The sequence below is a fragment of the Pseudomonas sp. FG47 genome (assembly GCF_057809115.1).
The window spans coordinates 171,585-224,743 of record NZ_JBMDJI010000005.1; the positions used below are offsets into that span (position 1 = coordinate 171,585).

47 protein-coding genes and 1 riboswitch (1 of these 48 only partly in view) are annotated in these 53,159 nt (G+C 65.0%); of the genes, 27 read left to right on the forward strand and 20 right to left on the reverse strand.

Annotated features, from left to right (window positions below):
* The 3 genes from ACODS5_RS07145 to gshB all read right to left on the reverse strand — a co-directional run.
* A protein-coding gene (locus ACODS5_RS07145; RefSeq protein ID WP_134690435.1) for a YqgE/AlgH family protein crosses the window boundary here: on the reverse strand, positions 1–80 show its beginning. 490 nt of this gene lie to the left of the window's left edge; the window shows 80 of its 570 coding nt (coding positions 1–80); the start codon lies at positions 78–80; the stop codon falls past the left edge of the window.
* Positions 81–169: 89 nt separating this feature from the next.
* Positions 170–1,069, reverse strand: coding sequence for an energy transducer TonB (locus ACODS5_RS07150; protein WP_134690433.1), 900 nt, complete (start codon positions 1,067–1,069; stop codon positions 170–172).
* Positions 1,070–1,160: 91 nt separating this feature from the next.
* The gene (gene gshB, locus ACODS5_RS07155; protein ID WP_134690431.1) at positions 1,161–2,114 is read right to left on the reverse strand and encodes a glutathione synthase; all 954 of its coding nucleotides are present in this window, start codon (positions 2,112–2,114) and stop codon (positions 1,161–1,163) included.
* 186 nt (positions 2,115–2,300) lie between these two features.
* On the opposite strand from gshB, the gene pilG reads away from it, so the two are divergent.
* The 7 genes from pilG (at position 2,301) to trhA (ending at position 12,264) form a co-directional block, all read left to right on the forward strand.
* On the forward strand, positions 2,301–2,702 hold the full coding sequence (gene pilG / locus ACODS5_RS07160) for a twitching motility response regulator PilG (protein ID WP_046853924.1): 402 nt from the start codon (positions 2,301–2,303) through the stop codon (positions 2,700–2,702).
* Positions 2,703–2,750: 48 nt separating this feature from the next.
* Positions 2,751–3,116, forward strand: coding sequence for a twitching motility response regulator PilH (gene pilH / locus ACODS5_RS07165; RefSeq protein WP_046853925.1), 366 nt, complete (start codon positions 2,751–2,753; stop codon positions 3,114–3,116).
* On the forward strand, positions 3,113–3,667 hold the full coding sequence (locus ACODS5_RS07170) for a chemotaxis protein CheW (protein ID WP_134690429.1): 555 nt from the start codon (positions 3,113–3,115) through the stop codon (positions 3,665–3,667). The genes pilH and ACODS5_RS07170 overlap by 4 nt, the downstream gene beginning before the upstream one ends.
* Before the next feature lie 50 nt (positions 3,668–3,717).
* Positions 3,718–5,757, forward strand: coding sequence for a methyl-accepting chemotaxis protein (locus ACODS5_RS07175; protein ID WP_489108312.1), 2,040 nt, complete (start codon positions 3,718–3,720; stop codon positions 5,755–5,757).
* Positions 5,758–5,767: 10 nt separating this feature from the next.
* Complete coding sequence (locus ACODS5_RS07180; protein ID WP_489108296.1) at positions 5,768–11,056, forward strand: hybrid sensor histidine kinase/response regulator; 5,289 nt, start codon at positions 5,768–5,770, stop codon at positions 11,054–11,056.
* Positions 11,049–11,510: a chemotaxis protein CheW gene (locus ACODS5_RS07185; protein WP_134690425.1), complete on the forward strand. Its 462-nt coding sequence runs from the start codon at positions 11,049–11,051 to the stop codon at positions 11,508–11,510. Before ACODS5_RS07180 ends, ACODS5_RS07185 begins: the two co-directional genes overlap by 8 nt.
* A gap of 136 nt (positions 11,511–11,646) precedes the next feature.
* Complete coding sequence (trhA, locus tag ACODS5_RS07190) at positions 11,647–12,264, forward strand: PAQR family membrane homeostasis protein TrhA (protein ID WP_134690423.1); 618 nt, start codon at positions 11,647–11,649, stop codon at positions 12,262–12,264.
* 18 nt (positions 12,265–12,282) lie between these two features.
* On the opposite strand, the gene ACODS5_RS07195 is transcribed toward trhA, so the two are convergent.
* From ACODS5_RS07195 to ACODS5_RS07210, 4 genes are all read right to left on the reverse strand, one after another.
* Positions 12,283–12,882, reverse strand: a complete 600-nt coding sequence (locus tag ACODS5_RS07195) for a hypothetical protein (protein WP_134690421.1) — start codon at positions 12,880–12,882, stop codon at positions 12,283–12,285.
* Positions 12,883–13,024: 142 nt separating this feature from the next.
* The gene (locus ACODS5_RS07200; protein WP_489108297.1) at positions 13,025–13,744 is read right to left on the reverse strand and encodes a 16S rRNA (uracil(1498)-N(3))-methyltransferase; all 720 of its coding nucleotides are present in this window, start codon (positions 13,742–13,744) and stop codon (positions 13,025–13,027) included.
* Positions 13,745–13,913: 169 nt separating this feature from the next.
* Positions 13,914–15,320 carry an adenosylmethionine--8-amino-7-oxononanoate transaminase gene (locus tag ACODS5_RS07205; RefSeq protein WP_134690417.1) on the reverse strand — a complete coding sequence of 469 codons (1,407 nt, stop codon included), beginning with the start codon at positions 15,318–15,320 and terminating at the stop codon, positions 13,914–13,916.
* 83 nt (positions 15,321–15,403) lie between these two features.
* A complete protein-coding gene (locus ACODS5_RS07210; protein WP_134690415.1) occupies positions 15,404–15,712 on the reverse strand; it encodes a hypothetical protein in 309 nt (102 codons plus the stop codon).
* 300 nt (positions 15,713–16,012) lie between these two features.
* Between ACODS5_RS07210 and ACODS5_RS07215 the strand changes: the two genes are divergently transcribed.
* From ACODS5_RS07215 to ACODS5_RS07225, 3 genes are all read left to right on the forward strand, one after another.
* The gene (locus ACODS5_RS07215; RefSeq protein WP_489108298.1) at positions 16,013–17,830 is read left to right on the forward strand and encodes a flavin monoamine oxidase family protein; all 1,818 of its coding nucleotides are present in this window, start codon (positions 16,013–16,015) and stop codon (positions 17,828–17,830) included.
* Between the two features lie 232 nt (positions 17,831–18,062).
* Complete coding sequence (locus tag ACODS5_RS07220) at positions 18,063–18,614, forward strand: cytochrome b (protein WP_134690411.1); 552 nt, start codon at positions 18,063–18,065, stop codon at positions 18,612–18,614.
* A 34-nt stretch (positions 18,615–18,648) separates the two neighbouring features.
* Positions 18,649–19,227: a YceI family protein gene (locus ACODS5_RS07225; RefSeq protein ID WP_134690409.1), complete on the forward strand. Its 579-nt coding sequence runs from the start codon at positions 18,649–18,651 to the stop codon at positions 19,225–19,227.
* A gap of 156 nt (positions 19,228–19,383) precedes the next feature.
* Here the strand turns inward: ACODS5_RS07225 and rhlE2 are convergent, their stop codons facing one another.
* The 4 genes from rhlE2 to ahcY form a co-directional block, all read right to left on the reverse strand.
* Positions 19,384–21,294, reverse strand: a complete 1,911-nt coding sequence (rhlE2, locus tag ACODS5_RS07230; RefSeq protein ID WP_489108299.1) for an RNA helicase RhlE2 — start codon at positions 21,292–21,294, stop codon at positions 19,384–19,386.
* A gap of 222 nt (positions 21,295–21,516) precedes the next feature.
* Positions 21,517–22,299 (reverse strand): substrate-binding periplasmic protein, encoded by a 783-nt coding sequence (locus ACODS5_RS07235; RefSeq protein ID WP_134690406.1) that lies wholly within the window; start codon positions 22,297–22,299, stop codon positions 21,517–21,519.
* A gap of 104 nt (positions 22,300–22,403) precedes the next feature.
* Complete coding sequence (gene metF, locus ACODS5_RS07240; protein ID WP_134690404.1) at positions 22,404–23,249, reverse strand: methylenetetrahydrofolate reductase [NAD(P)H]; 846 nt, start codon at positions 23,247–23,249, stop codon at positions 22,404–22,406.
* Positions 23,250–23,415: 166 nt separating this feature from the next.
* Positions 23,416–24,825, reverse strand: coding sequence for an adenosylhomocysteinase (ahcY, locus tag ACODS5_RS07245; protein ID WP_134690402.1), 1,410 nt, complete (start codon positions 24,823–24,825; stop codon positions 23,416–23,418).
* A gap of 21 nt (positions 24,826–24,846) precedes the next feature.
* A riboswitch (S-adenosyl-L-homocysteine riboswitch) is annotated at positions 24,847–24,942 on the reverse strand.
* Positions 24,943–25,120: 178 nt separating this feature from the next.
* Between ahcY and ACODS5_RS07250 the strand changes: the two genes are divergently transcribed.
* Positions 25,121–25,522, forward strand: coding sequence for an acyl-CoA thioesterase (locus tag ACODS5_RS07250; RefSeq protein ID WP_003257757.1), 402 nt, complete (start codon positions 25,121–25,123; stop codon positions 25,520–25,522).
* A 116-nt stretch (positions 25,523–25,638) separates the two neighbouring features.
* Here ACODS5_RS07250 and ACODS5_RS07255 read toward each other — a convergent pair whose 3' ends face one another.
* Positions 25,639–26,874, reverse strand: a complete 1,236-nt coding sequence (locus ACODS5_RS07255) for a cation:proton antiporter (protein ID WP_134690400.1) — start codon at positions 26,872–26,874, stop codon at positions 25,639–25,641.
* 217 nt (positions 26,875–27,091) lie between these two features.
* Between ACODS5_RS07255 and ACODS5_RS07260 the strand changes: the two genes are divergently transcribed.
* The gene (locus tag ACODS5_RS07260; protein ID WP_134690398.1) at positions 27,092–27,925 is read left to right on the forward strand and encodes an EamA family transporter; all 834 of its coding nucleotides are present in this window, start codon (positions 27,092–27,094) and stop codon (positions 27,923–27,925) included.
* 31 nt (positions 27,926–27,956) lie between these two features.
* Entirely contained in the window at positions 27,957–28,343 is a 387-nt protein-coding gene (locus ACODS5_RS07265) for an MAPEG family protein (RefSeq protein WP_046853941.1), read from the forward strand.
* 125 nt (positions 28,344–28,468) lie between these two features.
* Here the strand turns inward: ACODS5_RS07265 and mltA are convergent, their stop codons facing one another.
* Complete coding sequence (mltA, locus tag ACODS5_RS07270; RefSeq protein ID WP_489108300.1) at positions 28,469–29,620, reverse strand: murein transglycosylase A; 1,152 nt, start codon at positions 29,618–29,620, stop codon at positions 28,469–28,471.
* Positions 29,621–29,739: 119 nt separating this feature from the next.
* On the opposite strand from mltA, the gene ACODS5_RS07275 reads away from it, so the two are divergent.
* Positions 29,740–30,186 (forward strand): c-type cytochrome, encoded by a 447-nt coding sequence (locus tag ACODS5_RS07275; protein WP_134690394.1) that lies wholly within the window; start codon positions 29,740–29,742, stop codon positions 30,184–30,186.
* 188 nt (positions 30,187–30,374) lie between these two features.
* Here the strand turns inward: ACODS5_RS07275 and ACODS5_RS07280 are convergent, their stop codons facing one another.
* The 3 genes from ACODS5_RS07280 to ACODS5_RS07290 all read right to left on the reverse strand — a co-directional run bounded on the left by ACODS5_RS07280 (position 30,375) and on the right by ACODS5_RS07290 (position 33,169).
* A complete protein-coding gene (locus ACODS5_RS07280; RefSeq protein ID WP_134690393.1) occupies positions 30,375–30,767 on the reverse strand; it encodes a DUF1090 domain-containing protein in 393 nt (130 codons plus the stop codon).
* 200 nt (positions 30,768–30,967) lie between these two features.
* A complete protein-coding gene (gene metK / locus ACODS5_RS07285; RefSeq protein ID WP_134690391.1) occupies positions 30,968–32,158 on the reverse strand; it encodes a methionine adenosyltransferase in 1,191 nt (396 codons plus the stop codon).
* A gap of 12 nt (positions 32,159–32,170) precedes the next feature.
* A complete protein-coding gene (locus ACODS5_RS07290) occupies positions 32,171–33,169 on the reverse strand; it encodes an ArsR/SmtB family transcription factor (protein ID WP_489108301.1) in 999 nt (332 codons plus the stop codon).
* A 251-nt stretch (positions 33,170–33,420) separates the two neighbouring features.
* Here ACODS5_RS07290 and tkt point away from each other — a divergent pair, with 251 nt between their 5' ends.
* The 13 genes from tkt (at position 33,421) to ACODS5_RS07355 (ending at position 46,519) form a co-directional block, all read left to right on the forward strand.
* A complete protein-coding gene (gene tkt, locus ACODS5_RS07295; protein WP_134690387.1) occupies positions 33,421–35,418 on the forward strand; it encodes a transketolase in 1,998 nt (665 codons plus the stop codon).
* Positions 35,419–35,572: 154 nt separating this feature from the next.
* On the forward strand, positions 35,573–36,634 hold the full coding sequence (gene epd, locus ACODS5_RS07300) for an erythrose-4-phosphate dehydrogenase (RefSeq protein WP_134690385.1): 1,062 nt from the start codon (positions 35,573–35,575) through the stop codon (positions 36,632–36,634).
* A gap of 12 nt (positions 36,635–36,646) precedes the next feature.
* Complete coding sequence (locus ACODS5_RS07305) at positions 36,647–37,810, forward strand: phosphoglycerate kinase (protein WP_134690383.1); 1,164 nt, start codon at positions 36,647–36,649, stop codon at positions 37,808–37,810.
* Positions 37,810–38,061 carry a hypothetical protein gene (locus ACODS5_RS07310; protein ID WP_134690486.1) on the forward strand — a complete coding sequence of 84 codons (252 nt, stop codon included), beginning with the start codon at positions 37,810–37,812 and terminating at the stop codon, positions 38,059–38,061. The genes ACODS5_RS07305 and ACODS5_RS07310 overlap by 1 nt, the downstream gene beginning before the upstream one ends.
* Before the next feature lie 80 nt (positions 38,062–38,141).
* Positions 38,142–38,471 (forward strand): MliC family protein, encoded by a 330-nt coding sequence (locus tag ACODS5_RS07315; protein WP_489108302.1) that lies wholly within the window; start codon positions 38,142–38,144, stop codon positions 38,469–38,471.
* A 100-nt stretch (positions 38,472–38,571) separates the two neighbouring features.
* On the forward strand, positions 38,572–39,636 hold the full coding sequence (gene fba / locus ACODS5_RS07320; RefSeq protein ID WP_011536013.1) for a class II fructose-bisphosphate aldolase: 1,065 nt from the start codon (positions 38,572–38,574) through the stop codon (positions 39,634–39,636).
* A gap of 216 nt (positions 39,637–39,852) precedes the next feature.
* Entirely contained in the window at positions 39,853–41,970 is a 2,118-nt protein-coding gene (locus tag ACODS5_RS07325) for a putative bifunctional diguanylate cyclase/phosphodiesterase (RefSeq protein WP_489108303.1), read from the forward strand.
* Positions 41,971–42,009: 39 nt separating this feature from the next.
* The gene (locus ACODS5_RS07330; RefSeq protein ID WP_023631708.1) at positions 42,010–42,510 is read left to right on the forward strand and encodes a M48 metallopeptidase family protein; all 501 of its coding nucleotides are present in this window, start codon (positions 42,010–42,012) and stop codon (positions 42,508–42,510) included.
* A 14-nt stretch (positions 42,511–42,524) separates the two neighbouring features.
* Positions 42,525–42,827 carry a winged helix-turn-helix domain-containing protein gene (locus ACODS5_RS07335; RefSeq protein WP_489108304.1) on the forward strand — a complete coding sequence of 101 codons (303 nt, stop codon included), beginning with the start codon at positions 42,525–42,527 and terminating at the stop codon, positions 42,825–42,827.
* 145 nt (positions 42,828–42,972) lie between these two features.
* Positions 42,973–43,602: a helix-turn-helix transcriptional regulator gene (locus ACODS5_RS07340; RefSeq protein WP_489108305.1), complete on the forward strand. Its 630-nt coding sequence runs from the start codon at positions 42,973–42,975 to the stop codon at positions 43,600–43,602.
* Between the two features lie 116 nt (positions 43,603–43,718).
* Complete coding sequence (locus tag ACODS5_RS07345) at positions 43,719–44,696, forward strand: threonine/serine dehydratase (protein ID WP_489108306.1); 978 nt, start codon at positions 43,719–43,721, stop codon at positions 44,694–44,696.
* A complete protein-coding gene (locus ACODS5_RS07350) occupies positions 44,693–45,640 on the forward strand; it encodes an ornithine cyclodeaminase family protein (RefSeq protein ID WP_489108307.1) in 948 nt (315 codons plus the stop codon). Before ACODS5_RS07345 ends, ACODS5_RS07350 begins: the two co-directional genes overlap by 4 nt.
* Positions 45,641–45,781: 141 nt before the next feature.
* Positions 45,782–46,519: a substrate-binding periplasmic protein gene (locus tag ACODS5_RS07355; RefSeq protein WP_489108308.1), complete on the forward strand. Its 738-nt coding sequence runs from the start codon at positions 45,782–45,784 to the stop codon at positions 46,517–46,519.
* Positions 46,520–46,536: 17 nt separating this feature from the next.
* Here the strand turns inward: ACODS5_RS07355 and yccS are convergent, their stop codons facing one another.
* The 4 genes from yccS to mdtD all read right to left on the reverse strand — a co-directional run bounded on the left by yccS (position 46,537) and on the right by mdtD (position 53,100).
* The gene (yccS, locus tag ACODS5_RS07360; protein ID WP_489108309.1) at positions 46,537–48,720 is read right to left on the reverse strand and encodes a YccS family putative transporter; all 2,184 of its coding nucleotides are present in this window, start codon (positions 48,718–48,720) and stop codon (positions 46,537–46,539) included.
* A 184-nt stretch (positions 48,721–48,904) separates the two neighbouring features.
* Positions 48,905–50,086 carry a BaiN/RdsA family NAD(P)/FAD-dependent oxidoreductase gene (locus ACODS5_RS07365; protein ID WP_134690371.1) on the reverse strand — a complete coding sequence of 394 codons (1,182 nt, stop codon included), beginning with the start codon at positions 50,084–50,086 and terminating at the stop codon, positions 48,905–48,907.
* Positions 50,087–50,222: 136 nt separating this feature from the next.
* Positions 50,223–51,560: an ATP-dependent RNA helicase DbpA gene (gene dbpA / locus ACODS5_RS07370; protein ID WP_256660243.1), complete on the reverse strand. Its 1,338-nt coding sequence runs from the start codon at positions 51,558–51,560 to the stop codon at positions 50,223–50,225.
* Between the two features lie 112 nt (positions 51,561–51,672).
* Positions 51,673–53,100, reverse strand: coding sequence for a multidrug transporter subunit MdtD (mdtD, locus tag ACODS5_RS07375; protein ID WP_489108310.1), 1,428 nt, complete (start codon positions 53,098–53,100; stop codon positions 51,673–51,675).
* Positions 53,101–53,159 lie beyond the last annotated feature (59 nt).

The window sequence follows — 53,159 nt, forward strand, 5'->3', positions numbered from 1 at the left end:
TGGGCAAAGTTCGGGTCGGCCATGTGCGGCATGGCGATCAGGAACTGGTGCTTGAGGTAGCTGGGGGCGAGGGTTTTCATGTCCGCTAGTGTGGCGCCAGGTGGCGAGGCTGACAAGGTGCGCGAGTGGCTGTCGGTGACCCTGGCGGGACCGGCAAGCAAGCCTTGCGTCAATTGCTCGACAGCTTGTCACCCCGGGCAAACCGCCAGGTGCGGATGATCTCCAGCCGGTCGAACTCGGCCAGGTCGCCGGTGAACGGCGCGAACGGCGCCGCCAGGCGCACGATGCGCTGGGCCGCCTGGTCCAGCACCGGCTGGCCGGAGGACTCCAGCACCAGCACTTCGTACAGCGAGCCGTCGCGGTTGATCGACACCATCATCCGCAGGCTGCCGTACATCTGTTGACGCCGGGCCTCTTCGGGGTAGTTGAGGTTGCCGATGCGCTCGACCTTCTTGCGCCACTCTTCCTTGTACCAGGCGCCCTTGTCGCGCATGGTCGAGGCGGCGTTCAGGCGGTGGATGCGCGGGCGCTTGGCATACAGCTGCTGTTCGTGGGACAGCTCGGCCTCGAGGCTGGCGATCTGGCTGGACAGCTGCGAGCTGTCGAAGGCCGGCACCTTGGTCTCGGGCTTGGGTTGCGGTTTGCTTTCCTTCGGCCTGGGCTCGACCTTCTGCGGTTTCGGCGCCTGGGTGGCGACCACCGACTTGGCGGGCGCCGGCGGCGTTTCCGGACGGGCGGCCGGGGGCGGGGTGATCTTGTTGATCTTGCTGTCCTGAAACGGCGCGGCCTCGGTGGTCTTGGGCAGCGCCTTCTTGTCCAGGGTGCCGCTGCCCTGCTGGTTGTCCTGGGCCTGGAAATCGGCCTTCTCGGGCGCTTTCTCGCTCTTGAAGGTGGCCAGGGTGATGTCCATGGTGTGACGGATATCGGCCGGCTTGACCACCGTGAAGCCCACGCCAAGGATCAACGCCAGGTGCACCACGGCAGCCAGGAACAGGGTGAAACCGAGCCGGTCCACCGGGCGAATGCGCGGTGGCAGCAGGTCGGCGGGAATGTCGGCGGGCAACGTCATCGGGTATCCAGCAACCGCGAGGCGGGGCAGTGGTTCAGTCGAGAGGGACCGGCATCATACCCCACTGCGCGGCTTTGCCACCTGTCCTCGGTCAGCGCGCCTGCAGCTTGCGATCAATGGCATCCATCAACTGGCCGCCAATGTTGGTGTTATACGCGGCGTCGATCTCGCGGATGCAAGTTGGGCTGGTGACGTTGATCTCGGTGAGGTAGTCGCCGATCACGTCCAGGCCAACGAACAGCAGGCCCTTTTCGCGCAGGGTCGGGCCAACCTGGGCGGCGATCCAGCGATCGCGTTCGCTCAGCGGACGGGCCTCGCCACGGCCACCGGCGGCCAGGTTGCCACGGGTCTCGCCGCTGGCCGGGATACGCGCCAGGCAGTAGTCCACCGGCTCGCCGTCGATCATCAGGATGCGCTTGTCGCCATCCTTGATCGCCGGCAGGTAGGCCTGGGCCATGATCTGCTGGGCGCCGAGGGCGGTCAGGGTCTCGAGGATCACCGACAGGTTGGGGTCACCGGCGCGGTGACGGAAGATCGAGGTGCCGCCCATGCCGTCCAGCGGCTTGAGGATCACATCGCCGTGCTTGGCGGCGAACTCGCGGATGATGTCCGGACGGCGGCTGACCAGGGTCGGCGGGGTGCACTGCGGGAACAAGGTGGCGAACAGTTTCTCGTTGCAGTCGCGCAGGCTCTGCGGGCGGTTGACCACCAGCACGCCCTCGGCCTCGGCCTGCTCCAGCAGGTAGGTGCTGTAGACGAACTCCATGTCGAAGGGCGGATCCTTGCGCATCAGGATCACGTCCAGCTCGTTCAGCAGGCTGTCCTGTTCCTCGCCCAGCTCGAACCAGCGGGCCGGGTCGGCGAACACCTTGAGCGGGCGCATGCGGGCGCGGGCCTTGCCTTCGCCCTGGTACAGGTCGCGCTGCTCCATGTAGAACAGGCTCCAGCCACGGGCCTGGGCAGCCAGCAGCATGGCCAGCGAGCTGTCCTTTTTATAGGCGATGGACGCGATGGGGTCCATGACAATCCCGAGGCGAACGCTCATGGGGTAGTTCCTCTTGGCGGCGCTTGGCCGCGATGGCACGAAAGAAAAAGTGGCTCAGGGTGGCGCCGGGCGCGCCCACGGTCAAGGGGCGGGCGGATGGAATGGCCCTCGGGAGTGTGCTAAAAAGGCCAGGCACATGGCCTGCACGGCCTTTTGGCGAATTCGCTCCCAGGCAGAAGCGCAACTATGGAACAACCCCTGAAGGTGATGGTGATCGACGATTCCCGCACGATCCGCCGCACCGCGCAGATGTTGCTCGGCGAGGCAGGCTGCGAGGTGATCACCGCCAGTGACGGCTTCGACGCCCTGGCCAAGATTGTCGACCACAAACCGCGGGTCATCTTCGTCGACGTGCTGATGCCGCGCCTCGACGGTTACCAGACCTGCGCCATCATCAAGCACAACAGCGAGTTCAAGGACACCCCGGTGATCCTGCTCTCTTCCCGCGACGGCCTGTTCGACAAGGCCCGCGGCCGGGTGGTCGGTTCCGACCAGTTCCTGACCAAACCGTTCAGCAAGGAAGAATTGCTCGACGCGATCCGTGCCTGCGTGCCCGGCTTCGCCGCGCAGGATCCACACGCACCCTGACGCCGCCCACGCAGGGCGGCGTCTCTCTTTTCCTGATGGGGAAACAGCATGGCCCGAGTTCTGATTGTCGACGACTCGCCGACAGAAATGTACAGATTGACCGAATGGCTGGAGAAGCACGGCTATGGGGTGCTCAAGGCCGACAACGGCGCCGACGGCGTGGCCCTGGCGCGACAGGAGAAGCCCGACGCGGTGCTGATGGACATCGTCATGCCCGGCATGAACGGTTTCCAGGCCACCCGCCAGTTGAGCAAGGACCCGGAAACCAGCGCCATCCCGGTGATCGTGGTCACCACCAAGGACCAGGAAACCGACCGGATCTGGGCCCAGCGCCAGGGCGCCCGCGACTTCCTGACCAAACCTGTGGAAGAAGACGCGCTGATCGCCAAGCTCAAAGAAGTGCTGCAGGCTTGACCACCCGGCCCCAGGGCGCGTCGCTGACCGCCTTCGAGCTGCTGCTGGACATCGACCGGCGCTGCCGCCTGCTGGTGGCCGACCAGCCACCGCAGGACATCCGCCTGCAACAATGGAGCGGCATCGGCTTTCGTGTTGCCGGACAGTGGTTCGTCGCGCCCATGGGTGAAGTCGCCGAAGTGCTGCGCGAGCCCCGCAGCAGTCGGGTGCCGGGGGTACAACCCTGGGTCCGCGGGGTGGCCAATCTGCGCGGGCGATTGTTACCGGTGATGGACCTGTGCGCATTCTTCGGCCTCGGCCCTGCCGCTGCCGGCAAGCAGCGCCGGGTGCTGGTGCTGGACCACGAAGAGCTGTTCGCCGGGTTGCTGGTGGACGAGGTAGTGGGCCTGCAGCACTTTGCCCTGAGCAGCCTCGAGCTGTCGCCGCCGCAACCGCTGATTCGCGCCGCCGTGCCCTTCGTGCAGGGGCATTTCCCCCGTGAACGCAATTGGGCGATCTTCAGCCCGTTCGCCCTGGCCCAGGCGCCGGGTTTTCTCGATGTGGCGCTGTAGAGGACTTTTTCGTGAGCCAGCCTGTTCCCACTGCCAGCATCCCCGCCGCCGTGTCCCCGGCCGCCGTGGCCCAGCGCCCGCGCAGCACGGCGCAGATCACCGTGCTGTTCGTGGTGCTGATCCTGTCGATCGTCCTGCTGTTCGCCAACTTCGCCTACCTCAACACCCAGGCCAACCACGACAAGCAGTACATCGGCCATGCCGGCGAGCTGCGCGTGCTGTCGCAGCGCATCGCCAAGAATGCCACCGAGGCGGCGGCGGGCAAGGCCCTGGCGTTTCGCCTGCTGAGCGATGCACGCAATGACTTCGAGCGGCGCTGGCGCTACTTGCGCGAAGGTGACCAGACCACCGGCCTGCCGGCCGCGCCAGCGACAGTGCGCAACGAGATGGACGCGGTGCGCCAGGATTGGGAAAACCTGCGCAAGAACACCGACACCATCCTTGCCAGCGAGCAGACCGTGCTGTCGTTGCACCAGGTGGCGGCGACCCTGGCCGAGACCGTGCCGCAGTTGCAGGTGGAGTACGAGAAGGTCGTCGAGATCCTGCTGCAGAGCGGTGCCCCGGCCAGCCAGGTAGCGGTGGCCCAGCGCCAGTTGTTGTTGGCCGAACGCATCCTGGGCTCGGTCAACACCGTGCTGGCCGGCGATGAAACCTCGGTGCAGGCCGCCGATGCCTTTGGTCGCGACGCCAGCCGCTTCGGCCAGGTGCTCGAGGGCATGCTCGCCGGCAACCCGGCCCTGCAGGTCACCCGGGTCGAGGACGCCGACGCCCGGGCGCGACTGGCCGAGATCGCCGAGCTGTTCCAGTTCGTCGCCGGCTCCGTGGACGAGATCCTCGAGACTTCGCCGGAACTGTTCCGGGTGCGCGAGGCAGCGAGCAATATCTTCAGCTTGTCGCAAACCCTGCTCGATGAAGCCTCGCACTTGGCCAACGGCTTCGAGAACCTGGCCGGCGGGCGTACCCTGGATACCGTCGGCGGCTATGTCCTGGGCCTGCTGGCGCTGGCCTCGATCATCCTCATCGGCCTGGTGATGGTGCGCGCCACCAGTCGCCAGCTGCGCGACACGGCAGAAAAGAACGAGCGCAACCAGCAGGCGATCATGCGCCTGCTCGACGAGATCGAGGAGCTGGCCGACGGCGACCTCACGGTCACCGTGTCGGTCACCGAGGATTTCACCGGCGCCATCGCCGACTCGATCAACTACTCGGTCGATCAGTTGCGCGACCTGGTCGCCACCATCAACCACAGCGCCGAGCAGGTGGCCGCCGCGGTGCAGGACACGCAGAACACCGCGCGCCAACTGGCCAAGGCGTCAGAGCACCAGGCCGAGCAGATCAGCGAAGCCTCCGAGGCGGTGGGCGACATGGTCGAGTCGATCGACCGCGTGTCGGCCCACGCCTACGAGTCGGCCAAGGTGGCCGAGCGTTCGGTGGCCATCGCCAACAAGGGCAACGAAGTGGTTCACAATACCATCCATGGCATGGACAACATTCGCGAGCAGATCCAGGACACCGCCAAGCGGATCAAGCGCCTGGGCGAGTCATCCCAGGAGATCGGTGATATTGTCAGTCTGATCGACGACATTGCCGATCAGACCAACATCCTCGCCCTCAACGCGGCGATCCAGGCCTCGCTGGCCGGCGAGGCCGGGCGCGGCTTTGCCGTGGTCGCCGACGAGGTGCAGCGGTTGGCCGAGCGCTCGTCCTCGGCGACCCGGCAGATCGAGGCGCTGGTGCGCACTATCCAGGCCGATACCAACGAGGCGGTGATCTCCATGGAGCAGACCACCGCCGAGGTAGTACGCGGCGCGCGCCTGGCCCAGGACGCCGGGGTGGCCCTGGCCGAGATCGAGGGCGTGTCGCAGACCATGGCCGAGCTGATCCACAGCATTTCCGACGCCGCCCAGCTACAAACCTCTTCCGCCGGGCAGATTTCCCACACCATGGCAGTGATCCAGCAAATCACCGCGCAAACTTCCGCCGGCTCAGGGGCCACCGCCGACAGCATTCGTCACCTGGCGCGCATGGCCAGCGAGATGCGCCGCTCGGTGTCCGGTTTCACCTTGCCAAAACCGGCAGAGCGGTCGTGAGGGCGCGGGCATGACGGCAACCGCGCTGCACCACGCGCGTCACGACACGGTCGCCCTGGCCTGGGCCCGGGCGCCGATTCTCGACTGTCTGGGGCAGGCCCGTCAGGCCCTGGAGCGTTTTTCCGGTGAGCCGGGCGACCTGTCGTTGCTGGCGTTCTTTGTCGACAACCTGCACCTGGTGCACGGCTGCCTGCGCATGCTCGAGCTGCCTGGGGCCACGCGCCTGGCCGAAGAACTTGAGCTGTTGGCCCGGGCCATCGCCGATGGCCAGGTGAGTCCGCGCGGCGACTGCCTGGGTGCGCTGTTCCGCGGCCTCGAGCAGTTGCCGCCGTACCTGGACCGCTTGCGCGGCGCGCGGCACGACCTGCCACTGGTGGTGCTGCCGCTACTCAACCAGTTGCGCACCTGCCGTGGCGCCGAGCCGTTGGCCCAGGCCAGCCTGCTCGGCGAACTCGGCCAGCGCATCGCCGGGTCGGCGGACCTGGCCGACCTTGACCTGTCCCTGGGCAACTGGCGCGAGCACATGCAGGCCGGCCCCGGTCGTGATGCCTTGCGCTCGGTGGTGATGGCGCTGTGTGACGACCTGATGCGCATCAAGGACCGTCTCGACCCCTTCGTCGGCGGCGAACGCCCGCCCCAGGAGTCGCTGCAGGCACTGCTCGCGCCGCTGCGGCATGTCGCCGATACCTTGGCCGTGCTGGGGTTTCAGCAGCCGCGGCGGGTGATCATCGACCAGGTGCTGGCGCTGCAAGCCCTGGTCGAGCAGGACGGCGCGGTGGACGAGGCGGTGCTGATGGACGTCGCCGGGGCGCTGTTGTACGTGGAGGCCACCCTCAATGGCATGGTCGGCCCACTTGAGGAGACCACCCCAGGTAACCTGCCGGGCTCCGATCTGGCCGAGATCCGCCAGTTGGTGCTCAACGAATCGCTCAATGTCCTGCAGCAGGCCAAGGACCTGATTGGCGACTGCCTCGAGTCGGACTGGTCGCGTCAGCGCCTGCAGGCCTTGCCCGGCCTGTTGCAGCAGGTGCGCGGGGCCCTGGCGATGCTGATGCTGCCGGTGGCCGGCGAAGTGTTCGGTGCTTGTGCCGGTTACGTGCAGGGCTGGCTGGTGCACCTGGAAGACGAGCCACTGCCCGATGAACTGGCGCACCTGGCCGATGCCCTGAGTGCCGCAGAGGCCTGGCTGCAATGGCAGGTGGCCGATCCGCTTGCCGATGCCCAGGGTTTCATCGACATGGCCCATGCCAGCCTGGGCGCATTGGGTGTGCAGTGCCAGCGGGTGGAGACGGCCGCTGACGCCCCAGCGCTGGACGGCATCGACGACGAGCTGCGTGCGGTATTTCTCGAAGAGGCGGGCGAGTTGTTGCCGGAGATCGAGCGGCACTGGTTGCGCTGGCGAGCCGACAACGACCTGCGCGAGGCGCTGGTGGAGGTGCGCCGGGCCCTGCACACGCTCAAGGGCAGCGGTCGCATGGTGCATGCCGAGGCCGTGGCGGAGCTGGCCTGGGGCGCTGAGCACCTGCTCAACCGGGTGCTCGAAGGGCGCATCCTGCTTAGCCCCGAAGGGTTGGTGGCGTTGCAGCAGGTGTTCGTGCGCCTGCCCGACCTACTGGCCGACTTCGCCGCCGGGCAGATGCCGGCGAGCCGCGAAATTGAACAACTGGCCGGCCACCTGCATGCGCTTGCGCGCAACGATGTGCCGCCCAGCGCCAATATCGACGGCCTCGATCCGCAGTTGCTGGAGATCTTCCGCAACGAGGCCCAGGGCCACCTGGCCGGGCTCGACGCCTTCTTGCACAGCCTCGACGCCCGCGGCACGCCGGTCAGCGATGGCTTGCAGCGTGCGCTGCACACGCTCAAGGGCAGCGCCGCCATGGCCGGGGTGATGCCGGTGGCGGAGCTGGCCACCGCCCTTGACCGCCTGGTACGCGAATACAAGGGCCACCAGTTGCCCCTGCAGGTGGTCGAGGCCGAACTGCTGGAGGCCGCCCGCGCGTTGTTCCACCTTGGCCTGGCGCAACTGGGCAGCACGCCGCTGGCGCCGATTCCGGGGGCCGCGGCGCTGATCGAGCAGGTCGGTCAGGTGGTCGATGCCCGGCTCGCCCAGCATCAGACCGAGGGCCATCCGCAGCGCCGGCAGCGGCGTGACCCGCAGATGATCGCCAGCTTCCTGACCCTGGGCATGGACATTCTGCTCGACGCCGAGACCCGCCTGGCCAACTGGCAGGCCCAGCCGGCGCAGCACCATGAACTGCAAATGCTGCTCGACGAAATGACCACCCTCGGCCACGGCGCGCACCAGGCTGAACTGTGGCAGGTGGATGAAATCTGCGAAGGCCTGCTCGACCTGTATGGCGCGGTGGAGGAGGGCAGCCTGGCGGTGACCCCACGGATGTTCGAGGTGGCCCGGCAGTCCCACGAGGCCTTGTTCGACCTGTTCGACGAAGTGGCCGCCGGCCAGGACCTCAGTGCCCGCCCGGAATGCCTGGCGGCCTTGCATGGGCTGCTTGACGATGCCCTCGACCCTACTGCCATGGGCGTGGTCGGTGCCCAGGGGGTGACGCCGCTGGCACCGCTGGGCGACCTGACCGACCCGGCGGTGGTCGACCTGTTCCTGGAGGAAGCCGGCGATATCCTCGATGGCGCCAACCAGGCGTTGCAGCATTGGCAGCACGACCCGGACAGCGTCTCGGCGCTGTCCACGCTGCAGCACGATATCCAGACGCTCAAGGGCGGCGCGCAGATGGCCGCGATCGGCGCCATCGAAGTGCTCGCCCAGGAACTGGCGTTGCTTTACGAGGGCCTGGTCGACCGCCGCCTGGGCGCCAGCCCGGCACTGTTCGAGCTGCTGCGCCGCAGCCATGGCGCGCTGGCCGAGATGCTGCACAGCCTGGGCGAAGGCCATGCCCCACTGTCGGCTGTGGCGCTGCTCGGCGAGCTGCGTGAGTTTCGCCATCATGCGCCGCCACCGGGCCAGCCCGAAGCGCTGGACGATGAGCAGAGCGCCGAGGGCGACAAGGAACTGCTGGAAGTCTTCCTCGAGGAAAGCTCGGACATCGTCGAGAGCGCCGCCGAATCGCTGGCGCGCTGGCAGGCCGACCCGCGCAGCACAGTGGAGGTGGAAAACCTGCTGCGCGACCTGCACACCCTCAAGGGCGGCGCGCGCATGGTCGAGATCGCCGCGATTGGCGACCTGGCCCATGAGCTGGAATTTCTCTACGAACTGCTGGCCGCCGGGCGCCTGCCGCCGACCCCGGCGCTGTTCAGCCTGCTGCAGAACTGCCACGACCGCCTGGCGCACATGCTCGATGCCGTCCGCTTGGATCAGCCCTTGCATACCGCTGCGGCGTTGATCGACTACATCCGCAACTTCTCCAGCGCCGCCTTGACCGACAGCGCGACCACCCAGCCCCAGGCCGAGGCCGCTCCCGCCGAGGTGCCGGCCGCCGCGGCGGAACGCGCCGGGGACATGGTCAAGGTCGACGCCGAGTTGCTCGACGACCTGGGCAACCTGGCCGGTGAGCATTCGGTGATCCGTGGGCGCATCGAGCAACAGGTCAATGATGCCCAGTTCGCCCTGAATGAAATGGAAACCACGCTGGAGCGCATGCGCGACCAGCTGTTGCGCCTGGATATCGAGACCCAGGGGCGAATTTCCAGCCGCCAACAGTTCGAGGGTGACGCCTACGACGACTTCGATCCGCTGGAGATGGACCGCCATTCGCAATTGCAGCAATTGTCGCGGGCCTTGTTCGAGTCCACCTCGGACCTGCTCGACCTCAAGGAAACCCTGCTCCAGCGCACCCAGGAGGCGCACAACCTCCTGCAACAGCAGGCACGGGTCAACAGCCAGTTGCAGGAAGGCCTGACCGCCACCCTGATGGTGCCGTTCGAGCGCCTGGTGCCGCGCTTGCAGCGGGTGGTACGGCAGGTGGCCAGCGAGCTGGGCAAACAGGTCGAACTGGTGGTCGGCAACGCCGAGGGCGAGCTGGACCGCAGCGTGCTCGAACGCATGGTCGCCCCCCTGGAGCACATGCTACGCAATGCCGTCGACCATGGCCTGGAATCCCGCGAGGCGCGCCTGGCGGCTGGCAAGCCGGAGCTGGGCACCATCCACCTGAACCTGCTGCACGAAGGCGCCGACATCGTCATCGAAATGAGCGATGACGGTGCCGGGGTGCCGTTGACGGCGGTGCGCGAAAAGGCGATCAAACGCGGTCTGCTCGATCCGCAGGCGCGCCTGAGTGACCACGAGATCCTGCAGTTCATCCTGCGCCCGGGGTTCTCCACCGCCGAGAAGATCACCCAGATCTCCGGGCGCGGCCTGGGCATGGACGTGGTACACGAAGAGGTCAAGCAACTGGGTGGCTCGATGAGTATCGAGTCCAGCCCCGGCAAGGGCGCGCGCTTCTTGATTCGCCTGCCGTTCACCGTATCGGTGAACCGGGCGCTGATGGTGCATGTCGACGACGAACAGTACGCCATCCCGCTGAACACCATCGAAGGCATCGTCCGCGTGCCGCCGGCCGAGCTCGAGGCCTGCTACAGGCTGGATCCGCCGCGCTACACCTACGCCGGGCACGACTACGCGCTGCGCTACCTCGGCGAGCTGCTGCAGGGCGGCGGCCAGCCGAACCTGCTGGGCCTGAGCGTGCCCTTGCCGGTGCTGCTGACCCACTCCCACGAGCAGTCGTTCGCCATCCAAGTCGACAGCCTGTCGCCAAGCCGCGAGATCGTGGTCAAGAGCTTGGGGCCGCAGTTCGCCGCTGTACCGGGGCTGTCTGGCGCGACCCTGCTCGGTGATGGCCGGGTGGTGCTGATTCTCGACCTGCTCGGCCAGTTGCGTGGCCAGCAGCGTCGCCTGGCGCGCCTGCCCGGCGCGCTCGACAGCCAGCGTGCGCTGATCGGCCCGGCGCCACGGCGGCCCTTGCTGGTGATGGTGGTGGACGACTCGGTCACCGTGCGCAAGGTCACCAGCCGCTTGCTGGAACGCCACGGCATGAGCGTGCTGACGGCCAAGGATGGGCTAGATGCCATGGCTTTGCTCGAGGAGCATCGCCCCGATGTGTTGCTGCTGGATATCGAGATGCCGCGCATGGACGGTTTCGAGGTGGCGACGCGAATTCGTCGTGACGAGCGCTTGAAGCAGTTGCCGATCATCATGATCACCTCGCGCACCGGCCAGAAGCACCGCGAGCGGGCCATGGCCATTGGCGTCAACGAATACCTGGGCAAGCCGTATCAAGAGTCGCTGCTGTTGCAGAGCATCGCCCACTGGAGCCAGCACCATGCTTGAACATATCGCCGGCCAACGCAGTAGCCTGACCGGTTTGTTGTTGCCGCTGGGCGACCGCACGCTGGTGCTGCCCAACGTGGCGGTGGCCGAGTTGATCGGCCATCGCGCCATTGCCTGCGAGGCGGGCGAACCGCAGTGGCACCTGGGTTGGGTCGACTGGCGCCAGCAACGCTTGCCGTTGATCGGTTTCGAGGCCGCCTGCGGCGGGCAGAGCCTCTGTGGCGAGCGGGCGCGGATCGTCGTGCTCAATGCCCTGGGCGATACCGGGTTGCGTTTTCTGGCGGTGTTGCTGCAGGACATTCCGCGTTCGTGCAAGCTCGACAGCCAGCTCAACTACGTCGACGTGCCCCTGGCCGCGTTGGAACTGGCGGCGGTACAGGTGGGCGAGCAGGTGGCTCGGGTCCCGGACCTGGCGGGGTTGGAGCGGATGGTGCGCGAAGCTGAGCTTCGCTAGCTTCAAGTTGTAAGCTTCAAGCGGCAAGCTGATGAGGGCAGGTTGGCCGCGCGGGTAGGACCCTCGTGTATGCGATCTGCTCTTTCTTGACGCTTGTAGCTTGAAACTTGAGTCTGTGGGGGAGGTCTGTGCTTGCATGTACTACGGTGAACGTTTCAATGCCTGGACCCACCTGGTCGGTGCTGTCCTGGCCTGTATCGGCGCGATCTGGCTGATCGTCGTGGCCGGGTTGCAGGGCGATCCCTGGAAGATCGTCAGTTTTTCCATCTACGGCACCACCTTGCTGCTGCTCTACAGCATCTCCACCCTCTACCACAGCACCCGCGGCCGGGCGAAGAGGGTCATGCGCAAGCTCGACCACCTGTCGATCTACCTGCTGATCGCCGGCAGCTACACCCCATTCTGCCTGGTCAGCCTGCGCGGGCCCTGGGGTTGGAGCCTGTTCGGGGTGGTCTGGGGGCTGGCGCTGATCGGCATGCTGCAGGAGATCAAGCCACGTTCCGAGGCGCGGATCCTGTCGATCGTCATCTACGCGGTGATGGGCTGGATCGTGCTGGTGGCGGTCAAGCCGTTGCTGCGCTCGCTCGGTACCGCCGGCTTTGTCTGGCTGGCGAGTGGCGGAGTGCTGTACACCGTGGGCATCATCTTCTTCGCCCTCGACAGCCGCTTGCGCCATGCCCACGGCATCTGGCACCTGTTCGTCATCGCTGGCAGCCTGATGCACTTCGTGGCGGTGTTTTTCTACGTATCCTGACCGGTCCTCAGGGCCAGGTCAGTTGTAATTCCCCATCACGCAGCTGTTCGGGTGGCTCTGGCACAAGCGCTGGGTGGTTCTGAGGTGGTCATGGAAGCGTTCGGCGTGCTCGCTCCACCAGTGCTCATTGAACCGCCGCAGGGTCTGGACGATGTGACCGCCTTGCGCAGGCGCTTCGGGGGTGGGGTCTGTCTTGATCAGGGGCCAGAGGGCGTTGAACTCGGCGATCAGTGCTTGGCGTGTGCTGTCGATAGTGGCCGGGTCGGCAGCCGGGTGCTCGCGGTTGAAGTCCGCCAGCGCCAGGCCGACGTACTGCTCCAGCACCGGTGGTGGCCTGAGCGCCTGGGCACCTGCGAGCAGCGTCGCGTGCAGCCCTGGCGTCAGCGCGTCGATGTAGCAGAAGCCAAAGTGCATCCTGGGTTTACCGTCATGTCCGCGCTGCTTCATCGCGGCCTTGCACAACGCGAGTTTTTGCTCGTGGGGCTGCACTGCAGGGCAGGGCGCGTCCGCTTTGCAGGGGGCCGGCCCGGGCTGCAGTGCCAGCGTGTTGCGCTCGAAAAATAGCAGGCCGGTCAGCACGCAAACGGCCAGGAACCCAAGCAAGGTCAACATTCTCATCGCCGCCACTTCCGGAAGTTTCCACAATCGGGAACCTTATGAGAGCGGCCTGCCGGGCGCTACTGGCAAAACTGCCAGTGGCTGTTTGGCATGAGTTTTTCGGAAAAGTCCGAGCTAAACCCTGGCATAGGCGGGTGGCGGGTCAGAAATCTCCCCAAAGCTGCTGTGCCACCGACAGCGCCACCACCGGGGCTGTCTCGGTGCGCAGCACGCGGGGGCCAAGGCGCGCGGCATGGAAACCAGCGGCCTTGGCCTGCTCGACCTCGGCGTCGCTCAGGCCGCCTTCGGGGCCGATCAGGAACGCCAGGTTGGTCGGTTGCTCGTGGCTGGTAAGCGGCGCCGCCACCGGATGCAAGACCAGCTTGAGGTCGGCCTCGGTGCTTTTCAGCCATTCGGCCAGGGTCACCGGCGGCTGGATTACCGGCAAGGTCGAGCGGCCACATTGTTCACAGGCGCTGATCGCCACCTGGCGCCAGTGGGCCAGACGCTTGTCGGCGCGTTCGTCCTTCAGGCGCACCTCGCAGCGTTCGCTGACGATCGGGGTGATCAGGTTGGCGCCCAGTTCGGTGGCTTTCTGGATCGCCCAGTCCATGCGCTCGCCCCGGGACAGGCCCTGGCCGAGGTGGATATGCAGCGGCGACTCGGCAAGGCCTGGCAAGGCCTGGTCGAGTTGCACGCGCACGCTTTTCTTGCCCACCTCCAGCAACTGGCCGAGGAACTCCTGGCCACTGCCGTCGAACAATTGCACGGCGTCGCCGGCGGCCATGCGCAGCACGCGGCCGATGTAGTGGGCCTGGGCTTCGGGGAGGTCGTGCTCGCCGAGGCTCAAGGGGGCGTCGATGAAAAAGCGGGAAAGTCTCATGGGGCTACTCGGAATCTGATGAAGGCATCGTTCCTGTAGAGCGGCCTTGTGCCGCGAAAGGGCTGCGCAGCAGCCCCAGGTTTTCAGCTTCGCGGCAGAAACTGCCGGGGCTGCGGCCCTTTCGCGACACAAGGCCGCTCCTACAGGAGGCGGCGTAAAGGCATGGGGTTTAGCCCGGGTCGCGGAAGTCGGGGTAGAAGTTGGCCGGCACTGCCACGCTGAGGCTATCGCGGGTGGCGATGTCGATGCCTTCGCTGGCCACCTCGGCGAGGAAGTCGATCTGCTCGGGGGTGATCACGTATGGCGGCAGGAAATACACCACGCTGCCCAGCGGGCGCAACAGCGCGCCGCGGCTCAGGGCGTGCTCGAAGACCTTCAGGCCGCGGCGCTCCTGCCACGGGTAGGCGGCTTTGCTGGTTTTGTCCTGGACCATCTCGATGGCCAGGGCCATGCCGGTCTGGCGGATCTCGGCGACATGGGCGTGGTCGGCCAGGTGCGCGGTGGCGCTGGCCATGCGCGCGGCCAGGGCCTGGTTGGCCTCGATCACGTTGTCTTGGGCGAAGATATCCAGGGTCGCCAGCGCCGCGGCGCAGGCCAGCGGGTTACCGGTGTAGCTGTGCGAGTGGAGGAAGGCGCGCAGGGTCGGGTAGTCGTCGTAGAAGGCCTGGTACACCTTGTCGGTGGTCAGGCAGGCCGCCAGCGGCAGGTATCCGCCGGTCAGGGCCTTGGACAGGCACAGGAAGTCCGGACGGATGCCGGCTTGTTCGCAGGCGAACATCGTGCCGGTACGGCCGAAGCCCACGGCGATTTCGTCATGGATCAGGTGCACGTCGTAGCGGTCGCAGGCCTCGCGCAGCAGCTTGAGGTACACCGGATGGTACATGCGCATGCCGCCGGCACCCTGGATCAGCGGCTCGACGATAACCGCCGAGATCGTCTCGTGGTGTTCGGCCAGGGTGTGTTCCATCGCGGCGAACAGGTTGCGCGAATGTTCTTCCCAGCCCATGCCTTCAGGGCGGTGGTAGCAGTCGGGGCTGGGTACCTTGATGGTGTCCAGCAGCAGGGCCTTGTAGGTCTCGGTGAACAACGGCACATCACCCACCGACATCGCGGCGATGGTTTCGCCGTGGTAGCTGTTGGTCAGGGTGACGAAGCGTTTCTTCTGCGGCTTTCCAGTGTTCTGCCAGTAGTGGAAGCTCATCTTCAGCGCCACTTCGATGCACGACGAGCCGTTGTCGGCGTAGAACACCCGGTCCAGCCCGGCTGGCGTCATCGCCACCAGGCGCTCGGACAGTTCGATCGCCGGCTGGTGGCTGAAACCGGCGAGGATCACATGTTCGAGCTGGTCGACCTGGTCCTTGATGCGCTGGTTGATCCGCGGGTTGGCGTGGCCGAACACGTTGACCCACCAGGAGCTGACGGCGTCCAGGTAGCGTTTGCCTTCGAAGTCCTCGAGCCAGACCCCTTCACCGCGTTTGATCGGGATCAGCGGCAGTTGTTCGTGGTCTTTCATCTGGGTGCAGGGGTGCCACAGGACCTTGAGGTCGCGTTGCATCCACTGATCGTTGAGGCCCATGGGCTTTGCTCCTGGCGTTACGGCGAGTTTGACCGCGTAAGCCTAAGCAAAGCCGGAGGGCAGGACAACCGCTGGATAACCGCTCAATGCAGACGCAGCGGTGACCATTGCAGGGAGCGCAGGTGCACGGTCGATTGCGGGCCGGTAGAGAGGGTCAGGCTGCACAGGGGGCTGGATTGTTCGTGCAGGTGGTGGCCGAACTGGGTGGGGCTGGGGACAAAGACATTGTCACCGTCAAAAAAAGTCAGCCAGTAGGCATGCACGACTTGCGCGCCAAAACGACAAATTTTCGTATCCAGCGATAGATCGTGCACGGGGCGGCGGAAGTCGATGGTGACGTCGCATTCACCGGTAAGTGTGAGCTGAACGGCGCGCTCACCCTGTGCTGTCATGTAGTGCGACCATAGCACATCCCCCTGGGTCGAGATTTTCCAACCCGTCGAGCGGTTCCAGTCATGTCTTGATGATAAGGCGTGCGCGGTTTGGCTCACGGTGATGAGTCCGATACTGATGGGGCCCTGCCCAGATTGCTAGCCAAGCGGCGAGTGGGCAACTGACAAAATTACCAGTTGCCAAAAGCACTTGATGTCACTGCGCTGGCAGGGTCTGCAAGGGTGACGTATTCTTAACGCATCTCTCCCGGGGCGTTCTTCCCCGATCTTTCTGTCGTTCTACAACCGGAGTTCGCCATCATGGCTGCTGCTTGGGTGCGCCTGTGCGCGTTGGTATTGATTGGTGTGTCCAGCGGTGCCGCGCTGGCCAAGGACAAGACGGCAATCGTCGTCGGTGGTGGCCTGGCGGGCCTGACGGCGGCCTATGAGCTGCAGAACAAGGGCTGGCAGGTGACCCTGCTGGAGGCCAAGTCAGGCATGGGTGGGCGTTCGGGCCTGGCCACCAGCGAATGGATAGGCAACGACAAGACCCAGCCGGTGCTCAACCGCTATTTGCAGCAGTTCAAGGTTGCGACTTTGCCGGCGCCGGAGTTCGTGCGGACCCCCGGCTACCTGATCGATGGCGAGTACTTCAGCGCCGCTGACCTGGCCGCCAAGCAGCCAGCCACCGCCGAGGCGCTCAAGCGTTACGAAAAGACCCTCGACGACCTGGCCCGCTCGATCGACGACCCGCTCAACCCGGCGGCCAACAGCACCTTGTTCGCTCTCGACCAGATGAACGTCTCCACCTGGCTCGACAAGCTGCAATTGCCCGCCACCGCTCGTCAGCTGGTCAACCAGCAGATCCGTACCCGCTATGACGAGCCATCGCGCCTGTCGCTGCTGTATTTCGCCCAGCAGAACCGCGTCTACCGCAATGTCAGCGACCGTGACCTGCGCGCCGCGCGCCTGCCTGGCGGCAGCCCTGTATTGGCCCAGGCCTTCGTCAAGCAGTTGAAGAGCATCAAGACCAGCTCGCCGGTCACTTCCATTGTCCAGGACAAGGATGGCGTGACCGTCAAGGTCGGCGCGGTGGGCTACCAGGCCGATTACCTGGTCATGGCCGTGCCCCTGCGCGCGCTGGCCAAGATCCAGATGACCCCAGGCCTGGACAACCAGCACCTGGCGGCGCTCAAAGGCACCAACTACGGCTGGCGCGACCAGCTGATGCTCAAGTTCAAGAACCCGGTCTGGGAAAGCCGCGCGCGGATGTCCGGTGAAATTTTCAGCAACACTGGCCTGGGCATGCTGTGGATCGAGCCTGCGCTCAAGGGCGGGGCTAACGTGGTGATCAACCTGTCCGGCGATAACGCTCGCCTGTTGCAGGCGTTCGGTGACAAGCAGATGGTCGACCAGGTGCTGATCCGCCTGCATGCCTTCTACCCGCAGGCCCGGGGCGCCTTCACCGGCTACGAGGTGCGTCGCTACAGCACCGACGCCGGCATGGGCGGCGCCTACCTGGCCTTCGGCCCAGGGCAGATCAGCAAGTACTGGCGCCTGTGGGAGCGTCCGGTGCAGCGCATCGCCTTTGCCGGCGAGCACACCGATGCGCTGTATCCCGGTACTCTCGAAGGCGCCCTGCGCAGTGGCCAGCGCGCCGCCGGGCAGGTCCAGGAGCTGGCCGCGGGCAAGTCGTTCGATCCGGTCAAGGCCGCACCGGTAGCGGCGGCGGCTGTCGGTGCCGCAGCGGCGAAAGACCAGGGTGGGTTCTTCTCCAAGCTGTTTGGAGGCTCTGCCAAGAAGGCCCCGGCCCAGGCCGAGGCGGCCAAGGATGACAAACCAGGCTTCTTCTCGCGCCTGTTCGGGGCGAGCGACAAGCCCGAGGCCAAGGCCGCGCCGATCGCCAAGGCCGAAGAGGTCGCGCCGGCACCTGCTGCGGCGCCTGCGCCCGTGGCCCCGGCACCGGTGGTCCAGCAGCAACCGGTCAAGGTCGCGCCGGCCAAGCCTGCCGCCGCGCATAAACCGGCGGCCAAGCCTGTGCATAAACCTGCGGCCAAGCCAGTACCGGCGAAAAAGGCCACTGCCAAGGGTGAGCCTGCCAAGAAAGCTGTGGTCAATACCCAGGCCAAGGCCAACTGATCGATAGCTGCCAGCTCGCCAAGCCCGCTCCCACCTCTCGAGGTGGGAGCGGGCTTGGCCGCGATCGGGTCCTGGCATCTCCCCTTTGAACGTCTATCGTTAATGTTTCCTTAATAGGAAGCTTGCAGACTTAATATCGGATTTCTCGATCATCCGAAGCAATTTTTTCCGCTTTTATTCGATAAGTTACGCGCTAGTCTTGTGCACAGCTTTCACGGGGAAATACGCCAACATGCAACTGCGCAATTCATCTTCTCGCTATGGCCTGGTCAGCATCATCCTGCACTGGGGCGTGGCGCTGGCGGTCTTCGGCCTGTTCGGCCTGGGGCTGTGGATGGTCGGCCTGGACTATTACAGCCCATGGCGCAAGTCCGGCCCTGATCTGCACAAGAGCATTGGCCTGGTGTTGTTGGCGATGATGCTGCTGCGCGTGCTCTGGCGTTTCGTCAGCCCGCCGCCACCGGCGCCGGTCAACCACGGCAAGGCCACGCGCCTGGCCGCCAAGCTGGGGCACCTGGCGCTGTATTTGGGGTTGTTCGCGGTCATGGCCGCGGGCTACCTGATCTCCACCGCCGACGGTGTGGGTATACCTGTATTCGGCTTGTTCGAAGTGCCTGCGCTGGTCAGTGACCTACCTGACCAGGCCGATACCGCTGGCGTTATCCACTTGTGGCTGGCCTGGGGCCTGGTGATTTTCGCCGTGCTGCACGCCTTGGCCGCCATCAAGCACCATTTCATCGACCGTGACGCGACCCTCACCCGCATGCTGGGCCGCAAAGCTTGAATCTCAACCTCAATTGCAAAGGAAGGAAGTAAGGATGTTGAAAAAGACTTTTGCCGCTCTGGCGCTCGGTACCGCTCTGATCTCCGCTGGCCAGGCCATGGCTGCCGAGTACAAGATCGACAAGGAAGGTCAGCACGCGTTCGTTGACTGGAAGATCAGCCACCTGGGCTACAGCTTCATCCATGGCACCTTCAAGGACTTCGACGGCAACTTCACCTGGGACAGCGCCAAGCCTGAAGCCAGTAAGATCAGCGTCGACCTGAAGACTGCCAGCCTGTGGTCCAATCACGCCGAGCGTGACAAGCACATCGCCAGCAAAGACTTCCTCGATGTGAAGAAGTACCCGGATGCCAAGTTCGTCTCCACCAGTGTCAAGTCGACCGGTGACAAGACCGCCGACGTGACCGGCGACCTGACCCTGCACGGTGTGACCAAGCCGGTCACCTTCAAGGCCGTGTTCAATGGCGAGGGCAAGGATCCGTGGGGTGGCGAGCGCGCCGGCTTCAACGCCAAGACCACGCTGAACCTGAACGACTTCGGGATCAAAGGCCCAGGCCCGACTTCGCAAACCCTGGATCTGGATATCAGTGTCGAAGGCGTGAAGCAGAAGTAATCCGCGTTAGTTGAACGACCGAGGGGCCGCTACGCGGCCCTTTCGCGACACAAGGCCGCTCCTACAAGTTCAGCGCAGCCCTTTGGCGGAGCGCAGTACCTGTAGGAGCGGCCTTGTGTCGCGAAAGGGCTGCATAACAGCCCCTCGGTGTTTCAATCAGCCTTTGCGCGTCAGCAGGGCCGGGCGCTCACCGCGTGGGCGAGCTGGCAGGTCGTCCAGTTGCTCGGGCGTCGGGTAGCGGTCGAGCTTGGATTCCTTGCGGATGATCACCGGCGCGCTCTGCGACTCGCGCGGGTTGCGCACTGCCGGTTCCTGGCGGGCCGAGTCGTCACGGCGGTTGCGACCGGCATTGTTGTCACGACGGGCGCCGCCATTGCCGCCGCCGTTGCGCGGACGCTTGTCGCCACCCTGGCCTTGACGCTGCTGGCCAGTGCCACGGGCTTGCCCCTGGCCTTGGCCACCACCACTGCGCTGCCCCTGGCCTTGGCCACCACCACTGCGCTGCCCCTGGCCTTGAGCCTGGCCACCGCCACCTGGACGGCGATTGCGGCCCTGGTTCTTGGCGTTCTGGTAGGGACTGACGTAGTCGGCGCGGTTACCAAAGTTGTCGACGTCGTCGTCGAGGAATTCTTCCGGGTCACGGTCGGCAGGTACCGTTGGCATGGCCTTCTGGCCTTGGGCATGCTGCTGGCGGGGTTTCTTGTCCCGCGGCTTGCGTTGCTGGCCTTGCTGCTTGTCGCCGGACTTTTCCTTCTCGGCAGGCTTCTCGGCCGCAGGCTTGTTACGGCCCTTGTCCTTGCCCTTGTCCTTGCGACCACCGCTGTCCTTGCTGCCTTCGCCGCGCGGCTGCTGGTTGCGGCCACCGCGACCGTTGTTTTGCGGGCGCTCGCGTACTTCCGGCTTTTCCGCTTCGACCTGCGAAGCGTCGAAGCCCATCAGGTCGCCGTCCGGGATCCGCTGCTTGGTGACGCGCTCGATGCTCTTGAGCAGCTTCTCTTCATCCGGGGCGACCATCGAGATGGCCTCGCCCGAACGACCGGCGCGGCCGGTGCGGCCAATACGGTGAACGTAGTCTTCCTCGACGTTGGGCAGTTCGAAGTTGACCACGTGGGGCAACTGGTCGATGTCCAGGCCGCGGGCAGCGATATCAGTGGCCACCAGCACGCGCACGGTGTTGGCCTTGAAGTCGGCCAGGGCCTTGGTGCGGGCGTTCTGGCTCTTGTTGCCGTGGATCGCGGCGGCGCTCAGGCCGTGCTTTTCCAGGTACTCGGCCAGGCGGTTGGCGCCGTGCTTGGTACGAGTGAACACCAGCACCTGTTCCCAGGCACCCAGGGTGATCAAGTGCGCCAGCAGCGCGCGCTTGTGGCTGGCCGGCAGGCGGTAGACACGCTGCTCGATGCGCTCGACGGTGGTGTTCGGCGGCGTGACCTCGATGCGCTCGGGGTTGTGCAGCAGCTTGTCGGCGAGGTCGGTGATGTCCTTGGAGAAGGTCGCCGAGAACAACAGGTTCTGGCGCTTGGCCGGCAGGCGAGCCAGCACTTTCTTGACATCGTGGATGAAGCCCATGTCGAGCATGCGGTCGGCTTCGTCCAGCACCAGGATCTCGACGCGAGACAAGTCGACGCTGCCCTGGCCGGCCAGGTCGAGCAGGCGGCCCGGGCAGGCGACCAGTACGTCGACGCCTTTGGCCATGGCCTGGACCTGTGGGTTCATGCCGACGCCGCCGAAGATGCAGGCGCTGATGAAGTTCAGGTCGCGGGCGTAGATCTTGAAGCTGTCATGCACCTGGGCGGCCAGCTCGCGGGTCGGCGTCAGCACCAGCACGCGCGGCTGGCGCGGGCCGTGGCGTTGCGACTTGTCGGGGTGGCCACCCGGGAACAGGCGCTCGAGGATCGGCAGGGCGAAGCCGCCGGTTTTACCAGTACCCGTCTGGGCGGCGACCATCAGGTCGCGACCTTGCAACACGGCGGGAATCGCCCGCTGTTGCACCGGGGTTGGCTGGGTGTAGCCCGCAGCCTCGATAGCGCGGACAAGAGCCTCGGAGAGACCGAGGGAAGCAAAGGACATGGGCAATCCTGTTCTCGTGGGGGCTGGGCCCGATGGGGTGTTCTGCCTGGCGCGACGGGCATCGGTGGGATGCGATCGCGTCCGGTCCAGCTGGGCGTTCACTACGCATCCTGGAGGCGGCGGGCGGGCACCAGGGGTGCGCTGCTGCGGGTCGAGATGCCGATGGCGAGGCCGAGCGTCCGGGCGTGAGCCGGGCGGGAAGGCTCGAGTATAACAGAGCAATCAGCGTGTGCCGCTTTCCTGCTGCTCAACGGCGAAAGGAAAATCCTGCTGGCCGAGGTAGCGGGTGCTGATCGCGGCATAGGCCGGTTCCTGCTTGAAGCGTCGCAGTTCCTCGGCGAAGGCCTGGGCCAGGGCCTCGCGCCCAGGCTTGCGGGCCAGCCCCAGGTACTGTGGGTGGCGGCTGATTACCAGCGGCAGCGCTTCAACGGCGTGCTCGATGCCCAGTTGCCGACTCAGGTAGTGGCCGAGACGGCGATCGGTCACCAGCAGGTCGATGCGCCCGCGCATCAGCTTGCCAAAGTTGGCTTCATGGCTGGGGGCCGATTCGCGACGGAACAGCGGCGAGTCGCTGAAGGCGGGGTTGTAGGCGTAGCCCGGCGAGGTGCCCACGGTCAGCCCGGCCAGGTCTTCCAGGCGCTGTACCGGGTGTGGTCGGCTGCGAGCCTGGTACAGGACGAATTCGACCTGCGACATTGGTTCGTTCGGGTAGACCAGATAGTCGCGGCGCGATTCGACCTGGAAGATATCCATCACGCCGTCCGCCAGGCCTTGCTCGACCATGGCCAGACAGCGCCGCCAAGGCAGGAACTGCCACTGCACCTCGATGCCCAGGCGTCGGAACACCTCGTTGGTCACTTCGTAGTCGATGCCCTGGGGCTGGTTGTTGGCCTGGAACAGGTAGGGCGCCCAGTCGTCGCTGACAATGCGCAAGCGTTCCGCCTGTGCCAGCGGGCTCAGGCAGGCGAGCAGCAACAGCAGGAGGGAGGGGATCAGCAGGCGCATAGCGCGAGATTACGCTGGCAGCCCAGGCAAGACCAGTGGGCTTTTGTCGCTGGGTGTTGGCATGGGCAAGGCGCTGGCCGGGGCCAATGCCTTGCCCGCGACCATCAGCGGGGCAGCTTCAGGTTGTTCCAGATCGCCAGGCTCGGCTCGGCCTGGTTCAAGGTATAGAAGTGCAGGCCTGGAGCGCCGCCTTGCAGCAGCTGTTCGCACATGCGGCTGATCACTTCCTCGCCGAAGGCCTGGATGCTGGCGGTGTCGTCGGCATAGGCTTCCAGCTGCTTGCGGATCCAGCGTGGGATCTCGGCGCCGCAGGCGTCGGAGAAGCGCGCCAGCTTGCTGTAGTTGGTGATTGGCATGATGCCCGGCACCACCGGGATGTCCACGCCCAGCTTGCCTGCGCGCTCGACGAAGTAGAAGTAGCTGTCGGCGTTGAAGAAGTACTGGGTGATGGCGCTGTCGGCGCCGGCCTTGACCTTGTGCACGAAGTTGGCCAGGTCCGCCTCGAAGTTGCGTGCTTGCGGGTGCATCTCCGGATAGGCGGCGACTTCCAGGTGGAAATGGTCGCCGGTTTCCTGGCGGATGAACTCGACCAGGTCGCTGGCGTAGCGTAGCTCGCCGCTGGCCATGCCCATGCCCGAAGGCAGGTCGCCGCGCAGGGCGACGATGCGCTTGATGCCGGCGGCCTGGTACTCGGCCAGCAGGGCGCGCAGGTCGTCCTTGCTGTCGCCCACGCAGGACAGGTGCGGGGCGGCCGGAACCTTCACTTCGTTCTCCAGCTGCAGCACGGTGTTCAGCGTGCGGTCGCGGGTCGAACCACCGGCGCCATAGGTGCAGGAGAAGAAATCCGGGTTGTAGCTGGCCAGCTGGCGGGCGACGCCCATCAGCTTTTCGTGGCCGGCGTCGGTCTTGGTCGGGAAGAATTCGAAACTGTAGCGGCGTTCTTGGGACATCACTCGTTCCTCAAGCAGCAAGCTTCAAGCGGCAAGCTGCAAGTAAAAGCCAGATCGGTGATGGCCGATCTGGCTTGGGCGCATTACAAGAGCTTCCAAGGCTGAGTCGCAAGCAGCAACGACACGGTCTGCCGTATCTTGCCGCTTGCAGCTTCAAACTTGCCGCTTAGTAGCGGTAGGCGTCCGGCTTGAACGGACCTTCGACGGTCACACCGATGTACTCGGCCTGCTGCGGGGTCAGCTGGGTGACCACGCCACCGAAGCCGCGGACCATTTCCAGGGCCACTTCTTCGTCGAGTTTCTTCGGCAGCACTTCCACGGTCAGGCGTTCGGCCTTCTTCGCGGCTGGCAGTTCGGCGAACTTCTGCTCGAACAGGAAGATCTGTGCCAGCACCTGGTTGGCGAACGAACCGTCCATGATGCGGCTTGGGTGGCCGGTGGCGTTGCCCAGGTTGACCAGGCGGCCCTCGGCCAGCAGGATCAGGTAGTCGTCGTTCTGCGGGTCGAACACGCCAGCGCCGGTGCGGTGGATCTTGTGCACCTGCGGCTTGACCTCTTCCCATGCCCAGTTCTTGCGCATGAAGGCGGTGTCGATCTCGTTGTCGAAGTGGCCGATGTTGCAGACCACGGCGCGCTTTTTCAGGGCCTTGAGCATGTTGGCATCGCAGACGTTGACGTTACCGGTGGTGGTGACGATCAGGTCGATGCGGCCCAGCAGGTCGGCGTTGATGCCGGCTTCGGTACCGGTGTTGATGCCGTCCTTGAACGGCGAGACCACTTCGAAGCCATCCATGCATGCTTGCATGGCGCAGATCGGGTCGACTTCGGTGACCTTGACGATCATGCCTTCCTGGCGCAGCGACTGGGCCGAGCCCTTGCCCACGTCACCGTAGCCGATCACCAGGGCCTGCTTGCCCGACAGCAGGTGGTCGGTGCCGCGCTTGATGGCGTCGTTCAGGCTGTGACGGCAGCCGTACTTGTTGTCGTTCTTGCTCTTGGTGACCGAATCGTTGACGTTGATCGCCGGGACTTTCAGCTCGCCCTTGGCCAGCATGTCGAGCAGGCGGTGCACGCCGGTGGTGGTCTCTTCGGTCACGCCGTGGATCTTGTCCAGCATGGCCGGGTATTTCTTGTGCAGGATTTCGGTCAGGTCGCCGCCGTCGTCCAGCACCATGTTGGCATCCCATGGCTGGCCATCTTTCAGGATGGTCTGCTCGATGCACCACTCGTACTCCTGCTCGGTCTCGCCTTTCCAGGCGAACACCGGGATACCGGCGGCGGCGATGGCGGCAGCGGCCTGGTCCTGGGTCGAGAAGATGTTGCAGGACGACCAGCGTACTTCAGCGCCCAGGGCGATCAGGGTCTCGATCAGCACGGCAGTCTGGATGGTCATGTGGATGCAGCCGATGATCTTCGCGCCCTTGAGCGGTTGTTCGGCTTGGTACTTGCGGCGCAGGCCCATCAGTGCCGGCATTTCCGATTCGGCGATGATGACTTCCTTGCGGCCCCAGTCGGCCAGGGAGATGTCGGCGACCTTGAAGTCGGAAAAACCAGCAGGCGTGTTTACAGCGCTCATCGAGAGCCTCCATTCGTAGTGTGCGAATGGGCGCCGTTGTGCGTTGAGCGTCCGCTTGGCGGACAACGCCCCAACCGAGCCTGACAGGACGAACCTGCTGCAGCGCCCCTCGGTCGGGTGGCGGGATGGCCGCCCCAGCGGGGGCCATTTGAATCGGCGGAGATTATAGCCGTGGGCAGATGACACACCCAAGACTTTCTGTCGATTTATCGAGACGATAGTCGATGTTCAATGGAGCGTGACCAGGTGGTCTGCCATCATGGCTGCACGTTAGCCAAGCCGGTCAGGAGTAAAGATGAACTTTCACACCCGCAAATGGGTAAAACCCGAAGACCTCAACCCCAACGGCACCTTGTTCGGTGGCAGCCTGCTGCGCTGGATCGACGAAGAGGCGGCGATCTACGCCATCGTCCAGCTGGGCAACCAGCGGGTGGTGACCAAGTACATCTCGGAGATCAACTTCGTCAGCGCCTCGCGTCAGGGTGACATCATCGAGCTGGGCATCACCGCCACCGAGTTCGGTCGCACCTCGATCACCCTCAAGTGCGAAGTGCGCAACAAGATCACCCGCAAGGCGATTCTCACGGTCGACAAGATGGTCTTCGTCAACCTCGGCGAGGACGGCCTGCCAGCGGCGCACGGGCGTACCGAGATCAAGTACATCCAGGACCAGTTCCCGGACTCTGCGGTGGAATGACGATCCCGGGGCTGCTGTGCAGCCCTTTCGCGACACAAGGCCGCTCCTACAGAGCACGCGATCCACTGTAGGAGCGGCCTTGTGTCGCGAAAGGGCCGCGCAGCGGCCCCAGAGTCTCAAGGTTGTGTGCTGACCTTGCGCACCACCTTGCCGACCGTCAGACCCTGCACCAGGATCGACGACAGCACCACGATATAGGTGATCGACAGCAGCAGGTCACGCTCCTCGCCTTGTGGCAGCGACAGCGCCAGGGCTACCGATACGCCACCGCGCAGACCGCCCCAGGTCAGCACGCGGATGGTGCCCTGCGGTACTTTGCGCCAGCGGCGCAGCAGGACGATCGCCGGAGCCACGGTCAGCAGGCGCGAGGCCAGCACTGCCACCGCCAGCACGCCACCGGCCGCCAAGTGCAGCCAGTTGAACGGCAGCAGCAGCAACTCCAGGCCGATCAGGGCGAACAGCAGGGCGTTGAGCATGTCGTCGATCAACTCCCAGAAACCGTCCATGTAGCGGCGGGTCATATCGTTCATCGCCAGGTTGCGCCCCAGGTTGCCGATGATCAGGCCGGCAACCACCATGGCGATTGGCGCCGAGACATGCAACTCGTAGCACATGGCCGAGCCGCCGATCACCAGCGCCAGGGTCAGCATCACTTCCACCTGGTACTGCTCGACGCTCTTGATCATGCGATAAGTGGCGTAGCCGATCAGGCCGCCGAAGGCAATGCCGCCAAGGGCCTCGCGGGCGAACAGGATGGCGGTGTCGGCGACGCTTGGCGTCTCGCCCAACTGGATGATGCCCAGCAGCACGGTGAACACCACCACCGCGGTGCCGTCGTTGAATAGCGACTCACCGACGATGGTGGTCTTCAGCGGCTTGGAGGCATTGGCGGTACGCAGCGCCCCGAGCACGGCGATCGGGTCGGTCGGCGAGATCAGCGCGCCGAACAGCAGGCAATAGATCAGCGGCACCTGCCAGCCGAACAGGGCGAACACCCAGTGCGCCAGGTAGCCGATCACCACGGTGGCGATCAGCACGCCGAGGGTGGCCAGCAGGCCGATGGGCCAGCGGTAGCTGCGCAGATCGCTGAGGTTGACGTGCAAGGCGCCGGCGAACAGCAGGAAGGAGAGCATCCAGTGCATCAGCAGGTCGTTGAAGTCGATCTGGTTCATCAGGCCTTCGACGCGTTCTTCCAGGCCAGGGAAGCCGATCAGGCTCAAACCCTGCAGGATGAGGGAGAACAGCAAGGCGGTGACCATCACGCCGATGGCCGGCGGCAGGCCGATGAAGCGGTAGTTCACATAAGTGAGGAGGGTGGTGAGGCAGATAAACGCGGCAACTAATTCAAGCATCCCGAATCCTGTGACAGTGGCTTCCAAGTCGTTACCCGAGTGGCTCGGGCAGTTCTTTGATGATCTGGCGCGGCGTTCGGGACACACCTTATGACCGGATTTCTCCAATTGGTTCCTGTCAGGCAATGGCGTGGGAGCGGGCGTGCCCCGCGATGGGCCATAACATGCCAGGCGCTATATAGTGGTCCCCACCAAACGACAACAAGGATTCCAAGGCGTGCTGGCAACTTCCCTCGTACTGGTCGCAGCCCTGCTCCATGCCACCTGGAATACCTTGATCAAGTTCAGCGCCGAGCGGCTGCTGGTGATCGCCAGCATGGACGTGGTGGCGCTGAGTTTCGCCATGCTGGCGGTAGCCTTCGTAGATTTCCCGCCCGCCGAGATCTGGCCCTGGCTGTTGGCCTCGGCGCTGGCCGAGCAGCTGTACCGCTTTCTGCTGATCCAGGCCTATCGGGTTGGCGACCTGGGCCTGGTCTATCCGTTGATGCGCGGCCTGTCGCCGCTGGTGGTGCTGGGGCTGACCCTGGCCTTCGCCGGCGAGTCGCTGAGCCAGCAACAGATCATCGGCATCCTGCTGATCCCCTGTGGCATGGCGTGCTTGCTTTGGCAGGGCGGTGGCGGCGACCGCCTGCCCTGGTCGATGCTGCCGGTGGTGGCGCTGATTGGCCTGTGCATCGGCTGCTACACCTGGTTCGACGGCCAGGCCGTACGCCTGTGGGGCAAACCGTGGGATTACCTGGTGTGGCTGAGCCTGCTCAGCTCCTGGCCGTTCCCGCTGCTGGCCGTGGTGGCCCGACGTGGGCCGTTCATGCTGTTCTGGCGAACCCAATGGAAGCTGGGCCTGGCGGTCGGATTCTGCGTATTGTTCAGCTACGCTCTGGTGCTCTGGGCCATGCACCTGGGCTCGGTGGCTGAAGCTGCAGCGTTGCGCGAGTTGAGCGTGATCCTCGTGGTGCTGTTGGGCATGCGCTACCTCAAAGAACCTTTTGGCGGGCCAAGACTCCTAGCTTGCGGGCTGGTGCTGGCCGGCATGCTGGTGATGAAGCTCTGAAGCGAACCTCTATGAACAAGGAGTCCTGTAGATGACCGTAGCCCTGTGGTGCATTCTCGTCGCGCTGGTCCTGCCGCCGCTGTGCGCACTGATCGCCAAACTCAGCAGCGGGTATTTCGGCCTGCGTGCCAATCACGACCCGCGTGCGTTCCTGGACAAGCTCGAAGGGCTGCCACGGCGGGCCCATGCCGCTCAGTTGAACGGCTACGAGGCGTTTCCCGCGTTTGCCGCGGCAGTGCTGGTGGCCGATATCGTCGGCAATGCCGAACAAGTGACCCAGGACGTGCTGGGCGTGATGTACATCACCAGCCGGCTGCTCTACATCATCTGCTACCTGGCGGATTGGGCGGTGCTGCGTTCGCTGGTGTGGTTCGTCGGGATGGCGCTGATCGTGTCGTTCTTTGTCGTGTCGATCTAGCCTCGCGCGGGGCTGATTCGCCCGTAGGAGCCGGCTTGCCGGCGAACACCGGCATAGCCGGTGTCATGCACCGAGGCACGTGGTTCGCCAGCAAGCTGGCTCCTACAGGGTGGGGTTCGGGGGCGTCATGGGGCCTTCGGCACCTCTGGCAACGGCTGGCCCTTGGGCCACAGCATCCAGATCTGTCCCTGCTGCTTCATGTTCCCTGCCAACTCGCCGGCCTCGGGCCCGGTGCCCCAGAACAGGTCCGCGCGCACCTCGCCGGTAATCGCGCCGCCGGTGTCCTGAGCGCCGACCGGGCGTACGACCGGCGAGCCGTCTGGCCGTGTGGTCGACAGCCACAACAGGCTACCCAGCGGAATCACCTTGCGGTCGATCGCCACGCTGTAGCCCGCAGTCAGCGGCACGTTCAGCGAGCCGCGCGGGCCTTCGTTGCTGTCCGGGCGGGTGCTGAAGAACACATAGCTGGGGTTGCTCGCCAGCAGCTCCGGTACCCGCTGCGGATTGGCCTGGGCCCAAGCGTGGATGCTGCCCATGGTCACTTGCTCCTTGGGCAACTGGCCCTGTTCCACCAGCCAGCGTCCGATCGGACGATAGGGGTGGCCGTTCTGGTCGGCATAGCCCAGGCGCAGTTGGCGGCCATTATCCAGTTGGACCCGCCCCGAACCCTGGATCTGCAGGAACTGCAAGTCCATCGGGTCCGTCAGCCAGGCCACCACCGGTGCCTTGGCGCCGTCACGGTTGATCACCTCGGCGGTGTCGTAGGGCTTGAGGACCCGGCCCTCGAGGCGCCCGCGCAAGCGCTTGCCCTTGAGCTCGGGATAGACACTGGCCAGGTCGACCACGATCATGTCCTCGGGCACGCCATACACCGGCACCTGCGCCGCCTCGGTGCGTGCCAGGCTGCCGGGGTAGACCGGTTCGTAATAGCCGGTGATCAGGCCGTTGGCGTTGTTGTCGGCGGCACGCAGGCCATACACCTGCAGGTTCTGCTCGAGGAAGGTACGCACCTGGGTGGCGCTCGCCATGGCGCTGCCCGCTGCTTCGCAGGTGGCGGCCCACACTGGGTCGCGCTTGAGTTTCTCGCAGCCGCTGCGCCAGGCGTAGAAGCCGGCCAGCAGGTCGTCGTCGCTGACCTGGGGCAGGTCCTTCCAGGTGGCCGGTACATAGGTGGCGATGGCGTGAGGTTGCGGCTTGGCGCTTTCGCCACCGTTGCAGCCGGCCAGCAGCGCCAAGGCCGGCAGGGCCCAGGCGAGATGGCGCAATGCGGATTTCATCGGATCGGTCCTGTGTGGGGCGAAACATGAATATTCGCCCTTGTTTTCTGTGTGGCTATTGGTCTTTGCCTGATGCGGGGCGATACTGGCCGCCCGTTTTCCTGGCCAAAGAGACCGTGATGTACAAGCGATTGACCGTGGTACTGCTCGCCGCCCTTGCCTTGAGCGCCTGTGATGGCGTCGACCCCAACTCGCCGCTGGGCCAGCGCAAGGCGATCTTCAAGCAGATGCTCAAGACCAGTGAAGACATGGGCGGCATGCTGCGCGGGCGGTTGCCCTTCGATGGCGTGAAGTTCGCCGAGGGCGCGGTGAAGCTGGATACCCTGGCCCATGAGCCGTGGCAGCACTTCCCGCAGGTGCGCGACGAGGGTGACAGCAGCGCACGGGCGGATGTCTGGGAGCGTCAGGCGCGGTTCCATGACCTGGCTCGGCAGCTCGAGGGCGTCACCGGCGAGCTGGTCGCGGTGACCCGCAGCCAGCCACTGGACGCCGCGCAGCTCAAAGCACCGATGGACAAGGTCGAGGCGGCGTGCAAGGCCTGTCATAGCGAGTTCCGCAATCATTGATGGCATGTTGTAGCGAACGCTCTCGACATCCAGGCGCTGCCGCAAATCCCTGTAGAAGCGGCCTTGTGTCGCGATGGGCCGCACAGCGGCCCCAGGATTTCAGCCTCGATGCATCAATCGCCGGGGCCACTGCGCGACCCGTTCGCGACACAAGGTCGCTCCTACACTGACCGCGTTTGGCGCGGGGCTCAGCGGTCGAGGTCGTCCACTGCTTCCTGTAGTTCCTTGCGCGACTCGGCCAGCTTGTCCTTGCGCTTGTTGATCTTCTCGGAGTCGCCTTTTTTCTCGGCTTTTTTCAAGTCTTTCTCGCGCTGCGCCACTTCGTGACGGGCATCGAGCACCTTCTGCTCGCGCTCCTTGCGCAGGCTGGCATCGGTGCAGTTTTCGACCCCGCGCAGCGCTTCTTCAAGGCCTGCAACCTGGTCGGTATTGCGGTGGTCACGGGCGATCTTCAGTTGGTTTTCGATGGCGCTGCGTTTGGCGGCGCAACCAGTCAGGCCGGGATCGGGTTGGGCGGCCTGCGCGACGCCGGCGAGCAGGCCGACGGTTGCCAGCACGGCGAGAATGGAAGTGCGTTGCATGAAAGCCTCCTTGACGGGGCGGGCGGCAAAAAAGTAGGGGCAAATCCTGCCTTGGTTTTTCCGGTTTATAAACCCTGGGTAGCGGTTTCTTGCCCAGGATCAGTTATTTCGCGATGTTTCTTGGCCATTTGGTCTTTTGTGCCAGATGTTAAAAAGCCCCTGCTGATCGCTCGGCAGGGGCTTTCATTGCTGCTGAAGGCTTACAGGCCGGCGGCGTCGCGCAGGGCGTCGGCGCGGTCGGTGCGCTCCCAGGTGAAGGTGGTGAAGGTGTCGTCACCCACGGTCTTCTGCTGCGGAGTACGGCCGAAGTGACCGTAGGCAGCGGTTTCCTGGTACATCGGGTGCAGCAGGTCGAGCATGGTGGTGATGGCGTAAGGACGCAGGTCGAAGCACTCGCGCACCAGCTGGATGATCTTGTCGTCGGAAACCTTGCCGGTGCCGAAGGTGTTGATCGAGATGGAGGTCGGCTGGGCCACGCCGATGGCGTACGACACCTGGATCTCGCATCGCTCGGCCAGGCCGGCGGCGACGATGTTCTTGGCCACGTAGCGACCGGCGTAGGCAGCCGAGCGGTCGACCTTGGACGGGTCCTTGCCGGAGAACGCGCCGCCACCGTGGCGGGCCATGCCGCCGTAGGAGTCGACGATGATCTTGCGGCCGGTCAGGCCGCAGTCGCCCACCGGGCCACCGATGATGAAGTTGCCGGTCGGGTTGATGTGGTACTGGGTGCCCTTGTGCAGCAGTTCGGCCGGCAGGGTGTGCTTGACGATCAGCTCCATCACCGCTTCCTGCAGGTCTTTTTGCGAAACCTCAGGGTTATGCTGGGTCGACAGCACCACCGCATCGATGCCGACCACCTTGCCGTTTTCGTAACGGCAGGTGACCTGCGACTTGGCGTCCGGGCGCAGCCACGGCAGCAGGCCGGACTTGCGCGCCTCGGCCTGGCGCTCGACCAGGCGGTGCGAGAAGCAGATCGGCGCTGGCATCAATACTTCGGTTTCGTTGCTGGCGTAGCCGAACATCAGGCCCTGGTCGCCGGCACCCTGGTCCTCCGGCTTGGAGCGGTCGACGCCCTGGGCGATGTCCACCGACTGCTTGCCGATGATGTTCATCACGGCGCAGGTGGCGCCGTCGAAACCGACGTCGGAGCTGTTGTAGCCGATGTCGATGATCACCTTGCGCACCAGGTCTTCCAGGTCGACCCAGGCCGAGGTGGTGACTTCACCGGCGATGATGGCGACACCGGTCTTGACCAGGGTCTCGCAGGCCACGCGGGCGTATTTGTCCTGGGCGATGATCGCGTCCAGGACCGCGTCGGAGATCTGGTCGGCGATCTTGTCCGGATGCCCTTCGGACACGGACTCGGAAGTGAAAAGGGAGTATTCGCTCATCTCGAGGGGTTCCTAAAATTTACCGATGTGTGTGTCGCCAGTGGCCCGCTGGAAATGCCGGACCTGGATCTGGAAACCGTTACGCAAGCCCACGTAGAGGCTGTCCCCGGGGGTCAGCCCAGCAGCGTTGGCCCAACGGGCCAGGTCGTCCTGCTCGAAGCCCAGCCAGAGGTCGCCGCAGGCTTCGCGGGCCCACCCCTGGTCATGGCTGCACAGTTCGGTGACCAGCAGGCTGCCGCCTGCCTTCACCCGTTTGGCCAGCAGGCGCAAGGCCAGGGCCGGGTCGCTGAAATGGTGCAGGACCATGTTCAGCACAACGCAGTCGGCTTGCACATCCGTTGCACCCAGTGCATCGGCCAACTGCAGGTTTACGTTATTCAGGGCGTGGCGCACGCAGACCTGGCGGGCCAGCTCGAGCATGGTCGGGCTGTTGTCCATGGCCGTGACCTGCGCGAAACGTTGCGCCAGGTCAGGCAGGAAACCGCCGTCGCCAGGGCCGACTTCCAGGGCACAGGCGCCAGCCTCGAAGCTCAGCTTGTCGAGCAGTGCCAGCAGGCTTTCGCGGTACTGCGGCAGGCCGGCGATCAGGTCTTGCTGGGCGCGGAACTTCTCTTCGACCTTGAGGAAGAAGTCTTGGCTGGTGGCGGCGCGGCGCTGCTGCACCTGGGCAATACGTGCCAGCACCTCATGGCTCAGGCCGAGGCCATCGACCTCCTCGAGCAGCGCCGAGTGCAGGCGGCCGCCCAGGCGCTGGCTGTCGGGCAGGGCGCGGCGGTAGAAGATCGCGTTGCCCTCGCGGCGGGTGGCCACCAGCTCGGCCTGGGCCAGCACCTTGAGGTGATGACTCATGCCCGACTGGCCGATGCCGAAGATCTGCGCCAGCTCCAGCACGCCGAACGAATCGTTGGCCAGCGCGCGCAGCACGTTCAGGCGCAGCGGATCGCCGCCGGCCTTGCACAGGGCGGCCAGCTCTTCGCTGCGGTGAGGGGTGATGGGCGCGTGCAGGTTCATGGGGCGGGAGTCTAGACAGGCAACGGTGGCCTAGCAAGGCCAATATCAAAAAGTTTTGATATTGCCGATAAGCTGCAAGTGGCAAGCACCAAGCTGCAAGAGAAAGAGCGTATCGGGTGTCCGTCTAGCGTGGCTTGCAGCGTGAAGCTTGCCGCTTGGCGCTTAAAAGTTTGCCCCCGGCCCCCCCAGTGGGCGAAAATGGCCACCTTTTTTCGCTTCACCACCTAATTCAAGCCTCAGGAGACTCAGCGATGCCCAGCCGTCGTGAACGTGCCAACGCCATTCGTGCCCTCAGCATGGATGCCGTGCAAAAGGCCAACAGCGGCCACCCAGGTGCCCCCATGGGCATGGCGGATATCGCCGAAGTGCTGTGGCGCGACTACCTGAAACACAACCCGAGCAACCCAAGCTTCGCCGACCGTGACCGCTTCGTGCTGTCCAACGGTCACGGCTCGATGCTGATCTACTCGTTGCTGCACCTGACCGGCTACGATGTCACCATCGATGACCTCAAGGCCTTCCGCCAACTGCACAGCCGCACCCCGGGCCACCCGGAGTTCGGCTACACCCCGGGCGTCGAGACCACCACCGGCCCGCTCGGCCAGGGCATCGCCAACGCCGTGGGCTTCGCCCTGGCGGAAAAAGTACTGGCCGCGCAGTTCAACCGTGAAGGCCACAACATCGTCGACCACAACACCTACGTGTTCCTCGGCGATGGCTGCATGATGGAGGGTATTTCCCACGAAGTCGCCTCGCTGGCCGGCACCCTGGGCCTGAACAAACTGATCGCCTTCTACGACGACAACGGCATCTCCATTGACGGCGAAGTGCACGGCTGGTTCACCGACAACACCCCGGCGCGCTTCGAAGCCTACAACTGGCAGGTGATCCGCAACGTCAACGGTCACGATGCCGACGAGATCAAGATGGCCATCGACACCGCTCGCAAGAGCGACCGTCCGACCCTGATCTGCTGCAAGACCATCATCGGCTTCGGCTCGCCGAACAAGCAGGGCAAGGAAGACTGCCACGGCGCACCGCTGGGCAACGACGAAATCGCCCTGGCCCGCAAGGAACTGAACTGGAACCACGGTCCGTTCGAGATCCCGGCCGACATCTATGCCGAGTGGGACGCCAAAGCCGCTGGCGCCAAGGCCGAAGCTGCCTGGAACGAGCGCTTCGACGCCTACGCCAAGGCTTACCCGGAACTGGCTGCCGAGTTCAAGCGCCGTGATGCAGGTGACCTGCCGGCCGACTTCTCCGAGAAGGCCCAGGCCTACATCAACGAAGTCGCCGCCAAGGGCGAAACCATCGCCAGCCGCAAGGCCAGCCAGAACACCCTGAACGCCTTCGGCCCGCTGCTGCCGGAGTTCCTCGGTGGTTCGGCGGACCTGGCCGGTTCCAACCTGACCTTGTGGAAAGGTTGCAAGGGTGTCGAGGCCAATGACGCCAGCGGCAACTACGTGTTCTACGGCGTGCGCGAATTCGGCATGACCGCGATCATGAACGGCGTCGCCCTGCACGGCGGCCTGGTGCCTTATGGCGCGACCTTCCTGATGTTCATGGAATACGCCCGCAACGCCGTGCGCATGTCGGCACTGATGAAGCAGCGCGTGATCCACGTCTACACCCACGACTCCATTGGCCTGGGCGAAGACGGCCCGACCCACCAGCCGATCGAGCAACTGACCAGCCTGCGCAGCACGCCGAACCTGGACACCTGGCGCCCAGCCGACGCGGTGGAATCCGCCGTGTGCTGGAAGCACGCCTTGGAGCGCAAGGACGGCCCATCGGCGCTGATCTTCTCGCGCCAGAACCTGCAGCACCAGACCCGCGACGCCCAGCAGATCGCCGACATCGCCCGTGGCGGTTACGTCCTCAAGGACTGCGCCGGCGAGCCTGAGCTGATCCTGATCGCCACCGGTTCCGAAGTGGGCCTGGCCGTCCAGGCGTTCGACAAACTGAGCGCCGAGGGCCGCAAGGTCCGCGTCGTGTCGATGCCGAGCACTAGCGTGTTCGACGCCCAGGACGCTGCCTACAAACAGTCGGTCCTGCCACTGGAAGTCGGTGCGCGTATCGCCATCGAGGCTGCCCATGCCGACTTCTGGTACAAGTACGTCGGCCTCGAAGGTCGCGTCATCGGCATGACCACCTACGGCGAGTCGGCCCCGGCCTCCGCGCTGTTCGAGGAGTTCGGTTTCACCCTGGACAACATCCTGGGTACCGCCGAAGAGCTGCTGGAAGACTGATTCAGACTGTGCGAGGCGAGGGCGTTGCCCTCGTTTCGCGACGCAAGGCCGCTCCTACAAGGTATGGCGTACACCGTACCCTGTAGGAGCGGCCTTGTGTCGCGATGGGCCGCAACGCGGCCCCAAAAGCCATCATGCGCTAGCGAGCCATCGAATGCCCCACCCGCGTCCCTACAAAGTTGCACTCAACGGTTACGGCCGCATCGGCCGCTGTGTCCTGCGCGCACTGTTCGAGCGGGGAGCGAAGGCCGATTCCGAGATCGTCGCGCTGAACGACCTGGCCGATCAGGCCAGCCTGGAATACCTGACGCGCTTCGACTCCACCCACGGGCGTTTCCCCGGCGAGGTGAAGGTCGACGGCGATTGTCTGCATATCAATGGCGGCTGCGTGAAAGTGCTGCGCAGCGCCACCCCCGAAGGCATCGACTGGGCCGCGCTGGGCGTCGACCTGGTGCTGGAGTGCTCGGGCGCCTACAACACCCGTGCCGACGGCCAGCGCTTCCTCGACGCCGGCGCGCCGCGGGTGCTGTTCTCCCAGCCCATGGCCAGCGAGGCGGATGTCGACGCCACCGTGGTCTATGGCATCAACCAGGATTGCCTGACCGGTCGCGAATTGCTGGTGTCCAACGCCTCCTGCACCACCAACTGCGGCGTGCCGCTGTTGCGGGTGCTGGACCAGGCGTTCGGCATCGAGTACGTGCAGATCACCACGATCCACTCGGCGATGAACGACCAGCCGGTGATCGATGCCTATCACCACGAGGACCTGCGTCGTACCCGTTCGGCGTTCCAGTCGGTGATCCCGGTGTCCACTGGTCTGGCGCGTGGTATCGAACGCCTGCTGCCGGAACTTGCCGGGCGAATCCAGGCCAAAGCGGTACGCGTGCCGACCGTCAACGTGTCGTGCCTGGATATCACCCTGCAGACCGCCCGCGACACCAATGCCGCAGAGGTCAACCGGGTGCTGCGCGAGGCCGCCCTGGATGGCCCGCTCAAGGGCCTGCTGGCCTACACCGAGCTGCCCCACGCCAGTTGTGATTTCAACCATGACCCGCATTCGGCCATCGTCGATGCCAGCCAGACCCGCGTTTCCGGCCCTCGCCTGGTGAATCTGCTGGCCTGGTTCGACAACGAATGGGGGTTCGCCAACCGTATGCTCGACGTCGCGGAACACTATCTGCGCGTCGTTCACCCAACCCGCAGCAAACAGCCCTGAAGGACTGCATTCATGACCGTGTTGAAGATGACCGACCTCGACCTGCAAGGTAAGCGCGTACTGATCCGCGAAGACCTCAACGTCCCAGTGAAGGACGGTGTGGTAGCCAGCGACGCGCGTATCCTGGCAGCGCTGCCGACCATCAAGCTGGCCCTGGAAAAAGGCGCGGCGGTGATGGTCTGCTCGCACCTGGGCCGCCCGACCGAAGGTGAGTTCTCTGCCGAGAACAGCCTCAAGCCGGTCGCCGATTACCTGAGCAAGGCTCTGGGCCGCGACGTGCCGCTGGTTGCCGACTACCTCGACGGTGTCCAGGTGCAGGCCGGTGACCTGGTGCTGTTCGAGAACGTGCGCTTCAACAAGGGCGAGAAGAAGAACGCCGACGAGCTGGCGCAGAAGTACGCCGCCCTGTGCGACGTGTTCGTCATGGACGCCTTCGGTACCGCCCACCGCGCCGAGGGTTCCACCCACGGTGTCGCCAAGTTTGCCAAGGTCGCCGCCGCCGGCCCACTGCTGGCTGCCGAGCTGGACGCCCTGGGCAAGGCCCTGAAGGCCCCAGCCAAGCCGATGGCCGCCATCGTCGCCGGCTCCAAGGTGTCGACCAAGCTGGACGTGCTCAACAGCCTGAGCGCGGTCTGCGACCAGCTGATCGTCGGCGGCGGCATCGCCAACACCTTCCTGGCTGCCGCCGGCCACCCGGTCGGCAAGTCGCTGTACGAACCTGACCTGGTCGAGACCGCCAAGGCCATCGCCGCCAAGGTCAGCGTGCCGCTGCCGGTGGACGTGGTGGTCGCCAAGGAATTCGCCGAGAGCGCCGAAGCCACCGTCAAGTCGATTGCCGATGTGGCCGCCGACGACATGATCCTGGACATCGGCCCGAAAACCGCCGAGCAGTTCGCCGAGCTGCTGAAGACCTCGAAGACTATCCTGTGGAACGGCCCGGTCGGCGTGTTCGAGTTCGACCAGTTCGGCAACGGCACCAAGGTGCTGGCCAAGGCCATCGCCGACAGCGCCGCGTTCTCCATCGCCGGTGGTGGCGACACCCTGGCCGCCATCGACAAGTATGGTGTCGGTGCCGATATCTCCTACATTTCTACCGGTGGCGGTGCGTTCCTCGAGTTCGTCGAGGGCAAGGTCCTGCCAGCGGTGGCAATCCTGGAAGAGCGGGCCAAGGCCTGATTTTGACGGCGCCTGGCAAAGGGAGCGACCTGATGGTCAAGCAATTGCCTGTGATGATCGTGGCCATGCTGCTGGGCGCCTGTTCCAGCGGCAAGGGCAGCGATGCCGATCCGGCGCAGCCGCCCAAGGGCGGTTGCTACCAGTCCCAGTGGCAGGCCGAAACAGTACCGGTGATCAACAAGCGCTTGGGCCCGGATGGCCTGGAAAAGTACGACGACGAACACCAGCGCAAGGCGCCGGGCTGCCCTTGATCGGGGCCTGGGCAACCTAACGCAGGTTTTGTGGTCTTGGACATTGGGGCTGCACAGCAGCCCCCGACGAGGTTTAGCGGATGAAAGCGCTACTGGCCCTGTTGGCCTTGGCACCCCTGGCAGGCTGCGCGCTGTTGCAACCGGCCAAACCCGCCCCGGCGGATAACTGGACCCGCTGGGTCTGCGACAGCCAGGCCGAAGTGCTCTGGCGCTTCGCCGACGCACAGCAGGACGCGGTTGACGTGCGCCTTGGCGGCGCTGACCAGGTCTACCGGCTCAAGGCCGAGCCGGGCGCCTCGGGCGCGCTGTACAGCGATGGCATGCTGGCCTTCCACACCAAGGGCGAGGAAGGCCTGGTGTACTGGGTGGCGACCAACGATCTGATTGGGCGGGGCTGCAAGGCACCGTGACTGGCCGGGCCGCGCAGGTGGCCCACACTACTTGAACAGCAAGCGCCCCTGCGGCAGGCTTGCACGAAACAAACGACGCTTGTCGGGAGAGAGATACACCATGGCACTCATTAGCATGCGCCAGATGCTGGACCACGCCGCCGAGTTCGGTTACGGCGTGCCGGCTTTCAACGTCAACAACCTCGAGCAGATGCGCGCCATCATGGAAGCCGCCGACAAGACCGACTCTCCGGTCATCGTCCAGGCTTCCGCCGGTGCCCGCAAGTACGCCGGTGCCCCATTCCTGCGCCACCTGATCTTGGCGGCCATCGAAGAGTTCCCGCACATCCCGGTGTGCATGCACCAGGACCACGGCACCAGCCCTGACGTGTGCCAGCGCTCGATCCAGCTGGGCTTCAGCTCGGTGATGATGGACGGCTCGCTGGGCGAAGACGGCAAGACCCCGACCGAATACGAGTACAACGTTCGCGTTACCCAGCAGACCGTTGCCATGGCGCACGCCTGCGGCGTTTCGGTAGAGGGCGAGCTGGGTTGCCTGGGTTCGCTGGAAACCGGCATGGCCGGTGAAGAAGACGGCATCGGCGCCGAAGGCGTGCTGGATCACAGCCAGATGCTGACCGATCCGGAAGAAGCCGCCGACTTCGTCAAGAAGACTCAGGTGGACGCCCTGGCCATCGCCATCGGCACCAGCCACGGCGCCTACAAGTTCACCAAGCCACCGACCGGTGACGTGCTGGCGATCGACCGCATCAAGGAAATCCACAAGCGCATCCCCAACACCCACCTGGTGATGCACGGTTCGTCCTCGGTGCCGCAAGAGTGGCTGGCGATCATCAACCAGTACGGTGGCGACATCAAAGAGACCTACGGCGTACCGGTCGAAGAAATCGTCGAAGGTATCAAGTACGGTGTACGCAAGGTCAACATCGATACCGACCTGCGCTTGGCTTCCACCGGCGCCATGCGTCGCCTGATGGCGCAGAACCCGAGCGAGTTCGACCCACGCAAGTTCTTCGGCGAAACCGTCAAGGCCATGCGTGACGTGTGCATCGCTCGCTACGAAGCCTTCGGCACCGCCGGCAACGCCTCGAAGATCAAGCCGATCTCCCTGGAAGGCATGTTCCAGCGCTATGCCAAGGGCGAACTGGCGGCCAAGATCAACTGATCCGGCACTGCTCGAAAAAACCCGCAGCGATGCGGGTTTTTTTGTGCCTGGGCACCCAGTCAGCCGGCGCCATCCAGCACGGTTCTACCGTTAGTCGGCTAACACCATCACGCATGGCTTATAGCCATCTGCAGCCATTGCGTCTTTGCCTGCCGGGGCTAGAGTAACCATCGGATCCAATCGCAAGTCGCAGTCGGACTTACTTAGAGAAGCAACATGGATGGCGCTTATTCATATACCCCGGAAAGCAGTTCGGTGCTGCTGGTCGTAGACGACTATCCGGAGAACCTCATCAGTATGCGGGCCTTGCTGTCCCGCCAGGATTGGCAGGTCGTGACTGCCAGCTCAGGGATGGAAGCCCTGAGCGCCCTGCTCGAACACGACGTCGACCTGGTCCTGCTCGACGTGCAGATGCCCGAGATGGATGGTTTCGAGGTCGCCCGGCTGATGCGTGGCAGCCAGCGCACGCGGCTGACGCCGATCATTTTCCTGACCGCCAACGAACAATCCGAAGCCGCCGTGCTCAAGGGGTACGCCAGTGGTGCGGTGGACTATCTGTTCAAACCTTTCGACCCGCAAATTCTCAAGCCCAAGGTGCAGGCCCTGCTGGAACAGCAGCGCAACCGGCGCATGTTGCAGCGGCTAACCCGTGAGCTGGAGGCAGCGCGGGCGTTCAACGCCTCGATCCTGGAAAACGCCGCCGAGGGCATCCTGGTGGTGGACGAGGCGGGCACCATAGGTTTCGCCAACCCGGCCATCTCGCGGCTACTCGATGCGCCTGTGGAAAAACTGCAGGGTGCCCATGTGCTGGACCTGATCCAGTTGCCCTGCGCCAACCTGTGGCACGAGTCGGACTTCTACCAGGCCTACCTCGGGCGGCAGATTTTCCGCGTGCATGACGCCCAATTGCGCACCCTGGCCGGGCAGTTGGTGCCGGTGGCGCTGTCCTGCGCGCCGTTGCCGGCCGAACAGAAGGCCATGGTGGTGACGGTGCTGGACATGTCGGTGGTGCGCAGCCTGCACCAGCAACTGGAATACCAGGCGGTGACCGATCCGCTGACTGGCCTGCTCAACCGTCGGGGTTTCTACCAGGCCGCCGAGGGCGCATTGTTGCGCAGCGAACGCTCGGACAAGGCCCAGGCCCTGATGTACATGGACCTGGACGGCTTCAAGCGGATCAACGACCTGCTGGGCCATGATGCCGGTGACAAGGTGCTGCGCTGGGTCGCCGAGCAGCTCAAGGAGTGCCTGGGCAGCGAGGCGTTGCTGGCGCGCATGGGCGGAGACGAGTTCACCGCGCTGTTCGATGGCCTGCCGTACCCCGAGCAGGCTGGGCGCCATGCCGAAAAGTTGCTGGAACGCATGTCGAGCTTCCAGCAAGTGGATGGCTTGGAAGTCAGCCTGGGGGTCAGCATAGGCATCGCCACCTACCCCGACTGCGGGGCCAATGTCGAAGGGCTGCTGCGCGCGGCGGATGCCGCGATGTACGCCGCCAAGCAGGCTGGGCGTCAGCAGTATCGGTTCTACGACCAGGAACTGAACGGTCGCGCCCGCTCGCGGCTGATGCTCGAAGACAGCGTGCGCACGGCCATCGAACAGAACGATTTCAGCCTGGTCTACCAGCCGCAGGTGGCGTTCGACGATGGCCGGCTGCGGGGCTTCGAGGCCTTGCTGCGCTGGAAGCACCCGAGTGTCGGCGACGTGCCGCCAGGGCTGTTCATCCCACTGCTGGAGGAGGCCCGCCTGATCAACCGCCTGGCCAGCTGGATCTACCGCAAGGGCGCGGCCCAGCGCCGGCTCTGGGGCGAGCGCTTCGGCCCCGAGCTGGTGCTGGGCGTCAGCCTCAGTCGCGCACAGTTCACCATGCCCGGGCTGGTGGATGAATTGGCGCGGGTGATCGATGAGCAACAACTGCAGCCTTCCCAGCTCGAGGTAGAGGTGGCCGAGACCTCGCTGATGTACAACATTGACGCAGCGGTGAAACAGGTGCACCGCCTGCGCGACTTGGGTATCCGCGTGGCGCTGGACGACTTTGGCGCCGGCGACTGCTCGTTGCGCATGCTGCGCGACCTGCCCATCGACACCCTCAAGCTGGATCGTCATCTGGTGGCGCGTCTACCGGGTTCGGCCACCGATATCGCCCTGGCGCGCAGTGTCATCGGCCTGTGCGCGGCCTATGGCATCACCGTGATCGCCGAAGGGGTGGAGACCCAGGCCCAGGCCGAATGGCTCAAGGACAACGGTTGCGCCTACGTACAAGGCTTCCTGGTGGCGCGGCCGATGACCGCCGCGGATGCTGGCAACTTCCCGGCGGTTTTCCCATGGGCCTCGTGATTGGCTAAACTCGCGTCTCCTTGTGCCGACCCGCCTGCCATGACTGCCCTACGTTACCTGCAAGCCTACCCGCCGCACCTGCAGGAACAGGTGCGCCAGATGATCGCCAGCGATCGCCTGGGCGACTACCTGCGCCAGCGCTATCCCGAACGCCATGACGTGCAGAGCGACAAGGCCCTGTACGGCTATGCCCAAGAGATCAAGCAGCAGTACCTGCGTAGTGCGCCGCCGCTGGACAAGGTCCTGTTCGACAACCGCCTGGACCTCACCCACCGTGCATTGGGCCTGAACACGGCGGTATCGCGGGTGCAGGGCGGCAAGCTCAAGGCGAAGAAGGAGATCCGCGTCGCCTCGTTGTTCCGCGAGGCAGCGCCGCAGTTCCTGCGCATGATCGTGGTGCATGAGCTGGCGCACCTGAGGGAGCGCGATCACAACAAGGCGTTCTACCAGCTCTGCCAGCACATGGAACCGGACTACCATCAACTGGAATTCGACCTGCGCGTCTACCTGACCTATCGGGAGCTGCCGGGCAACACCTGAGGGACACGCACCCCATGACCACGGAAGTGAGCAAGACTCGCAGCAGCTTTTACCGCCGCCTGTACGTGGCCTGGTTGATCGATAGCCAGACCGCCACCAGCGTGCCGGCCTTGATGGAGGCCACCGGCATGCCGCGGCGTACCGCCCAGGACACCATCACCGCGCTGGCTGACCTGGACATCGTCTGCGAGTTCGAGCAGCAGGCCGGGGCACGCAACCATGCCGGGCATTACCGGATCCGCGACTGGGGGGCGATCGACAAGCAGTGGATCATCCAGCACCTGCGCCAGATCCGTGACGTGCTGGGCTACCCATGACCGGGAGGGCGCGGCGCAACCTCTGCAGGTGCCGCTTCAGTCGCGAACACTGGCGTAGCCGGTCACCGCTTGCTTCGCGACTGAAGTCGCTCTAGCAGGGGCCATGCCGATCTCTCGCACTACACCCAATTTTCAGGATGTTCCGATGTCTGCCAAGGCCATCAACGCACGTTTCAGCAACTACGCCGCCATGGCCGATGGTGTCGCCACCTTGCTGTTCCCCCACGCCGAAGTCGTGGTCCACGACCTGCGCAGCCAGACCGTGGTGCACATTGCCAACAATATCTCCAAGCGACAGCTGGGTGATGACTCGGCGCTCGAGGATCTACCGGGCGAACTGAGTACTGCCACACCACTGGGGCCCTACGAAAAGCTCAACTGGAACGGCCAGAAAGTTCGTTCGATCAGCAGCGTCATGGTCGATGACGCCGGGGTACCCGAGGCGTTGTTGTGCATCAATTTCAACGTCTCGGTGCTGGAGCAGGCCAAGCAGGCGCTGGACCTGTTCTTCCAGGCAAGCCGCTTGCTGCCCCAGCCCGACGTGCTGTTCCGCGACGATTGGCAGGAGCGCATCAACACCTTCCTGCATGCCTGGCTCAGGGAGTACGGCTTGAGTCTCGAGGGCCTCAGCCGAGTCCAGAAACGCGAGCTGGTTGAGGCGCTGCACGCAGAGGGGGCGTTCCGTGGTGGTAGTGCCTACGACTACGTGGCCAATGTGCTGGGTATGGGAAGGGCGACGATCTACAAGTACGTGAAGCTTGCACGGGAAGCGTAAGGGCCACCTGCTGGTGGTCTGAAACTGGCTTGTGCTGTGTAGAAAAATATTCTACGGTGGATTTTTTATCCATTATCGGCGCGCGGTGCGCGCCAGCCGACCCAGGAGCCCCCCGTATGCCGATCGATGATGTTGAGCTCGACCTGCTTTTCCAGTCCATCCACGAGGCCCATGCCACCCTGCGCCCCCAGGTGCCGGTGACGCCGCTGACGCGTAGTCCCGGCCTCTCGGCATTGACCGGTTGCGACGTCCACCTCAAGTGCGAACACCTGCAGCTTACCGGTTCCTTCAAATTTCGCGGCGCCAGCAACAAGCTGCGGCTGCTGGATGCCTCGCAACGCGCCAGGGGCGTGCTTGCTGCCTCTTCCGGTAATCATGGGCAGGGGCTGGCCCTGGCAGGCCAACTGCTCCAGGTCCCGGTGACCGTGTATGTCAGCCACGAAGCCTCGGCGGTCAAACTCGACGCCATGCGCGAGCTCGGCGCCGCGGTCAAGGTGCTGGAGGCCGACTCGCTGGGTGCTGAAATGCAGGCCCGTCGTGAAGCCGAGCGTCAGGGCAAGCCGTTCGTCTCGCCCTACAATGACCTGCAAGTTATCGCCGGGCAGGGCACTATCGGCATGGAGCTGTTCGAGCAGGCGCCGGATCTGGATGCCGTGTTCGTTGCGGTGGGCGGCGGCGGCATGGTGTCCGGCATCGCCGCCGCCTTGCACAAGCTGGCCCCGTCGGTGCAGATCATTGGCTGCTGGCCAGCCAATGCGCCGACCCTGCAACGCTCGCTGGAAGTGGGCCGGATCATCGATATGGAAGAGGCGCCCACGTTGTCCGATGGAACCGCAGGTGGCGTCGAGCAGGACGCCGTCACGTTCCCGATCCTCCAGCGGCTTTTGAAAAGGACCGTGTTGGTCAGCGAGGATGAGATCAGGCAGGCAATGCGCGATGCCGCCGCCTGTGAACGCTGGATCATCGAAGGGGCCGCGGCGGTCGCTCTGGCAGGCATGAAGCAACTGGCGGGGGAGTACCAAGGCAAGAAGGTGGCGGTGATCCTGTGCGGGCGCAATGTGAAGCTGGAAGCCTTCCTCGAGGCTGTGTCATGAAAATCCATAAGCGTGACGCGATCATCGCCAGCATGGATCTCGACGAGGCGGTGCGCTGGCTGGAGCAGGGCTTCCAGGCCTATTCGCAGGGGCGGGTCCAGGCGCCCCCGGTGCAGGCTTTCGCGTTCGCCCAGGCCAATGGCGACTGCTGCGTGAAGTCCGCCTACCTCGAAGGCGGCGATACCTTCACCGTCAAGGTCTCCACCGGCTTCTACGACAATCCCGCGCAGGGCCTGGCGAGCAACGACGGCCTGATGCTGGTGTTCAGCGCGCGCACCGGCCAGCCTTTGGCCCTGCTGGCCGACCAGGGCTGGCTGACCTGCATGCGCACCGCCCTGGCCGGGCGTATCGTGGCGCGGTTGCTGGCGCCACGCCAGGTCGCGCGCATTGGCATCCTGGGTACCGGCACTCAAGCACGCATGCAGCTTGAGCAACTGATGTCGGTCGTCCCCTGTCGCGCGCTGAGCGTCTGGGGCCGCAGCGAAGCGGGGTTGGCCGAGTACCGTGAGTTCGCCGAACGGCTGGGTTTCACAGTACGTCTGGAGCGGGAGCCGCAGGCGGTGGCCGAGGCCGCGAACCTCATCATCAGTACAACGCCTTCGCGTGAAGCCTTGCTGGAGCGCGAGTGGGTTCGCCCTGGTACCCATATCACCGCGGTCGGTGCCGACGCAGCTGGCAAGCAGGAGCTCGCGCCAAGCCTGGTGGCAAAGGCCGACCTGATCGTGGTCGACTCGCTCAGTCAATGCAGCCAGTACGGCGAGGTTTCCCATGCGCTGCAGGCCGGGTTGCTCGAACGCTCGCGCCTGTTGGAACTTGGCAGCTTGCTTGGCGACCCCAGCCTGGGGCGCCTCAGTGACGACTCATTGACCGTGGCGGACCTGACCGGTGTTGCGATCCAGGATGCACAGATCGCTTGCTACGCTTACCAGGCCTTGCTGCACTGAGGGTCCTGTAGTTCGACCATAATAGAGGCTATTTGATATTACTGGCCGCTGCCGTCGGCAACAGGCTTTGTGTAATCTGCAAGGCCTGAAGCGAAGATCGCCATTTCCAGCGTGTGCCCCCCACTGCGAAAGGACTTGAGCATGCGGCCACTGCTTTGCGTTCTTGGATTGCTGAGTGTCTTGTGCGCAGGCCCGGCCCCTGGCCTCGAAAGACTGCGCCTGGTGTCGGACAGCTGGCCGCCCTTCACGGACACCGGGATGCCGGGCGGTGGCCTGGCGACCAACATCGTCACCACCGCACTGACCCGCGCCGGCTATGCCACCGAGTTCGAGGAGGTGCCCTGGGCGCGGGCGCTGATGGGGGTGAGCGAAGGGCGCTACGACGTGTTGATCAATGCCTGGTTCAACGATGAACGCACCCGTATCGGCCAGTTTTCCGCTGCCTACCTCACCAACCGCATCCGCCTGCTCAAGCGTGAAGGCGAAGCCTTCGGCTACCAGAAACTCGCCGACCTCTACCCCTACAGCATTGCCGTGGTGCGTGACTACGCCTACTCACCGACGTTCGACAGTGATACCCGGTTGAACAAGGTCCCGGTGCGCAGCTTTTCGTCGGCGGTGCGCATGTTGGCGGCGGGGCGGGTCAACCTGGCGGTGGAGGATGAGTACGTGGCGCGCTACAACCTGCAGCGCGAGCCACCGCAGGTACGCGACGCGGTGACCTTCGTCGACCCACCGCTGGGGGAGAACAGCCTGCACATTCTGGTGAGCCTCAAGCACCCCGAGCACCAGCAGATCGTCAAGCGCTTCGAGAAGGCCATTGCGGCGATGAAGGCCGACGGCAGCTATGACCGGTTGCTGCGCCAGCATGGCTTTTGAGGTGAGGGGCGTTGGGCTCAGGTTGGCTCGCCTTTCTTGATCAGGTGCCCCGCCAACGTTCGCAACGGCCCCAGCTGGCGGCAGATCAGCGCCAGCTGGCTCTGCACCAGCCGCTGGTGCTCATCCAACTCCTCCGGCATCTGCTCCAGGCTGTTGGCCAACGCTTCCTCGGCGTCGCTGTGAATCGCCACCGGCAGCCGCGCCGCCAGGCCATTGGCGATCTCGTCGAGGCTCGTGGCCAGCGCTTGCCCGGCGCCCTCGATCAGTTGCTCGTGGACCTCGGCCGGTAGCGCTGTGTCGCGGTGCGCCCCCAGCCCCGAGAGGTAGCTGAGCAAAGTGTGCGACAGCACCAGGAAGCGGAAGCCCACATCGGCTTCCTTACGGAAATGTCCGGGCTCCATCAGCATGTTGGCCAACGTGGTGGACAACGCCGCGTCGGCGTTGTGCGCATTGCGCCGGGCCAGGCGGTAGGCCAGGTCGTCGCGCTTGCCATGGGCGTACTGCTGCATGATCTGGCGCAGGTATTCACTGGCGCAGGCCAGGGTGTTGGCCAGCACCTTGTTCAAACGCCGCCCCTGCCAGTCGGGCAGGAACAGGAACACCGCGAGGATGGCGATCAGGCTGCCGACCAGGGTGTCGAACAGGCGCGGCAGGAACAACCCGTAGCCATCGCCGATCTGGTTGAAGCAGAACAGCACCATCAGGGTGATCGCGGCCGTCGCCAGGGTGTAGCGGGTGGTGCGGTTGACGAAGAACACCACGCCGGCCACCACCGCGAACGCCGATTGCACCAGCGGGTTGGGGAACAGGTCGAATAGCGCCCAGCCCACGGTCAGGCCAACGGCGGTGCCGAAGATGCGCTGCACCAGCTTGCGCCGGGTCGCCCCATAGTTGGGCTGGCAGACGAACAGGGTGGTGAGGATGATCCAGTAGCCCTGGGTCGGGTGGATCAGGTGCACCATGCCGTAGCCTACTGACAATGCCAGCGACAGGCGCAAGGCATGACGGAACAGCAGCGAGGTCGGCGTCAGCTGGGTGCGCAGGCGCTTCCACACGTCCTTGAGGTTGCGCGGCGAGCGGTCGAGCAGGCTGCTGTCGCTGGCATCGGCCAGGCTGTCCGGGTTGCTGGCGGCGCTGAGCAGGCGGTCCAGGGTCGACAGGTTTGCGGCCAGGGCGCGCAGTGAGCGTAGCAGGCCGCGCCAAGCCGGGTTGTGCTGGGTGCGCAGGTGCTCCAGCGAGGCGTTGAGGTCTTCCAGGGCCTCGGGGTAGCCGCTGGCCAGCACGAACGGCTGGCGCAGGCGGATCGAGCGGGCCAGTTCCTGGCAGGACGCGCCCTGTTTGCGCAGCAGACGCTGGCAGCGGAACATCACGTCGCTGTGGAAGAAGGCGTCGGTCAGGGCGTTGTACGGATAGTGCGAGGCGCTGACCCGCTCATGGATGTCCTGGGCCAGGAAGTACAGCTTGAGGTAGCGGCTGACCTTGGAGTTGGGCTGGCTGTTGCCGACCCGGTGCAGGATGATTTCCTTGGCGGCGTTGAGTGCCGCCACTACCTTGCCGTTCTGCCGGGCCAGCTCCAGGCGCGTGGCCTCGACGTCGAGGGTGCGCACCGGCTCGAACAGGCTGGCCTTGAGCTTGAGGTAGCTCCCCAGCTCGTAGAACAACCTGGCCAGGCTTTGTTGTACCGGCTGGTTGGAAAACAGCGCCTGCCACAGCACCGACAGCAGTCCGTACCAGGCCGCGCCGGCCACCAGTAATAGCGGTTCGTGCCAGAAGTCGCTGACCTGGCCACCGCGCTGGTCGACGCCGATCATGGTGTACACCGAGAGGATCAGCGTGGCCGAGGCGATTGCCCCGTAGCGTTCGCCCAGGGCACCGAGCATGGTCAGACCGAAGGCCGCCAGGGCCAGGGCGATGGCGAAGATCCAGGGGTAGGGGAACAGCAGCTCCACCGACAGCGCGGCGATGGCGAAGCACACCAGGGTCACGGCCAGGGCGCTGAGGCGGCCTTGCCAGCCGTCGTCGGTCTCGGCCAGGGCGCTGGCGATGATGCCGAGGAACAACGGGATCAGCAGGCTCATCTCGTTCTGGTACCAGCACCAGGCCATGCTGCCGGTGAGGGCGATGGTCACGCGGATGGCGTAGCTGAACTTGTCTTGGCCCCACAGGCGACGCAATGAATGGCGGAACGAGCTCGATGACATGATGGCCCTGGGCTGAGATCGGTTGAGTAGCTTCGAGGCCGTTCGCCGGCAAGCCGGCTCCTACGGGGGATTGCGCTTTCCTGTAGGAGCCGGCTTGCCGGCGAAGGGCTGCAAGGCAGCCCCGAAATGGCACTCCGAGCACAGACCAGCAAGAAGCGTTCCGTGCTGCTGAATGGATTCTACTCTACACGAACTGCGCCGCCGCGTTGGCCGATGCCCAGGCCCACTGGAAGTTGAAGCCTCCCAGGTGCCCGCTGACATCCAGTACCTCGCCGATGAAGTACAGCCCCGGGCTTTTCAGCGATTCCATGGTCTTGGAGGACACCTCGCGGGTATCCACGCCACCGAGCGTGACCTCGGCGGTGCGATAGCCTTCGGTGCCGGCCGGGACCACCTGCCAGGCCGACAGCTGTTCGGCGACCTGGGTCAATTCCGCCGGTGTGTACTGCTTCAGCGGTTTCGAAACGAACCACTGCTCGGCCAGCAGGTTGGCCAGCTTGCGGGTGAACACCTCGCCCAGCACGGTCTTCAGCTCGCTGTTGGGACGTTCGGCCTGCTGGCCTTGCAGCCATTGCAGCGCGTCGCGATCGGGCAGCAGGTTGATTTCCACCGTGTCGCCGGCCTCCCAGAACGACGAGATCTGCAGGATCGCTGGCCCACTCAGGCCGCGGTGGGTGAACAGCAGGTTCTCGCGAAAGCTCGTGCCATTGCAGCTGGCGATGCAGTCCAGCGAGGTGCCCGACAGCTCGGTGCACAGTGCCTTGAGCTGGGGCTCGGTGATGGTAAATGGTACCAGGCCGGCGCGGGTGGGCAGCAGTTCGTGGCCGAACTGGCGGGCAACCTGATAGCCGAAGCCACTGGCGCCGAGCGTCGGGATCGACAGGCCGCCGGTGGCGATCACCAGCGACTGGCAGATGAATGGGCCGGCGCTGGTCTGCAGGGTGTAGCCGGCCGCGGTCTTTTCGATCTTGTCGATGCTGGTGTTCATGCGCAGCTCGGCGCCGGCCTGGTCGCACTCGGCCAGGAGCATGTCGAGGATGTCGCTGGACTTGTTGTCGCAGAACAGCTGGCCGAGCTTCTTCTCGTGGTACGGCACGCCGTGCTTGCACACCAGCTCGATGAAGTCCCACTGGGTGTAGCGGGCCAGCGCCGACTTGCAGAAGTGCGGGTTGTGCGAGAGGAAGTTGGCGGGCTCGGTGTACATGTTGGTGAAGTTGCAGCGCCCGCCGCCGGACATGAGGATCTTCTTGCCCGGTTTGTTGGCGTGGTCGAGCACCAGCACCCGGCGCCCGCGCTGGGCGCTGAGCAATGCGCACATCAGGCCGGCGGCGCCGGCGCCGAGGATGATCACGTCGGTGGAGTGCACGGTGTTACCTCTTCAGAATTGCCGGGGCTGCTGTGCAGCCCTTTCGCGGCACAAGGCCGCTCCTACAGGATGTACGCGATCCCCTGTAGGAACGGCCTTGTGCCGCGAAAGGGTCGCGAAGCGACCCCAAAATAGGTCAGACGATACGGACTTTCAGGGCCCGGCCCTTGATCTTGCCGCTGTTCAGGCGCTGCATGGCCTGTTTGGCCACCGCCCGCTCCACGGCGACGAACGCCACGAAGTCGAAGATGGCAATCTTGCCCACCTGCTTGCCCGGCAGCCCGGCGTCGCCGGTCAGCGCGCCGAGGATGTCGCCCGGGCGCAGCTTGTCCTTGCGCCCGGCGCCGATGCACAGGGTGGTCATCGCCGGCAGCAGCGGCTCGCCGCCCTTGCTCTTGAGGTTGTCCAACTGCTCCCAGCGCAGCGGCTTGCTCTGCAGGTCCTCGATGGCCTGGGCGCGGTGGCCTTCGGCTGGAGCCACCAGGCTGATCGCCACGCCTTTCTCGCCCGCGCGGCCAGTGCGACCGACGCGGTGCACGTGGATCTCGGCGTCACGGGCCAGCTCGACGTTGATCACCAGGTCCAGGCCATCGATGTCCAGGCCGCGGGCGGCGACGTCGGTGGCCACCAGTACCGAGCTGCTGCGGTTGGCGAACATCGTCAGCACCTGGTCGCGGTCGCGTTGCTCCAGGTCGCCGTGCAGGGCCTGGGCGACGATGCCCTTGGCGGTGAGGTGGGCAACCACGTCCTCGCACTGCTGCTTGGTGAAGCAGAACGCCACGCAGGACTGCGGGCGGTAGTGGCCGAGCACACGGGTTACCGCCTCCAGGCGTTGCTGCGGGTCGATCTCGATGAAACGCTGCTCGATCTGGCTATCGCTGTGCAGCGCCTCGACCTTGACCTGCTGCGGCTGGCGCATGAAGTCCTTGGCCAGTTGCTCGATGCCGGCTGGGTAGGTGGCCGAGAACAGCAGGGTCTGGCGGCGCGTCGGGGTCTTGCCGATGATGTTGGCGATGGCGTCGAAGAAGCCCATGTCGAGCATGCGGTCGGCCTCGTCGAGCACCAGGGTGTTGAGCCCGTCGAGCACCAGGGTGCCCTTGTCCAGGTGTTGCTGGATACGGCCCGGGGTGCCGACGATGATATGCGCGCCGTGCTCCAGCGAGGCGATCTGCGGGCCCAGCGAGACGCCGCCGCACAGGGTGAGGATCTTGATGTTGTCCTCGGCGCGGGCCAGGCGGCGCAACTCCTTGGCCACCTGGTCGGCCAGTTCGCGGGTTGGGCACAGCACCAGCGCCTGGCAGCCGAAGTAGCGCGGGTTGATCGGGTTGAGCAGGCCGATGCCGAAGGCGGCGGTCTTGCCGCTGCCGGTCTTGGCCTGGGCGATCAGGTCCTGGCCTTTGAGGATGACCGGCAGGCTCTGGGCCTGGATCGGGGTCATCGAGGCATAGCCCAGGGCGTCCAGGTTGGCCAGCATGGCGGTGGACAGCGGGAGGGTGGCAAAGGCGGTGTTTTCAACGGTCACGAGGCGGGCCTGTTGTGCAAAGCGAAAAATGTCGCACAGTCTACCAGCCTCATGGCCATTCGCCCTACGACTCGACGTGCTCTTCCGGACGACGGGCGCGCCTTCCGTCTGTCGGCGCCAGTTGCAGGAAGATCGCCGCCGCCAGCATGGCCATCACGCCAATAGTGACGAAGGTCAGCTGGAACGCGCCCAGGGTGGTCTCCACACCATCGGCGCTGCCGGCGGCGGTGAAGCCGCCGAGCAGGGCGCCGGCGCAGGCCACGCCCAGGCTCAGCGACAGTTGCGCGACCACCGACAACAAGCTGTTACCGCTGCTGGCGCTGGCGTCGTCGAGGTCGATCAGGGTCACGGTGTTCATCGCCGTGAACTGCATCGAGTTCACCGCGCCCAGCATGGCCAGCTGCGCCAGCAGCAGCGCATACGGCGTCTGCTCGTCGACCAGCCCGAGGCTGGCCAGTAGCAGACCCAGCAGCAGGGTGTTGCCGGTGAGCACGATGCGGTAGCCCAGGCGCTCGATCAGCGGCCGGGCGACCGACTTGGCGAGCATCGCCGCCGCTGCCAGCGGAATCATGCTCATGCCGGCCTGGGCCGGCGAGTAGCCCAGCGCCACCTGCAGCAGCAACGGCACCAGAAACGGCAGCGCGCCGCTGCCCAGGCGGGCGAACAGGTTGCCGAGGATACCGATGGCGAAAGTGCGCACGCGGAACAGTGACGGTGAGAACAGTGGCTCCGGGTCGCGTCCGGCGCGCAGCCAGTAGGCGGCCAGGCAGGCCATGCCGGCGAACAGCAACAGCATCACCCGCAGGTGCGGCAGGTGCAGTTCGCCCAGGCCCTCCATGGCGATGGTGATCAGCACCATCGCCGCGCCGAACAATAGGAAGCCCGGCCCGTCGAAGGTGGTGCGCTCGGCGCCGCGCAGGTCGGGGATGAACCTCCACACCGCATAGCAACCCACGGCGCCCACCGGAAGGTTGAGCAGGAAGATCCAGTGCCAGCTGAGGATTTCCACCAGCCAGCCGCCCACCGTCGGGCCGAGTAGCGGGCCGAGCAGGCCTGGGATGGTGATGAAACTCATGATCCGCACCAGTTCGCTGCGCGGGTAGGCGCGCAACACCACCAGCCTTCCGACCGGCAGCATCAGTGCGCCGCCGAGGCCTTGCACCACCCGGGCGAAGATCAGGAAACCGAGGCTGTTGGCCATGGCGCACAACAGCGAGCCGAAGCTGAACAGCAGGATGGCGCTGAAGAAGATGCGCTTGGTGCCGAACCGATCGGCGATCCAGCCCGAGGCCGGGATCAACAGGGCCACGGTGAGCATGTAGGCGATGATCACCCCCTGCATGCGCAGCGGGTCCTCGGCCAGCGAGCGGGCCATGGCCGGCAACGCGGTGTTGAGGATGGTGCCGTCCAGCGATTGCATGAAGAAGGCGATGGCCACCACCCAGGGGATCCAGCGAGCGGTGACGGGGTCCAGCGGGGCACGATCGGGCATTGGCCTCTCCTGTTGTGCGTTCCGAGCTGTTCGCCGGCAAGCCGGCTCCTACGGACAAC

Excerpts from the sequence above, each read along its gene's own strand:
- ACODS5_RS07150 (WP_134690433.1), bottom strand. The coding sequence starts at position 1,069 with ATGACGTTGCCCGCCGACATTCCCGCCGACCTGCTGCCACCGCGCATT.
- gshB (WP_134690431.1), bottom strand. The coding sequence starts at position 2,114 with ATGAGCGTTCGCCTCGGGATTGTCATGGACCCCATCGCGTCCATCGCC.
- pilG (WP_046853924.1), top strand. The coding sequence starts at position 2,301 with ATGGAACAACCCCTGAAGGTGATGGTGATCGACGATTCCCGCACGATC.
- pilH (WP_046853925.1), top strand. The coding sequence starts at position 2,751 with ATGGCCCGAGTTCTGATTGTCGACGACTCGCCGACAGAAATGTACAGA.
- ACODS5_RS07180 (WP_489108296.1), top strand. The coding sequence starts at position 5,768 with ATGACGGCAACCGCGCTGCACCACGCGCGTCACGACACGGTCGCCCTG.
- ACODS5_RS07185 (WP_134690425.1), top strand. The coding sequence starts at position 11,049 with ATGCTTGAACATATCGCCGGCCAACGCAGTAGCCTGACCGGTTTGTTG.
- trhA (WP_134690423.1), top strand. The coding sequence starts at position 11,647 with ATGTACTACGGTGAACGTTTCAATGCCTGGACCCACCTGGTCGGTGCT.
- ACODS5_RS07195 (WP_134690421.1), bottom strand. The coding sequence starts at position 12,882 with ATGAGAATGTTGACCTTGCTTGGGTTCCTGGCCGTTTGCGTGCTGACC.
- ACODS5_RS07200 (WP_489108297.1), bottom strand. The coding sequence starts at position 13,744 with ATGAGACTTTCCCGCTTTTTCATCGACGCCCCCTTGAGCCTCGGCGAG.
- ACODS5_RS07205 (WP_134690417.1), bottom strand. The coding sequence starts at position 15,320 with ATGGGCCTCAACGATCAGTGGATGCAACGCGACCTCAAGGTCCTGTGG.
- ACODS5_RS07210 (WP_134690415.1), bottom strand. The coding sequence starts at position 15,712 with ATGACAGCACAGGGTGAGCGCGCCGTTCAGCTCACACTTACCGGTGAA.
- ACODS5_RS07215 (WP_489108298.1), top strand. The coding sequence starts at position 16,013 with ATGGCTGCTGCTTGGGTGCGCCTGTGCGCGTTGGTATTGATTGGTGTG.
- ACODS5_RS07220 (WP_134690411.1), top strand. The coding sequence starts at position 18,063 with ATGCAACTGCGCAATTCATCTTCTCGCTATGGCCTGGTCAGCATCATC.
- ACODS5_RS07225 (WP_134690409.1), top strand. The coding sequence starts at position 18,649 with ATGTTGAAAAAGACTTTTGCCGCTCTGGCGCTCGGTACCGCTCTGATC.
- rhlE2 (WP_489108299.1), bottom strand. The coding sequence starts at position 21,294 with ATGTCCTTTGCTTCCCTCGGTCTCTCCGAGGCTCTTGTCCGCGCTATC.
- ACODS5_RS07235 (WP_134690406.1), bottom strand. The coding sequence starts at position 22,299 with ATGCGCCTGCTGATCCCCTCCCTCCTGCTGTTGCTGCTCGCCTGCCTG.
- metF (WP_134690404.1), bottom strand. The coding sequence starts at position 23,249 with ATGTCCCAAGAACGCCGCTACAGTTTCGAATTCTTCCCGACCAAGACC.
- ahcY (WP_134690402.1), bottom strand. The coding sequence starts at position 24,825 with ATGAGCGCTGTAAACACGCCTGCTGGTTTTTCCGACTTCAAGGTCGCC.
- ACODS5_RS07250 (WP_003257757.1), top strand. The coding sequence starts at position 25,121 with ATGAACTTTCACACCCGCAAATGGGTAAAACCCGAAGACCTCAACCCC.
- ACODS5_RS07255 (WP_134690400.1), bottom strand. The coding sequence starts at position 26,874 with ATGCTTGAATTAGTTGCCGCGTTTATCTGCCTCACCACCCTCCTCACT.
- ACODS5_RS07265 (WP_046853941.1), top strand. The coding sequence starts at position 27,957 with ATGACCGTAGCCCTGTGGTGCATTCTCGTCGCGCTGGTCCTGCCGCCG.
- mltA (WP_489108300.1), bottom strand. The coding sequence starts at position 29,620 with ATGAAATCCGCATTGCGCCATCTCGCCTGGGCCCTGCCGGCCTTGGCG.
- ACODS5_RS07275 (WP_134690394.1), top strand. The coding sequence starts at position 29,740 with ATGTACAAGCGATTGACCGTGGTACTGCTCGCCGCCCTTGCCTTGAGC.
- ACODS5_RS07280 (WP_134690393.1), bottom strand. The coding sequence starts at position 30,767 with ATGCAACGCACTTCCATTCTCGCCGTGCTGGCAACCGTCGGCCTGCTC.
- metK (WP_134690391.1), bottom strand. The coding sequence starts at position 32,158 with ATGAGCGAATACTCCCTTTTCACTTCCGAGTCCGTGTCCGAAGGGCAT.
- ACODS5_RS07290 (WP_489108301.1), bottom strand. The coding sequence starts at position 33,169 with ATGAACCTGCACGCGCCCATCACCCCTCACCGCAGCGAAGAGCTGGCC.
- tkt (WP_134690387.1), top strand. The coding sequence starts at position 33,421 with ATGCCCAGCCGTCGTGAACGTGCCAACGCCATTCGTGCCCTCAGCATG.
- epd (WP_134690385.1), top strand. The coding sequence starts at position 35,573 with ATGCCCCACCCGCGTCCCTACAAAGTTGCACTCAACGGTTACGGCCGC.
- ACODS5_RS07305 (WP_134690383.1), top strand. The coding sequence starts at position 36,647 with ATGACCGTGTTGAAGATGACCGACCTCGACCTGCAAGGTAAGCGCGTA.
- ACODS5_RS07315 (WP_489108302.1), top strand. The coding sequence starts at position 38,142 with ATGAAAGCGCTACTGGCCCTGTTGGCCTTGGCACCCCTGGCAGGCTGC.
- fba (WP_011536013.1), top strand. The coding sequence starts at position 38,572 with ATGGCACTCATTAGCATGCGCCAGATGCTGGACCACGCCGCCGAGTTC.
- ACODS5_RS07325 (WP_489108303.1), top strand. The coding sequence starts at position 39,853 with ATGGATGGCGCTTATTCATATACCCCGGAAAGCAGTTCGGTGCTGCTG.
- ACODS5_RS07330 (WP_023631708.1), top strand. The coding sequence starts at position 42,010 with ATGACTGCCCTACGTTACCTGCAAGCCTACCCGCCGCACCTGCAGGAA.
- ACODS5_RS07335 (WP_489108304.1), top strand. The coding sequence starts at position 42,525 with ATGACCACGGAAGTGAGCAAGACTCGCAGCAGCTTTTACCGCCGCCTG.
- ACODS5_RS07340 (WP_489108305.1), top strand. The coding sequence starts at position 42,973 with ATGTCTGCCAAGGCCATCAACGCACGTTTCAGCAACTACGCCGCCATG.
- ACODS5_RS07345 (WP_489108306.1), top strand. The coding sequence starts at position 43,719 with ATGCCGATCGATGATGTTGAGCTCGACCTGCTTTTCCAGTCCATCCAC.
- ACODS5_RS07350 (WP_489108307.1), top strand. The coding sequence starts at position 44,693 with ATGAAAATCCATAAGCGTGACGCGATCATCGCCAGCATGGATCTCGAC.
- ACODS5_RS07355 (WP_489108308.1), top strand. The coding sequence starts at position 45,782 with ATGCGGCCACTGCTTTGCGTTCTTGGATTGCTGAGTGTCTTGTGCGCA.
- yccS (WP_489108309.1), bottom strand. The coding sequence starts at position 48,720 with ATGTCATCGAGCTCGTTCCGCCATTCATTGCGTCGCCTGTGGGGCCAA.
- dbpA (WP_256660243.1), bottom strand. The coding sequence starts at position 51,560 with ATGCTGGCCAACCTGGACGCCCTGGGCTATGCCTCGATGACCCCGATC.
- mdtD (WP_489108310.1), bottom strand. The coding sequence starts at position 53,100 with ATGCCCGATCGTGCCCCGCTGGACCCCGTCACCGCTCGCTGGATCCCC.